Consider the following 55396-nt stretch of genomic DNA (forward strand, 5'->3'; position numbering starts at 1 on the left):
GCGATCGACGATGCGGATGAACCCGCCGTCGTCGATGGTCACGATGTCGCCCGTGCGGAACCAGTCGTCGACGAAGACGGCCTCGGTCTCCTCCGGCTTGCCGTAGTAGCCGGAGAACACCTGGGGGCCTCGCACCAACAGCTCGCCCGCGGAGCCCGCCGACACATCGACCGTGGGGTTCTCGGGATCGACGACACGGCATTCGGTGCCGGGCAGCGGGAGCCCGACCGTTCCTGGCACGCGGTTGTCGGCGACCGGATTGGCCATGAGCACCGGTGAGCACTCGCTGAGTCCGTACCCCTCGACGAGGAAACCGCCGGTCGCCGCCTCGAACGGCACCACGAGGTCGTGGGGGAGGGCCATCGCGCCCGAGATCGCGACCTCGATGCCCTTCAGCGAGACGCCCTGGTCGGTCGCGGCGCTCAGCAGCCGATCGGCGATCGGGGGCACGAGCGGGAGGAAGGTCGCGGGGTGCTTCTTCATGACGTCGAGCACGAGGGCGGGATCGAACTTCGGGAACAGCACGAGCCGCGCCCCCATCGACATCGCGAACGTGAGGCAGAGGGTCAGTCCGTAGGCGTGGAACATCGGGAGAACGGCGTAGACGACGCATCCCTTTCCACGCTGGATCGACGGCACCCACGCCTGTGCCTGAGCGGCGTTCGCGAGCAGGTTCCGGTGAGTGAGGGCAGCGCCCTTGGGGGTTCCCGTCGTGCCCGAGGTGTACTGGATGATCGCCAGATCGTCGGTCGAGGGGCGAGGGTGCGAGGCGGGCAGCGGCTCGGAACCCACCAGCGTCTCCCAGGTCACGGTTCCCCGGACCCGCTCGGTGAGGGCCGCGCGGGACTCGCTGGCCTTCGCGATCGGCAGACGCAATGCCGCGCGGGTGAGGAACGGCATGGCGCGCGTGACGTCGACGGAGACGAGGTTCGCGACGGCCAGGTCGGCGGGGAAGTCCTGCACCGTCGAGACCACCTTGTTCCAGACGATCGCATGCTTCGCCCCGTGGTCCTCGAACTGCTTGCGCAGTTCGCGAGGCGTGTAGAGCGGATTGTGCTCGACGACGACGGCTCCGAGTCGCAGCACGGCATAGAAGGCGACGATGTGCTGCGGACAGTTCGGCAGCACGATCGCGACGGGGTCGCCCGCTCGGACGCCCAGGGCGCGGAGACCGGAAGCGGCACGGTCGATCGCCCGCTGCAGCTCGGCGTAACTCGTCTCCCTGCCGAAGAACTGCAGGGCGGGAGCGTCGGGGTAATCGCGTGCCGACGCGGCGACGATGTCGATCAGTGATCCGGAGACCGGCGCGAGGTCGTCGGGGACCCCGTCGGCGTAGCTGGCGATCCACGGGCGAGGAGGCTCATACGTGCTCACGACCCCAGCATAGGGCGGGGGCTCGCCGCTCTGCGGGAGCGCGCTCCCGCGCGAACTAGACTGGAGGGGTGTCTGAAATCACCCCTGATCTTGTGCGCCATCTCGGCGTGCTCGCGCGCATCCAGCTGAACGACGACGAGGTGACGCGGCTGACCGGCCAGCTCGACGCCATCGTCGACAACATCGCGAAGGTGTCGGAGGTCGCGACGGCCGACGTCGCCGCGACGAGCCACCCGATCCCGCTGAGCAACGTCTTCCGCCCCGACGAGGTCGGGCAGACGCTCACGCACGAGCAGGTGCTCCAGAACGCGCCGGACCAGGCCGACGGCCGGTTCCGCGTCACCGCGATCCTGGGAGAAGAGCAGTGAGCGACATCATCCGTCTGACCGCCGCCGAGCTCGCCGACAAGCTCGCGTCGCGCGAGATCTCGAGCGTCGAGGCCACGCAGGCGCACCTCGACCGGATCGCCGCCGTCGACGGCGACGTCCACGCCTTCCTGCACGTGAACGAGGGCGCCATCGCCGCGGCCGCCGACATCGACGCCCGCCGCGCGGCGGGGGAGCAGCTCGGCCCGATCGCCGGCGTCCCGCTCGCGATCAAGGACGTCCTGGTGACGACCGACCAGCCGACCACCAGCGGTTCGCGCATCCTCGAGGGATACCGCTCGCCGTACGACGCCACGGTCGTCGCGCGATCGCGCGCCGCTGGACTCGTTCCGCTGGGCAAGACGAACATGGACGAGTTCGCCATGGGGTCGTCGACCGAGCACTCCGCCTACGGACCGACGCGCAACCCCTGGGACCTCGACCGGATCCCCGGGGGCTCCGGGGGTGGCTCTGCGGCCGCCGTGGCGGCGTTCGAGGCGCCTCTCGCGCTGGGCTCCGACACCGGAGGGTCGATCCGCCAGCCCGCGCACGTCACGGGAACGGTCGGCGTGAAGCCCACGTACGGCGGTGTGAGCCGATACGGCGCGATCGCGCTGGCGTCGAGCCTCGACCAGGTCGGTCCCGTCACGCGCACGGTGCTCGACGCGGGTCTGCTGCACGACGCGATCGGCGGCCACGACCCGAAGGACTCGACCTCGCTCACGGATGTCTGGCCGTCGTTCGCCGACGCTGCCCGCGAGGGTGCACGGGGCGACGTGCTCAAGGGACTCAAGGTCGGCGTCGTCCGCGAGCTCCCCGACAGCGGCTTCCAGCCCGGCGTCGCGGAGTCCTTCCGCAGCGCGCTGGCGCTCATGGAGGCTCAAGGCGCGGAGATCGTCGAGATCGGCGCACCGCACTTCGAGTACGGCGTGGCGGCGTACTACCTGATCCTCCCCGCCGAAGCGTCGAGCAACCTGGCGAAGTTCGACTCGGTGCGTTTCGGGCTGCGCGTCACCCCCGACGGCAGCCCGACGGTCGAGGACGTCATGTCCGCGACGCGCGACGCCGGATTCGGCGACGAGGTGAAGCGTCGCATCATCCTCGGCACGTACGCGCTCTCCGCCGGGTACTACGACGCCTACTACGGCAGCGCCCAGAAGGTGCGCACTCTCATCCAGCAGGACTTCGCCAACGCCTTCGCCGAGGTCGACGTCATCGCGACCCCGTCGGCGCCCACGACGGCGTTCAAGCTGGGGGAGAAGATCGACGACCCGCTGCAGATGTACCTCAACGACATCACGACGATCCCGGTGAACCTCGCCGGTGTCCCCGGGATCTCGATCCCCAGCGGCCTCGCGACGGACGACGGCCTCCCCGTCGGCATCCAGTTCATCGCCCCTGCGCGAGAGGACGCCCGCCTGTACCAGGTCGGCGCCGCGCTGGAGACCGCGCTGCTCGACTCCTGGGGGGCGCCGCTCCTCACCCGTGCACCTCAGCTCGCAGGAGGGACCCGCTGATGGCCGCCGCCAAGCTCATGGACTTCGACAAGGCGCTCGAGCTGTTCGAGCCCGTGCTCGGGTTCGAGGTGCACGTCGAGCTGAACACGAACACGAAGATGTTCTCCGACGCGCCGAACCCGGCCAACGAGCTCTACCACGCGGCCGAGCCGAACACGCTCATCGCGCCGGTCGATCTCGGCCTGCCCGGGTCACTGCCGGTCGTGAACGAGACCGCCATCCGCTCGTCGATCAGCCTCGGCCTCGCGCTCGGTTGCTCGATCGCGGAGTCGAGCCGCTTCGCGCGGAAGAACTATTTCTATCCGGACCTCGGCAAGAACTACCAGATCTCCCAGTACGACGAGCCGATCGCCTTCGAGGGCTCGGTCGAGGTCGAGCTCGAGGACGGCACGATCGTCCAGGTGCCGATCGAGCGCGCGCACATGGAGGAGGACGCCGGCAAGCTCACCCACATGGGCGGCTCCACCGGCCGCATCCAGGGCGCCGAGTACTCGCTCGTCGACTACAACCGCGCGGGCGTCCCCCTCGTCGAGATCGTGACGAAGACCATCTTCGGCACCGAGCACCGCGCTCCCGAGGTCGCGAAGGCGTACGTCGCCGCGATCCGCGACATCGTGCGCGGACTCGGCATCTCCGAGGCTCGTCTCGAACGCGGCAACCTCCGCTGTGACGCCAACGTGTCGTTGCGGCCCCGCGGCGCCGAGAAGCTCGGCACGCGCACCGAGACGAAGAACGTCAACTCGATGCGCTCCGTCGAGCGCGCAGTGCGCTACGAGATCCAGCGCCAGGCGCAGATCCTCGCGGACGGCGGCACGATCACGCAGGAGACGCGGCACTGGCACGAGGACACCGGCACCACCTCGCCGGGGCGGCCGAAGTCGGATGCGGACGACTACCGCTACTTCCCCGAGCCAGACCTGCTGCCGGTCGAGCCCGCGGCAGAGCTCATCGAGGAACTGCGTGCGGCGCTGCCCGAGCAGCCGGTCGCTCGCCGTCGCCGGCTGATGGCGGAATGGGGCTTCACCGACCTGGAGTTCCAGGACGTGCGCAACGGCGGTCTCGTCGAGGTCGTCGAGGCGACCGTCGCAGCGGGCGCTACTCCCGCGACCGCCCGCAAGTGGTGGACCGGCGAGATCACGCGCCTCGCGAACGCTCAGGAGAGGGACGCGACCGAGCTCGTCTCGCCCGAGAACGTCGCCGCTCTGCAGAAGCTCGTCGACGCGGGAACACTCACCGACAAGCTCGCCCGTCAGGTGCTCGAGGGCGTCATCGCCGGGGAGGGCACACCGCAGGAGGTCGTCGATTCTCGCGGTCTGGCCGTCGTCTCGGACGACGGTGCACTGATCGCCGCGATCGACGAGGCCCTCGCCGCGCAGCCCGACATCCTCGCGAAGATCAAGGACGGAAAGGTGCAGGCGGCCGGGGCCGTCATCGGCGCCGTCATGAAGGCGATGAAGGGCCAGGCAGACGCCGCGCGCGTGCGCGAGCTGGTGCTGGAGCGCGCCGCGCAGTGACATCGCGGGCTCGGCTGCTTCACGGCGGCCGAGCCCGCCCCTCATGTCCGCGGCCCGAGGAAGAATGGACTGATGGGTCACGGTGACGGCAGAGGGCGCCTCGTGTCGACGGCGGACGCCGACGACACAGGGGCCGGCATCCTGCATGTCGACATGGACGCGTTCTACGCGGCCGTCGAGGTCCTCGACGACCCGAGCCTTCGAGGCCTGCCGCTGATCATCGGCTCGCCCGACGGTCGGTCGGTCGTGTCGAGCGCTTCGTATGAGGCGCGCCGCTACGGCGTGCGCTCGGCGATGCCGGTCTCGCAGGCGCTGCGCCTGTGTCCGTCGGCTCGCATCGTGCCGCCGCACTTCCACCGTTACCAGGCCGTCTCCCGCCAGGTCATGTCGATCTTCGAGTCGATCACGCCCCTCGTCGAGCCCCTCTCCGTCGATGAGGCCTTCCTCGACGTGCGGGGCGTTCGTCGCCTGTGGGGGAGTCCCGTGAAGGTGGCGGAGCTCGTGCGCCGACGGGTGTTCGACGAGGTCGGCATCACCTGCAGTGTCGGGGTCGCCGCCACGAAACACGTCGCGAAGATGGCGTCGACGATCGCGAAGCCCGACGGCATGCTCGTCGTCGCCGAGGCCGACACGCAGGCTTTCCTGGACCCGCGGCCGGTGCGCGCGCTGTGGGGAGTCGGCCCGAAAGCCGCAGAGGCACTGGAGGGTCGCGGCATGCGCACGATCCGCGACATCCGCGAGTCGTCGAAGGAGATGCTCGACCGTGCCGTCGGACCTGCGCTCGGCGCCCGACTGTCGCAGCTCTCCCGCGGAGAGGACGCCAGGGCGGTCGAGACGGAGCGCATCGAGAAGAGCATCGGCCACGAAGAGACGTTCGACACCGACATCGCCGACCGGGAGTTCCTGAAGGCGGAGCTGCTGCGCCTGGCGGATCGCGTCGCAGCTCGGCTCCGCAAGGCCGAGTGGGAGACCGGCACGGTGTCGATCAAGATCCGCTTCGACGACTTCCGCACCCTCACCCGTTCGCAGACGCTCGCCGAGCCCACGGCTGTCGGTCAGCGCATCGGAGAGGCCGCTCAGGCGCTGTTCGCGCAGATCGACCGACGCGACCCGGTGCGGCTCGTCGGCGTGCGGGCCGAGAAGCTCCGCCCGGCTGGCGCAGGCGGCTTCGGACTCTGGGACGAGGACGAGGACTGGCGGCGTGTCGAGGGCGCCATGGACGACGCCGTCGCGCGGTTCGGTTCCGCGACCATCACGCGCGCCAGGCATCTCGGGCGGGGAAACGGGCGCGGCGCGGCGCAGCACCCGAAAGCCCACGGCGTCGATTGACCCTGCACGGCGAGGGCGCCTGGACTAGCGTGGACTCATGCCCAACATTGCACTGGAACTCGGAAAGCAGGCCGCGTCCTTCGGGGTCAAGACCGCCTATGGTGAGCCGCAGGATGTCGACGGCGTGAGCATCACTCCGGTCGCCTTCACGTACTCCGGCTTCGGCGGAGGAAGCGGAGACGGCGCGGAGGGCGGCGGTGGCGGCGGCGTCTCGGTACCGGTCGGCGTGTACGTGCGCCGCGAGGAGGGCCTTCGGTTCGAGCCGAACATCGTGACCCTGCTCGTCGTGGCCGTGCCCTTCGTCTGGGTCGCCGGACGGGCGCTCTCCCGCGTCATCCGTGCCCTCAAGAAGTGACGATGCCGTCGCGAGTGCCCTGGAGCATGCCGCGACGGTCCTCGTCGGCGACATCCGCGGACTGGCGGTGTCGAATCCGGTCGTCCTGATCGACGGCCGAAGCGGGGCGGGCAAGACGACGCTCGCACGGATGCTCGTCGAGCGCTGGCCCGTGCAGGGTCGAGTGCAGTCGATCGCCCTCGATTCGATCTATCCCGGGTGGGATGGTCTCGACGCGGGCGTGGAGCGCGCTCTCGACGGCATCCTCAGGCCCCATGGCCGCGGCCTGCTCGGGAGTTGGCGGCGCTGGGATTGGGGCAGCGAGGCGGATGCCGAGAGCCACGCCGTGGATCCCGCTCTCAGCCTGCTCGTCGAGGGCAGCGGCATCGTCACCCCCGCGACGGCGAAGATCGCGGATGTGACGGTGTGGGTCGAGTCGGCGGAGCGGGGACGGAAGGCGCGGGCGTTGGCGCGCGACGGCGACACGTACCGCCCGCACTGGGACCGGTGGGCAGCCCAGGAGCACGAGCACGTGCGGAGGGACGATCCTCGAGCGCTGGCGACGCGCATCGTGACCGTCCCCTGATCGTCAGTCCAGGCGGTCGGCCGCCTGCACCACAACCTCGAGCCGGTAGCCGAGCCAGTCGTAGACCCCGTATCGCGGGTCGTCGGGATCGTGCTCGTCGTCGGACTCGATCGCGAGGCGGTCGGCGATGACGAGTCGGAGTGCGGTGAGCGTCCGCATCCAGGCGTCCAGATCGGCTGACGTCGCCATCACGTCGATCTGAGCGAACGCATCCTCGTCTGAGGCAGCCTCCGCGCTCGGTAGCGACGAGGCGATCGCCGTCCGCACGGTGACCGCGTCGGTACGACGACGGGCGATGAGGTCGTCGGCGGTGGCAGAGCGGTAGGTGCGGGCCGCCTCCTCGTCGTCGGGGTAGGCGCTCGGCGTCAGGCGATCGATCGCGGTGTCGGATGGATCGCGGTCACCGCCGAGGAGCTCGACCAGGTCGTCGAGCAGTCGAACGAGCTGGCCGCCCTCGATCGCAGCCATCTGCAGAGTCGCTCGACGTTCGGCATTCACGAGGCGACCTTCCGCACGGTGGCCCAGAGACCATAGTCGTGCATGGCCTGCGCATGCACCTCCATGGTCTCGCGCGGTCCCGTCGCGACGATCGCGTGCCCCTCGTGGTGCACGGCGAGCATCAGCTGGGTGGCCCGTTCGGTCGAGTACCCGAAGTACGTGCGGAAGACTCGGACCACGTAGCTCATGAGGTTCACGGGGTCGTTCCACACGACGACCTCCCACGGCTCCATGGGGGCCGCACTCAACTCGACCCGCTCGTCGATCTCGGGGGTGGTGAGCGGACTCATCATGCCCACCCCAGCTCGTGCAGCTGCTCGTCGTCGATTCCGTAGAAGTGCGCGATCTCGTGCACGAGAGTGGTGTGGATCTCGTCGCGCAGCTCGTCTTCGTCGTCGCACGCGGCGAGATGCGGCTCCCGGTACACGACGATGCGGTCGGGCAGCTCGCCCATGCCGTACTGCGTGCGCTCGGTCAGTGCGAGCCCGTCGTAGAGCCCGAGCAGATCGAGGCTGCCGTCTTCCGGGCGGTCTTCCACGACGAAGACGACGTTGTCGAGTCCCTCGACCATGTCATCGGGAAGGCGGTCGAGTTCGTCGACGACGAGTTCCTCGAAGGCGTCGGCAGTCATGTCCATCCTGACCAGCCTATTGCCGCGCTCCCGACGACGGTCAGTGCAGGAACGCGAGCAGGGCGGCGACTCCGATGAAGAGCACTCCGAATACCGTGTTGAGTGTGCGCTGCCCGCGGGGCGAGCGGGTGAAGCGACGGAACGGGCGAGCGGCGGCGGCGAAGAAGCCCCACATGACGAGGATGTCGACCACGATCACCGTCGTGACGAGAACGAGGTACTGCGGCAGCTGCGGCTCGTCGAGGCGGATGAACTGCGGGATGAACGCCAGGAAGAAGACGATCGCCTTGGGGTTGAGGAGGTTCACCCAGAATCCGCGGCGGATCATCGACCAGTGGCTCTCGCGGTCAGCGGGGCGCTGCGCGTCGACGGTCTCGGCGGTCGAGGGGCGCGCGAGGATCAGACGCACGCCGAGGTAGACCAGATACGCCGCCCCGGCGTATCTGATCGCGGTGAACAGGATTTCGGACCGGGATACGAGGAGTCCCACCCCGGCGGCGACGATCACGACGTGCACGATCAGCGCGAGCTGTTGGCCGATGATGCCCCAGATCGAACGCATCCACCCCTGGTTCAGGGCGTTCGACATCGTGTTGATGGCGCCCGCACCCGGCGTGAAGCTGATGACGACGCAGGCGAGGAGGAGCGAGAACCAGACTGCCGGCGACACCTCGCAAGTCTAGGGCTGCCGACCCGAACTCTCAGACCTGCGCGGCACGACGGAGCCCGGCATCAGATCGAGCCGGCGGAGCAGCTGGGCGTTGAGTGCGACCACGACGGTCGACAGCGACATCAGGATCGCGCCGACGGACATCGGGAGCACGAAACCGATCGGTGCGAGGATTCCGGCGGCGAGCGGCACGGACAGGAGGTTGTACCCCGCGGCCCACCAGAGATTCTGGGTCATCTTGCGGTACCCGGCCCGCGAGAGCTCGATCACGGAGACCACGGTGCGCGGGTCGTCCGAGGCCAGGATCACTCCCGCCGAAGCGATCGCCACGTCCGTACCCGCGCCGATCGCGAGACCGACGTCGGCTTGCGCGAGCGCCGGCGCGTCGTTGACGCCGTCCCCGACCATGGCGACCCGGCGGCCCTCCGACTGCAGCTCACGGACGGTGGAGGCCTTGTCCTCCGGACGCACGCCCGCGAACACTCGACGGATGCCGAGGTCGGCGGCCACGTGACGTGCAACGGCCTCCGCGTCGCCCGTGATCATCACGACCTCGATGCCCCGCTCCTGGAGGGCTGCGACGGCGACGGTCGACTCCGGGCGGACGGCGTCGGCGAGCCGCAGCGCACCGGCCACCCGGTGGTCGATCACGACATGCAGGATGATCGCGCCCTCGGAGCGCCATGCCTCCGCGGCCGGGAGCTCGGACAGTTCTTCACGAGCCAGCAGACGCGGTCCGCCCACGGCTATCTGCTGGCCCCCGACGATGGCGCTCACGCCGACGGCGGGGGAGGAACGGAAGTCGGACGCGGACGGGATGGAGAGTCCGCCCGCCTTCGCGGCGGCGACGATCGCCGCGGCCAGCGGGTGCTCGGAGTCGATCTCCGCGGCAGCCGCCGCGGCGAGCACTTCGTCTTCGTTGAAGCCGGTCGCGGTGCTGACAGCGGTGACCTCGGGCTTTCCCACCGTGAGCGTGCCGGTCTTGTCGAACAGCACGGTGTCGACGGTGCGCATCGTCTCGAGAGCGAGCCTGTCCTTCACGAGGACTCCGGCTCTTGCCGCGCGCTCGGTCGCGATCGAGACCACGAGGGGGATCGCGAGTCCCAGGGCATGCGGGCAGGCGATCACGAGGACCGTGATCGTGCGCACGACGGCCTCGTCGGGGAGGCCGACGATCGACCAGACCACGGCGGTGATGGCGGCGGCGCCCAACGCGAACCAGAACAGCCAGGCGGCCGCCCTGTCTGCGATGCGCTGCGCTCTCGACGAGGACGCCTGGGCATCGGACACCAGCTTCTGGATGCCGGCGAGTGTCGTGTCGGCACCGACGGCGGTGACCTCGACGCGGATGCCGGAGTCTGTGGCGACGGTGCCCGCCACGACGGCGTCGCCCACAACGCGGTCTACCGTCTTCGACTCGCCGGTGATCATCGATTCGTCCACACTCGCAGAGCCCTGGACGACGCGCCCGTCCGCCGGCACGCGTCCGCCGGGGCGGACGATGACGACATCGCCCACCCGCAGATCGCTCGGGGGCACGATTGCAGTCGTCTCGCCGTCGACGCGCTCGGCTTCGTCGGGCAGCAACGCCGCGAGCGAATCGAGTGCCGACGTGGTCTGCGCAAGGGAACGCATCTCGATCCAGTGCCCGAGCAGCATGATGACGATCAGGAGGGCCAGCTCCCACCAGAACTCCAGTTCGTGGTGGAGGAGACCGAGACTGGCACCCCACGAGGCGGCGAACGCGACGGTGATGGCGAGGCCGATCAGGAGCATCATCCCCGGTCGCCGCGAACGCAGTTCTGCGACGGCGCCGGTGAGGAAGGGAGCGCCGCCCCAGACGTACATCACCGACCCGAGCACAGGGGTTACCCAGCGAGCCCACGACGGGACGTCGTATCCGAGGATCATCGCGAACATCGGCGAGGTCACGACGACCGGAATGGCGATCACGAGCATCAGCCAGAACAGACGACGGAAGCGCTCTGTGTGACCAGCGTGGTCGTGGTGCCCGGCGTGGTCGTGGTGCCCGGTGTGGTCGTGGTGCCCGGCGTGGTCGTGCTGACCGTGCTGGTCGGGGTGACCGTGCTGGTCGGGGTGACCGTGCTGGTCGTGATGACCAGCGCCGGGGTGATCCTCGCGGATGCGGTCCGGGGTGTGATCGTGCATCATCAGGAATCTCCGTTCTCTGCCTCGATCACAACAGCATACCCCCGGGGGGTATTCCAAGGGAGAAGAAAAAGGCCCGGGTCAACGACCCGGGCCTTCGTGGGGTGAGTAACGGGACTCGAACCCGCGACATCCGGCACCACAAGCCAGCGCTCTACCAGCTGAGCTATACCCACCATGTGCCGACCGGAATCGGCAACCAGACGAGTCTATTACATGTTTGGAGTGAACTCCGACACGGTGCGACTCGCGATGTCGCGTGCGTCGTCGCTCGACGGCCCCGGTTCGTCGACGAAGACCGCTTCGCGGTAGTAACGGAGCTCACGGATGGACTCGAGGATGTCGGCGAGCGCGCGATGACCGCCGTCTTTCGACGGGGCCTGAAAGAACACCCGGGGGTACCAACGCCGGGAGAGTTCTTTGATGCTCGACACGTCGACGTTCCGGTAGTGCAGCCATTGGTCGACCTGCGGCATGTACTTCGCGAGGAACATCCGGTCGGTGCCGATCGTATTGCCCGCGAGCGGGGCTTTCTTCTCGACGGGCGCGAAGCGCTTGATGTAGGCCAGAGTCTGCGCCTCGGCCTCCGCGAGCGTCACGCCGTGCGGGATCTCCTCGCTCAAGCCGGAGGTCTCGTGCATCTTCGTGACGAAGTCGTTCATGTGCGCGAGCGCTTCATCGCTCGGGCGAATGACGATCTGGAACCCGGAGTCGACCGGGCGAAGCTCGAAGTCGGTGACCACGACCGCGATCTCGACGAGTTCGTCTACGGCGAGATCGAGGCCCGTCATCTCGCAGTCGATCCAGACGAGCCGGTCGTTCTCAGACGCAGATACCATGCCGCCATCCTATCGACGGCTCCGACATCGGGGCTTTGGCCCCCCAGGCACGATTCGAACGTGCGACCGGCGACTTAGAAGATCGATGCTCTATCCACTGAGCTACTGGGGGTAGACGTTCAGGATACCGATTCCTGCGAGGAGTTCGTGTCGCCGGGGTCGGTAGTGCCGTCACCGACGACGGTATCCGGACCGACGCGCTCTCCGCGTGACAGCAGGTGTTTGCGGTGCCCGGCTCGTCGGGCCGTGCGACGACGGTGGCAGTTCGCGCACACCACCTCGCACTTCTCGATCTCCGCGAGGATCGACGCCCAAGAGCGCGTCGAGGCCCCGACTGCACGCGCGATCTCGAATCGCTTCGCGAATCCTGGGAGATGGTCGAAATCCAGGACCACGGGATCGGATTCGCCGCAGTCTCGGCACGGATGACCGCGGAGGTACTCGATCATGCGCACGAAGTTCCGCTGCCGGTGCCGCGCTTGCATCTCCCGCAGCTTGGCCCCGGTGCTCGGCATCTACGCGTCTTTCAGCCGTTGCGCAGAGCGGCGACGGCGTCGTCGGCACGCCAGAAGTCGCCGACCAGCCGGAACCGACCCGTGGGCAGATGCAGCCGCTCCGCGCGGTATCGGAGTCCGAGTGGATCGGCGAGGATCCGGAGGTGTCCGAGCACGCGTCCGCGGTCGTCCAGCACGCGCCAGAGATGCGCGGAGGCGCGTACGAGGTGCTCGTGCGGCGAGGACAGGCGGGGCGCTGCGAACGGAACCTCGGGTGCGGTCAAGAGCTGTGTGTCGGACATCGGTATCTCCTCTCCGGTTCGAACATATGATCGACCACCGACATTCCCTTCGCGAAGGCGCCCGGACGTTCCGCAATCCCTTCCGCACGGAGTGTGTTCGGGAGCAGTTCTCCCCAGATCCCGGGTTTTCGAGGCATCGGGGCGCGCGCGGCGGTTCCCCGATGCCGATGCTGTGAGCACCCGGGCATCAGACTCGGCTCGCGAAGGAGACAGACATGCAAGACACCGTCACGATCATCGGCAACGTCGCCACCGACCCGACCCAGGGCCGCACGGCCGGCGGAGTGCCCGTGACCAACTTCCGGCTCGCCAGCACGCATCGGCGATTCGACGAAGCGACGCAGACCTGGGTCGACGTCGGCACGAACTGGTACTCGGTGGCGGCGTTCCGCCACCTCGCGGAGAACGTGAAGGCGTCGTTGCGCGCGGGCGAAAGCGTGATCGTCACGGGGCGCATGAAGATCCGGGCCTGGGAGAACAACGGCAAGCAGGGGACCAGTGTCGACATCGACGCGGATGCTGTCGGGCACGACCTCCGGTGGGGGACCACGGCGTACCGTAAGTCAACCTCGCGATCGAGTTCCGCCGAACAGGAGCGGCAGTCCGTCGACGCGGACTCCCCGGCGCACGTCTCGGACGGTGCGTCCGAGAGCACACGCGACATCGAGACTCCCTGGGCGGATCCGTCTCTCACCTCGGTCGATCCTGCAAGCGGTGAGCTGGTCGTTTCCGGGTCCGCAGGGGATGCCTGGAGTGCGTCGTCCTGAGGGGGCGCAGCGCGTGGCGCAGGGCGTTCGGGGGCGCCCCGTAGACTCGGGGCGTGCTTCGACGACCGGCTTCCAGAACGGCACGCGCTGCTGCTCTCCTCTCCGTCGCAGTGGGGGCGGCCCTCGTATTGTCCGCGTGCGATCCGCAGGGCGAACCCACGCCGTCGCCGACCGCCGTGGAGACGAGCGCCGCACCGACGCCGAGCGGCCCCGTGCTGGTACCGGAGGGCAGCGCCGAGGAGAACCTGCCGCTGTTCTCGGCGGTGACCGCGCAGGTGTGGGCGTCGGATCAGCGCGGCGCCGGTCGCGCCTACATCGATGCGCTGATCGCGGCCGGCTTCGAGCGAGAAGCGATGCAGGTGACCCAGGACGTCTCGACGGTGGGGAACCCCGCGGAGAGCTTGCAGTTCTCCGTCCGGTGGGGCGAGACCGAGTGCCTCGTCGGGCAGGTCGGGCCGTCGACCGGCGAACCCGTCACGGCTGTGCTGCCGCAGCTCGCCGAAGGCCGCTGCCTGATCGGCAGCACCCGACCGATCGACTGGTGATCGCGCGGGCTCAGGGCGGATCCTCCCGAGAGCGGATTCGTCGCGGAGCGCTCCGCTCGTCGGCCTGACGGGAGAGGGGCCGGTAGGCTGGAGTGTCGAACTTCGACGCCAACAGAAGGAGCGATTTCCGGTGGCTGAGTACATCTACTCGATGGTCCGTGCACGCAAGGCGGTGGGCGAGAAGCTCATCCTCGACGACGTCACGATGTCGTTCCTGCCCGGTGCGAAGATCGGCATGGTCGGCCCGAACGGCGCCGGTAAGTCCACGATCCTCAAGATCATGGCAGGCCTCGACACGCCGTCGAACGGAGAGGCCAAGCTCACGCCGGGCTTCTCGGTCGGCATCCTGATGCAGGAGCCCGAGCTCGACGAGTCCAAGACGGTCCTGGAGAACATCCAGGACGGCATCGCGATCAAGGCGAAGCTCGACCGGTTCAACGAGATCTCGGCCCTCATGGCCGACCCCGATGCCGACTTCGACTCGCTGCTCGCCGAGATGGGGACGCTCCAGGAGGAGATCGACGCCGCCGACGGCTGGGACCTCGATTCTCAGCTCGAGCAGGCCATGGACGCGCTTCGCACCCCGCCGGGAGACGCCGCGATCGCGCCGCTCTCCGGTGGTGAGAAGCGACGGGTCGCTCTCGCCAAGCTGCTCCTGCAGAAGCCCGACCTGCTTCTGCTCGACGAGCCCACGAACCACCTCGACGCCGAGAGCGTGCTGTGGCTCGAGCAGCACCTCCAGTCGTACAAGGGCGCTGTCATCGCGATCACCCACGACCGGTACTTCCTCGACCACGTAGCCGAGTGGATCGCCGAGGTCGACCGCGGCCGGCTGATCGGCTACGAGGGCAACTACTCGACGTATCTGGAGAAGAAGGGCGAGCGCCTCGAGATCCAGGGCAAGAAGGACGCGAAGCTCGCCAAGCGCCTCAAGGAGGAGCTCGAGTGGGTCCGCTCCAGCGCGAAGGGCCGCCAGACCAAGTCGAAGGCGCGTCTCGCCCGCTACGAGGAGATGGCGGCGGAGGCCGAGCGGACCAGGAAGCTCGACTTCGAAGAGATCCAGATCCCGGCCGGTCCGCGTCTCGGCAACGTCGTCATCGAGGCGAAGAAGCTGCAGAAGGGCTTCGACGGGCGCTCGCTCATCGACGGCCTGAGCTTCAGCCTTCCGCCGAACGGCATCGTCGGTGTGATCGGCCCCAACGGCGTCGGCAAGACGACGCTCTTCAAGACGATCGTCGGCCTCGAGCCGCTCGACGGCGGAGACCTGAAGATCGGCGAGACGGTCAAGATCAGTTACGTCGACCAGTCGCGCGCGAACATCGACCCCGACAAGACGCTCTGGGAGGTCGTGTCGGACGGACTCGACTTCATCACCGTGGGCAAGACCGAGATCCCGTCCCGCGCCTACGTCTCGAAGTTCGGCTTCAAGGGACCCGACCAGCAGAAGAAGGCCGGAGTCCTCTCGGGTGGTGAGCGCAACCGACTGAACCTCGCGCTCACGCTCAAGGAGGGCGGCAACCTGCTGCTCCTCGATGAGCCCACCAACGACCTCGACGTCGAGACCCTCAGCTCGCTCGAGAACGCACTGCTCGAGTTCCCCGGCTGTGCGGTGGTCATCACCCACGACCGGTGGTTCCTCGACCGGATCGCCACGCACATCCTCGCCTACGAGGGCACCGACGAGAAGCCCGACCAGTGGTACTGGTTCGAGGGCAACTTCGAGGCGTACGAAGAGAACAAGATCGAGCGCCTCGGACCGGATGCCGCGAAGCCGCACCGCTCCACCCACCGCAAGCTCACACGCGACTGACGCGATGACAGAGCACGCACCCGGGCCCCGCCTGCACATCCCGATCCACCTCCGCTGGGGCGATCTGGATGCGTTCAACCACGTCAACAACACCTCGATGCTCAAGCTGCTCGAGGAAGCACGTGTGCGAGCGTTCTGGCGGGCGGGACCCGGTGAGCAGGCGCCCTCCACGGCCGTGCTCGACTCCGGCATCGACGAGGGCGTGCTCACGCTGATCGCACGGCAGGAGATCGAATACCTCGCTCCCGTGCCCTACCAGCGGCGTCCCCTTGAGGTGCAGATGTGGTTCGGCAAGCTGGGCGGGTCCAGCGTCGAGGTCTGCTACGAGGTCCACAACGACCCGGCGGCGGAGCCGCGGACGATCTACGCGCGGTCGACCGCCGTCATCGTGCTCGTCGACGCGGGCTCCGGGCGGCCGACCCGGCTCACCCAGGAGATGCGCGACGCGTGGGAGCCGTACGTCGGACCGTCGATCGAGTACGCCCACCGCTGAGCGACGCACCTGCGACGGTGCGCTCGGGCGTCACGGGCGCTCCGGCACCCGCACCATGATCTCCTGGGCGACGGACGCCACCAGGTCGCCGTCGCGAGTGAAGATCCGGCCCTGAGCGAGGCCGCGGCCACCGCGGGCGTTGGGCGACTCCTGCAGGTACAGCAGCCACTCGTCGACCCGCGCCGGTCGGTGCCACCACATCGCGTGGTCGAGGCTGGCGACCTTGAGGCCGGGGAGCGCCCAATAGACGCCGTGCGCCCGCAGGATCGACTCCTGGATCGTCATGTCGCTGAGATAGGCGAGCGCCGCCCGGTGGATGCGAGGATCGTCGGGCAGAGGTGCCCGCATCTTCATCCACACACCCTGCTCGGGCACCTGCGAGTCGTCACCGGGCAGGAACAGCGGGCCCTCGACGTGACGCACGTCGGCCGCACGGTCGCTCAGCATCCGGGAGGTGCCCGCGGGCAGCCCGTCGACCCGTTCCTCGTCGGGGAGGAGGCTTTCGGGATCCGGCACGCCGGACGGCATGGGGGCCGAATGCTCCACACCGGGTCCCTCGTCCTGGAACGACGCGATCATCGAGAAGATCGGCACGCCGTTCTGATACGCCTGCGAACGCCGCGTCGAGAACGACCGTCCGTCATGGATGCGGTCCACGGCGATCGTGAGACCCTGACTCGCGTCACCCGGACGCAGGAAGTAGCCGTGCATCGAATGCGCTGCCCGGTCCTCCGGCAGAGTGCGCTCGGCGGCGAGAAGACTCTGCGCGAGCACCTGGCCGCCGTAGATCCGGCCGGACGGCATGGGGTGCGAACGACCAGTGAAGATGTCCTCCGTGGTGCGAGCCCGGGTGTCGTCCAGGTCGAGCACCTCCAGCAACTGCTCGACGGTGCGGATCGCATGCGAATCGGCGGTCATGGCATCCCTCCCCAGCGGCTGGGGCGTCCGCTGGCCTTGATAGTTTAGAGGTTGTGTCCTCGCAGCTCGTCCTCGCCGATGCCCCGACCACCAAAGACGTCCTGACGTTCGTCGGGCGGGCCGGCCGCATCTCCGACGAGGGCGTCCGTCTACAGGCCACCGGAGGAGTCCTCGCGCTCTCGGCCGCCGCGCTCGCACCGCAGGGACTCTTCGACCAGACCCCGACCGTGCTCGGCATGCGCGTGGTCCACGCGGATCCGGAGCTCGTCTGCGACATCGTGGTTGCCTCGCTCACCGCGACCGACGACGAGCGGGTGCTCGATCTTCCCGAGACCGGACTCTCGCCCGCCTGGGCCGGCATCGCTCCACCACGCGGCGAATGGGAGCGAATCGGGAGCATCGCGGCATCCGTCGTCGCGCAGCGAGCACAGTGGGGCATCAGCGCCGTCGCCCGTGGCATGACCGAGGGCGCGGGGGAGGAGGCGGTGCGAGCGCTCCGCGCTGCCATCTGGGGCGAGCCGGAAGACGACCTGCTCGGTCTCCCGAGAGGCGTCGCCTTCGCCGCCGACGCGTTCGGATTCATCTCCGGCGAGGAGGACGTCGCTGTGATGCGCTCCGGACGCTGGACGCGACTGGCGTTCCGCCGCGGGCATGTGGTGACGCGGGGCCCCGCCGCGGTCGGGCTCACGGCGGTGCGCGGTACAGGCACCGCCGACTGACAACGCCGGCTGGGATGACGTCAGCGCGACGCCGCTCTGCCCGCCTGACGCCCCGAGAAGAGGCAGCCGCCGAGGAACGTGCCCTCGAGCGCCCGGTACCCGTGCACGCCGCCGCCTCCGAAGCCGCTCGCCTCTCCCGCCGCGAACAGGCCGGGGATCGGGGAGCCGTCGGCGTCGAGGGCCCGCCCGTCGAGGTCGGTGGTTATCCCGCCCAGGGACTTGCGCGTGAGCACGTGCAGCTTCACGGCGATCATCGGTCCCGCCGCGGGATCCTGCAGACGATGGGGCGCCGCGGTGCGGATGAGTCGGTCGCCGCGATAGCCGCGCATCGAGCGCAGCATCCCGATCTGCGCATCCTTGGTGAAGTCGTTCTCCATTTCGAGGTCGCGTGCGACGATCTCGCGACGGACTCGATCGACGTCGAGGAGGTCGCCGCCGGGATGCTGCTGCATCTGCTCGAGCAGCGAATCCAGGTCGTTCTCGACGATGAAGTCCTCACCCTCGTCGAGGAACGCCTGCACGGGGCCGGTCGGTCCCTTCGCCAGGCGCGACCGCAGGAGCAGCCCGACGTCCTTCCCGGTCAGGTCGGGGTTCTGCTCGCTGCCGGACAGCGCGAACTCCTTCTCCACGATCTGCCGCGAGGTGATGAACCAGGAGTGATCGTGCCCGGTGCGACGCAGGTGCGCGAGCGTGCCGAGCGTGTCGAACCCGGGGAAGAGAGGAACGGGCAGTCGCGAACCGGTCGCGTCGAGCCACAGTGAGGAGGGACCCGGCAGGATCCGGATGCCGTGCGACGGCCACACCGGATCCCAGTTGGCGATCCCTTCGACGTAATGCCACATGCGATCGCCGTTGATGAGTCGAGCGCCGGCGGCCGCGCTCACGGACTGCATCGATCCGTCCACATACGCGGGTACGCCCGTGAGCATGTGCTCGGGCGGAGTGCCGAGTCGAGACGGCCATGCCGCACGCACGAGGTCGTGGTTCCCGCCGATGCCGCCCGAGCTGACGATGGTGGCGGCCGCGGTGATCTCGAAGTCGCCGATCACCTCGCGCGAGGATTCGACGCCCCGTTCGGACGCGCTGGATGCGAGGATGCTGCCGCGCGCTCCCATGACGGCGCCATCTGTCACGGTGAGCTCGGTCACCCGATGGCGGGGGAGGACGGTGAGGTGGCCGTCGCGCTCGCCCTGCTCGACGGCCGCGGCGAACGGGGCGACGATGCCCGGCCCCGTACCCCACGTGATGTGGAACCTCGGAACGGAGTTGCCGGGGCCGAGCGCGCCGTATCCGCCGCGCTCCGCCCACCCGACGACCGGGAAGAAGCCGACGCCGCGTTCACGCAGCCAGGCGCGCTTCTCGCCGGCGGCGAACTGCAGGTACGCCTCCGCCCACCGACGCGGCCATTCGTCCTCCGGCCGATCGAAGCCGGCGGTGCCGAACCAGTCCTGGGTGGCGAGGTCGAGCGAGTCGCGGATGCCCATCCGCCGCTGTTCGGGGGAGTCGACGAAGAAGAGGCCCCCGAACGACCACCACGCCTGCCCGCCGAGGTTCGTGCGCGGCTCCTGGTCGATGATGACGACGCGCTTTCCGGCATTCAGCGCTTCACTCGCTGCGACGAGGCCGGCGAGACCCCATCCGATCACCAGGACGTCTGCGGACAGGGTCTTCGTCGTCATGTGCTCTCCGTTGATTCCTGACGCGATCGGGTCTCGAGCGTGGGGCGGCCGTCGGCGGACGTGCCGATGCCCGAGGGCTCGAATGTGTTCACCATGGCATACGCGGCGCGCTCCAGGTAGTCCCAGAGCGTCGATTCGTGCAGGGGCGACAACTGCGCTTCGTCCACGGCCGTGCGCATGTGCCGGAGCCAACGATCACGCGCGTCGGGGTCGACGTGGAAGGGCACGTGCCGCATCCGCAGTCGAGGGTGACCTCGCGTCTCGCCGTAGGTGGTCGGACCGCCCCAGTACTGCTCGAGGAACAGCAGCAGTCTCTCCTCCGCCGGACCCAGGTCTTCCTCTGGGTACATCGCCTTGAGTACGGGGTCGAGTGCGACCTCGCGGTAGAAGACCGACACGATCTTCGCGAAGGTCTCTCGTCCGCCGACCTCGTCGTAGAAGGTCACTTCTGGGTGCTCCCGTCGTCGTTCTGCTGCTTCTTGCGCCGCCAGATCCCACGATCGGGGATGACCGGAACACCCGTGACCGCGTTCGGACGCGTCCTCGGCGGGTTGGCGCCGCGGACCCGCCTCGCGCCGTCGAGACCGGTGGGAACGATGGTCGCCATGCTCGGCAGGGCGATCTCCTTCTCGAGCAGCGCCGCGCGGAGGCGCTTGCGCAGCTCCTGAGCCACGTCGTCCTTCGCGTTGGCCCGCGCCTTGATGACGATCCGCACGACGAGCGCCTCGCCGCCGATGGACTCGAGGCCCCACAGCTCCGGTTTCTCGATGATCCGCGTCCGCCACTTCGGATCCTTCGCGAGCTCCTGTGCGGTCTCCAGCATGATCCGCTCGACCTGGTCGAGGTCGGCGTCCAGAGGCACGCCGATGTCGATGATCGCTCGTGCCCATCCCTGCGACATGTTGCCGATCCGGGTGACCTCGCCGTTGCGGACGTACCAGAGCGTGCCGTTGACGTCGCGGACCTGCGTGATGCGGACGCTCACGTACTCGACCACGCCGGACGCGAGGCCCAGATCGACGACGTCTCCGATGCCGATCTGGTCCTCGGCGACGATGAACATGCCGTTCAGGACGTCCTTGACGATGTTCTGGGCACCGAATCCGAGACCGGCGCCGACCGCCGCCGTGAGCAGGGTCAGCGACCCGAGCAGAGTGGGGGCGAGGTGATTGACGACGAGGACGATCGCGATCACGACCAGCATGACGTTGACGATGTTCTGCAGGATCGTGCCGAGGGTGCGCGTCCGCTGCACGAGCCGCATATCCGCGAGCGGCGATCTCTCCAAGGCCTGGGTGTCGTCGACCGCAGCCTTGTTCTTCGCCGTGTCGACGATCCGGTGGACCACCCGGCGGATGACCACGCGCAGGACGAGCGCGATGAGATAGCACCCGACCACGATCGCGACGACGCCGAGGGCCTGAAGGCCGACGTCGCGGAGGATGATCAGCGTGTCGCCCCACCACCCGACGAAGGCGTCGGTGGGGGCGGGATCGGTCGTCTTAGTGGGAGCGAGCATCCCTTCCAGCGTAGCGACCGGGTCTGTGCGCGGCATGGATGCCGAACAGGCTCAGCCCCGTTCGAGGGCTGAGCCTGTCAGGCACGAGGACGGAGTCAGTCGTCGGCGTCGCGCGACTGCGCGGCGAGTGCGCGCTCGACGTCGGCGAGGTTCTCCATCACGAGACGGCGCAGAGCGGGTGCCGCATCCTGGTGCTCCGACAGCCAGGCGCGCGTCGCGTCGCGGAGGGCGACATCGGCGATCGCGGTCGGGAACAGGCCCACCACGAGGTACTGCGCGATCTGATAGGTCCGCGACTCCCAGATCGGCACCAGCATGTCGAAGTACGGCTGGACGAACTCCCGGAGCGACGCGACGCCCGCGGGGTGCACGAACCCGAGCGCCGCAGAGCGGACGATCGTGTTCGGTGCGTCGTCGCGCTCGATCAGCGACGCCCATGCCGCACGCTTCGAGTCGAGGTCGGGCAGGGCGGCGCGAGCCTGTGCTGCGAACTCCGCGCCCTTGGCCGTGTTGTCGGCTGCCAGGGCCGCGTCGATCGCCGCGGCATCCGTCGCGCCGACGGTGGCCAGTCCCACGAGCAGTTGCCAGTTGAGGTCGGCGTCGATCTCGAGACCGGGAAGGGTCTCCTCGCCGGAGCGGAGCCGGCCGACGATGCCCGCGTGCTCGGGGGTGACCAGCGAGCCGGCGAACGCGGTCACGAACTGCAGCTGGCTGTCGCTGCCGGACTCCGCCCCTTCGGCGAGAGCCCACAGCCCGTCGGCCACCTTCTGGCGTGCTGCCTCGCGCTGCTCGGGCGCCACGTACAGAGTTGCGGCCGTGCGCAGCTGGGCGAGCGTCGTGCGCACCGTCGTGGACTCGGTCTCGCGACCGATGTTGCCGAGCACGAGGTCGATGTAGTCCGACGCCGCCGTCTCGGCATCCCTCGTCTGGTCCCAGGCCGCGCCCCACACGAGCGAGCGCGGGAGCGGCTCGCTGATGTCGGCGAGGTGGGCGATCGCGGTGGCGAGCGAGCGCTCGTCGAGGCGGATCTTCGCGTAGGCGAGGTCGTTGTCGTTCAGGAGCACGAGGTCGGGGCGCTTGAGGCCCTGCAGCTCCGGCACCTCGGTGCGGTCGCCGTCGACGTCGACCTCGACGTAGTGCACCCTGACCAGCGCGCCGTCCTGCAGCGAGTAGAAGCCGATGCCCAGGCGGTGCGGGCGGATCGTGGGGTAGTCGGCCGGCGCCGTCTGCGTCACGGCGAAGCGCGAGATGGTTCCGTCGGAGTCCTCGACGATGAACGGCTCGAGCGTGTTGACGCCGGCGGTCTCCAGCCACTTCTTCGACCAGGTGCTGAGTTCGCGTCCGCTGGTCGCCTCGAGCTCCGTGAGCAGATCGCTGAGCTCGGTGTTGCCCCACGAGTGCTTCTGGAAGTACTGCGAGACGCCGGCGAAGAACTGCTCGATGCCGACCCAGGCCGCGAGCTGCTTGAGGACGGATCCGCCCTTCGCGTAGGTGATGCCGTCGAAGTTGACCTGCACGTCCTCGAGGTCGTTGATCTCGGCGACGATGGGGTGGGTCGACGGCAGCTGGTCCTGACGGTACGCCCAGGTCTTCTCCATGGCGTTGAACGTGGTCCACGCCTCGGTCCACTCGGTCGCCTCGGCGGTCGCGATGGTCGACGCCCACTCCGCGAACGACTCGTTCAGCCAGAGGTCGTTCCACCACTTCATCGTGACGAGGTCGCCGAACCACATGTGAGCGAGCTCATGCAGGATCGTGACGACGCGGCGCTCCTTGACGGCATCCGTCACCTTGCTGCGGAACACGTAGGTCTCGGTGAAGGTGACGGCGCCCGCGTTCTCCATTGCGCCGGCATTGAACTCCGGGACGAAAAGCTGGTCGTACTTCGCGAACGGGTAGGGCACGCCGAACTTCGACTCGAAGTAGGCGAACCCCTCGCGGGTCTTGTCGAAGATGTAGTCGGCGTCGAGGTGCTGCCACAGACTCTTGCGACCGTAGACGCCGAGGGGGATGACACGGCCCGAGGCGCTCGTGAGCTCCGAGAACGTCGACTCGTACGGGCCGGCGATCAGTGCCGTGATGTACGAGGAGATACGGGGGGTGGGCTCGAAGCCCCAGGTGGCGATCGTGCTGTCGTCGTGCAGGATCGGCTCGGGCGTGGGGGAGTTCGAGACGACCTTCCACGCAGCGGGTGCCGTGATCGTGAACTGGAACGTCGCCTTGAGGTCGGGCTGCTCGAACACCGCGAAGACGCGACGGGAGTCGGGAACCTCGAACTGCGAGTACAGATAGACCTCGCCGTCGACCGGGTCGACGAAGCGGTGCAGACCTTCACCGGTGTTCGTGTAGAGGCAGTCGGCGTCGACGACCAGCACGTTCTCCGCCTGCAGGCCGGAGAGGGCGATGCGCGAGTCGGCGAAGACCTCCTCGGGGTCGAGCTGCTCGCCGTTGAGCGAGATCTCGCGCACCTCGCGCGCGATCAGGTCGATGAAGGTGAAGCTCTCCGGCGTCGCGGTGAAGCGCACCACGCTGCGGGAACCGAAGACCTCGGCACCCTTGGTGAGGTCGAGCGACACCTCGTACGACTGGGTGTCGATGACGTCGCGGCGCTCCTGCGCTTCGATACGGGTGAGGTTCTCTCCAGGCACAGCTGTACTCCCAGGGGTGAGGGGATGTCACCGCAACCCGGCGCAGTTGGCGCCCACGGCAACCATGACAGCCTACGCCAGCATCCCGGCCTGTCTCACGTCCGGGAGGTGAAAGGATGGAGGGGTGACTGCGATCGAGCCGAACACCGTCCCCTTTGCCTCAGCCGCCGCCGCGAGCGGAGCACCCTTCGTGACCACGCCGGTCGCGTACGACGGCATCCTGCTCGCGGGCTTCGGAGGCCCCGAGGGGCAGGACGACGTCATCCCGTTCCTGCGCAACGTCACCCGGGGCCGCGGCATCCCCGACGAGCGCCTCGAGGAGGTCGCGCACCACTACCGCCACTTCGGCGGAGTGAGCCCGATCAACGGGCAGAACCGCATCCTGAAGGAGGCACTGGAGGGTGAACTGAAGCGGCGCGGCATCGACCTGCCTGTGTACTGGGGCAACCGGAACTGGAGCCCGTACCTGGAAGAGGTGGTGACCGAGGCCGCGGACGCCGGCCACACCACCCTCCTCGCCTTTGCGACGAGCGCGTACAGCTCCTTCTCCAGCTGCCGCCAGTACCGGGAGGACTTCGCCAGGGTGCTGCAGGAGACGGGCCTCGGCGAGACCGTCACGATCGACAAGATCCGTCCCTTCTACGACCACCCCGGCTTCGTGGAGTCGTTCGAGACGGGCGTCCGCGAGGCAATCGAGTCGTTCCTCGGTCAGGGCATCGCGGCATCCGACATCCAGATCCTCTTCTCGACCCACAGCATCCCCACGGAGGACGCCCAGCGCTCCGGAGCCCGCGACATCGACTGGGGCGAGGGCGGCGCGTACGCCGCGCAGCACCTCGCGGTCGCCGCCTGGGTCATGGATCGGGTGCGAGCCACCGTTCCCGCAGCGGCCGAGGTCTCGTGGGAGCTCGTCTACCAGTCGCGTTCCGGCCCCGCCTCCCAGCCCTGGCTGGAGCCCGACGTGTGCGACGTCATCGGCGAGCTCCCGTCGCGCGGGCGCAAGGCGGTCGCCGTGGTCCCCGTGGGCTTCATGAGCGATCACATGGAGGTGCTCTGGGACCTCGACACCGAGGCCGCTGAAGCCGCGGAGGAAGCGGGACTCGCGTTCACCCGCACGCCGACGCCCGGCGTGGCCCCCTCGTTCGTCGCCGGGATCGTCGACCTCATCGAGGAGCGTCTCGAAGGGCGCCCCAACGAGCAGCGGCCGCATGTCACTTCCCTCCCCGGCGGCTTCGACGTCTGCCGGCCGGGATGCTGCGAGAACATCCGCGCGGGGTTCAAGCCGGCCGCGGCCGGCGTCGCACCGTGATGCCGCGTGTCGGCGCCCGATCCTAGGATGGGAGCCATGCGCATCCACATCGCCACCGATCACGCCGGTCTCGACTTCTCGACCCAGTTGCAGGACCACCTGCGCACCGCGGGGCACGAGGTCGTCGATCACGGTCCGGTCGAATACGACGCGCTCGACGACTACCCCGCCTTCTGCATCCGCGCAGCTCAGGCGGTGGTGGCAGACCAGGCCGCCGGCGTCGAGACGCTCGGAGTCGTGTTCGGCGGGTCGGGCAACGGCGAGCAGATCGCCGCGAACAAGGTACAGGGCGTGCGCGCTGCGCTCGTCTGGAACATCTCGACGGCAGAGCTCGCGCGCCAGCACAACGACGCCAATGTGATCTCGATCGGAGCGCGTCAGCACTCGTTCGACGAGGTGACGTCGTTCATCGACACGTTCATCACCACCCCCTTCTCCGACGAGGAACGCCACGTGCGTCGCATCGCCCAGATCGCCGACTTCGAGCGCGACGGGTCTCTGCTCCCGGACCCGCGGGCCTGAGATGCCCGAGGGTCACTCCGTCCACCGGATAGCGCGGCAGTTCGATCGCAACTTCGTCGGCAAGGCCATGTCGGCGTCGAGTCCGCAGGGCCGGTTCGCCGAGGGCGCTGCCATCCTCGACGGTCGCGAGGCCGTGAGCGTCCAGGCAGTGGGGAAGCAGATGTTCCTCGAGGCCGAGGGCGACGTCTGGCTGCGCGTGCACCTCGGACTGTACGGCGCGTGGGACTTCGCAGGCGAGATCGTCGTCGATCCGACGATCGCCTCGGCGAACGGGCGCGTGGGGCAGACCAATCAGCGCGGCACGGTGCTCGACGAGCCCATCCTCGACGACGCCGGGGAGAACTCCCTGTCGTCCATCGGTGCGCCGCGACGCACTCGCGTGCACGTGCGCATGTCGGAGCAGACGAAGGGGCTCGGTGACGCCTCGGACGGGGATCTCGTCGAGTGGCCGCCCCCGGTCGTCGGGCAGGTGCGTCTCCGCCTCATGACCGACATCACGGCCGCAGATCTGCGCGGACCGACCGCCTGCGTGTTGCAGACCCCGGATGAGGTGCTGGCGTCGATCGCGAAGCTCGGCCCGGATCCGCTCGTCGGCGACCCGGTGGAGAACGAGGAGCGCTTCGTGCGCGCGGTGCGCAAGACACAGACCGTCATCGCCCTCCTGCTCATGGACCAGTCGGTCGTCAGCGGCATCGGCAACGTCTACCGAGCCGAGATGCTCTTCCGGCAGCGCCTGAATCCGCACACGCCCGGCAAGCAGGTGCCGGAGGATGTCGTGCGCGCGCTGTGGCGCGACTGGGTACGTCTGCTGGCGATCGGCGTCGAGACCGGCCAGATGATGACGATGGACGACCTGTCGCCCGAGGCCTACCGCGCAGCCATGGCGAGTCGCGACGACCGCCACTGGGTCTATCACCGCGCCGGCCTGCCCTGCCGGGTCTGCGGCACCGAGATCGCTCTCGAGGAGATCGGCGCGCGCAAGCTCTACTGGTGTCCTCGCTGCCAGGCGTGACGCGGCGGTCATAGGCTGGGGGGATGCGTCAGAATCCCAGCTTCACCCTTGCGGACGTCGACGAGATCCGTCGTATCGTCGACGCGAATCCGTGGGCCACGATCGTCAGCAACGGGCCAGACGGACTCGTCTCGTCGCACTACGTGGTCCTGCTGGACCAGGACCGCGAAGACCTGACGATCGTCGGTCACGTCGGTCGTCCGGACGACCTGATCCACGGGATGGGGGAGCGCGAGTTGCTTGTGATCTTCCAGGGGCCGCACGGGTACATCTCCCCGGGGTGGTACGGCGATGTGCAGGCGGTCCCCACCTGGAACTACACGGCCGTGCACCTCGCCGGGATCCCGGAGATCTTGTCCGACGAGGAGAACCTCGCGGTGCTCGACCGACTCGTCGACCGGTTCGAAGGGCGAATGCCGGATCCCCGCCGCATGTGGGAGCGTCCCAACGATCCGGCGTTCGTCACCCGTCTCGCCTCGGGCACCGTGGGGTTCCGACTGACGCCCATCCGAGTCGTCGCGAAGCGGAAGCTCAGCCAGAACAAGCCGGCCGAGACGGTGGATGCCGTCATCGAGGCGCTGGAGAGCGGCGGGCCGTACACGCACCCCGAACTCGCCGCCGAGATGCGCAGAGCGCGCGACCCTCGCACGGGCGCCTCCCGGTGAGCGCGAACGGCGAGGTCGTCGGCACCGTCACCTCGGTACGGATCGCCGGCCCCGGTCGCGAATTCCTCATCGACGAGGAACCCGTCGACGTGTTCTTGGAAGACGGGCGGATCGTCGACATCGCCCCGGCCGGCGCGGTGCCCGCCCGGGGGGAGGTGCTCGAGGGTGACGGCGCATGGGTCGTCCCCGGCCTCTGGGACAACCACGTGCACACCGTGCAGTGGGCACTCGAGTCGCAGCGCACGCCGCTGGGCGACGCCGTTTCCGCTGCGGAGGCGGCGCGGATCATGTCCCAGGCAGCCCCGCTGCCCGACGGACGCCGCGTCGGCAGCGGATTCCGCGACGCGCTGTGGCCGGACCAGCCGACCCTTGCTCTGCTCGATGCGGCGACGGGCGTCGTGCCGACGTACCTCATCAATGCGGACGTGCACAGCACCTGGCTGAACTCGGCCGCCCTGCGCCGGGAGGGGTTCGACGCCGTCGACGGCGTGCTGCGAGAGGCCGACGCGTTCGAGATCTCGCGTCGTCTCAATGCCGCCGACCCCGCCCACGGCGACCGTGCTGTCGCCGCCGCAGGCGTGCAGGCCGCTGCGCGAGGACTCACCGGACTCGTCGACTTCGATATGGCCTGGAACGCCGATGCCTGGCCGCGTCGGGTCATGGCCGGATTCGCCGCGCACCGCGTCGAGTTCGCCGTGTATCCGTTCGACCTCGACCGGGCGATCGGCGCGGGGTTGCGGACCGGCGAGACTCACGAGCTCGCGGATGCGCCTGAGGCGGGGCGCGGTCTCGTCCATGTCGGCCCGCTGAAGATCATCAGCGACGGGTCGCTCGGCACCCGCACGGCTGCCTGCTCGCACGCGTACCCGGACGATCCTGACAACTATGGAGTGCTCACCGTTCCTCCGGCGGAGCTCACCGAGCTTCTGACGACCGCGACGGGTGCGGGGTTGGCGGTCGCTGTGCACGCCATCGGCGACCGAGCGGTGACCGCCGCGCTCGACGCGTTTACAACGACGGGCGCGGTCGGGACGATCGAGCACGCGCAGCTGGTGCGTCACGCCGACCTCGCTCGCTTCGGTCGGCTCGGCGTCATCGCCAGCGTGCAGCCGCAGCATGCGATCGACGACCGCGACATCGTCGGTTCCCACTGGTCGTCGCAGACGTCGATCGGCTATCCGCTGCGCGCCCTGCGAGACGCAGGGGTCGAGCTGCGATTCGGGTCGGACGCGCCGGTCGCGCCTCTGGATCCCTGGCAGGCCATCTCCGCGGCCGTCGCGCGAACGGATGACGAGCGGGCACCCTGGCACCCCGAGGAGGCACTGCGGTTCGACGAGGCGCTCGGCGCCAGCGTGCGATCGTCGACGCGACCGGGTGAAGTCGCCGACCTCGTGCTGTGCGGCGCCGATCCTCGCTCCGCCGACGGGAAGACGCTGCGCCGGATGCCGATCGTCGCGACGCTTCTCGGCGGACGTCTCACGCACCGAGGCTGAACCTCGTCGCGGTCGGAGTCGCGAGACACGAGAAGGGCACCGGGATCGCTCCCGGTGCCCTTCTCGTGTCGGTGTGCTTACGCGGCGATGTGCGAGACGAGGAACCAGCGGTCCTTCTCGAGGCCGCGCATGATCTCGATCGCGACGTCCTGGCTCGTCAGGTCGACCTCGTCGAGTCCGTCGATCGCGGCCTTCAGATCGACGAGGATCGCGTCGATGTCGGTGATGACCGCGCGCACCAGCTCGTCGGACTGCGTGAATCCGGCCGGCACGGAGGTGTCGCCGGCCTTACCTGCGACGGTGTTGACGCGTGCGTCGATCGGGAGTCCGAGGGCGACGATGCGCTCTGCAGCGGTGTCGGCGAAGTCGCCGGCGTGGGCGACGATCGTGTCGAGCAGCTCGTGCACGCCGACGAAGTTCGCGCCGCGCACGTGCCAGTGAGCCTGCTTGCCGTTGATCGTGAGGGCCTGGAGGCCGAGGACGACGGGGGAGAGGAACTGGGCGGCTGCGGCCGCGACGGTCGGGTCGCTGGCGGTGGTGGGAACGGTCTGTGCCTTGCTCATCGTGACTCCTCCGGGAGGTGGTTTCTCTACCTGATGATGACAACGCTACTCGTCTGGAATCATTCCGCAAGCAAGCGAAGGCTCGGCTTAGTGGCCCGGAATCACGCGGAAATCCGGGCGTGTGAGGGTAGTCTCGCCTTATGAGCATCGCAGCCGGCGCATCCGTCCTCGCCCTCGGCGACAAGGTCCCCTCGATCGCCCAGGCGACATTCGTCGCCGACGGTGCCCGTGTGGTCGGAGACGTGCGGATCGAACCGGGTGCGAGCGTTTGGTACAACGCCGTGCTCAGGGCGGACTCGGCGGAGATCGTCATCGGCGCGGGCAGCAACGTGCAGGACAACGTCGCGGTCCACGTGGATGCCGGACATCCCGTGCGGATCGGCGCGAAGGCGTCGATCGGGCACAACGCCGTCGTCCACGGATGCACGATCGGCGACGGATCCCTGATCGGCATGGGCGCAGTGGTGCTGAGCGGCGCCGTGATCGGCGCCGGATGCCTGATCGCCGGCGGGGCGGTCGTGCTGAGCGGCACGGAGGTGCCGGACGGGTCGCTCGTCGCAGGAGTGCCGGCGAAGGTGCGGCGAGCCCTCACAGAGGAAGAGCGCGAGGGGCTCATCGCCAACGCAGACATCTACCTCGGGCACCTGCGGACGCACGAGGACGCCTCTCCGGTGTGATCGCACCCGCCCGCTAGGCTGGTGTTCACGGGGCGGTGGCCAAGCTGGTTAAGGCAGTGGGCTCATAACCCAACGATCGCGGGTTCAAGTCCCGCCCGCCCTACTGTCGAATCCGCGCACAGACGAGTGTGTCAAGCCCTTGTCGCGACCGCTGGCGCCCTGGCACTCTGAAGGACGGAACGGCCGGGCTCACCCTGTCCGGTGCGTCCGGAATCTAGGAGGCATCATGACCATCGGCACCGGCGTCGTGCTCTTCGTGATCGGCGCGATCCTCGTGTTCGCCCTCAACATCCAGCTCGACTGGGTCGACCTCGACATGGTCGGTTACATCCTGATGGCGGCGGGCGCCCTCGTCTTCATCATCGGCCTGGTCCTGCTCGTCGCCCGTCGCGGTCGTAGCGACACGGTCGTCGAGCGCGATGTGATCTGACGCGGATCAGTCCGCTGTGGACTCGAGAGCTCCGGGGCCGGCTTCGATCGGCTCCGGGGTCTCGAGGTGCTCGTCGACGAGAGTGATGCCACCGCTGGAGTTGGCGGAGTGCGCGAGATCCTCGATCCATCGCCGGCTCAGCTCGGGGGTCTCGGGGTCCTGAAAGACGAAGCGCAGCGGGATCGACGGGTGGAGCCAGATGGTGGAACGACCGCTCGGCTGACCGTCGGGGTGACGCCAGGTGAGGGTGAAGCTCTCGTTACGCCGGAGCTTCGTGGCGACGACGACCTTCAGGTGCGCGAGAGCGCGGTCGTCGATCTGGATCGGCTCGGAGTCGCCGTAGTACAGAGAACCCATGTCTCGAAATCTAAACTGTGGCGAACCCTGCGCCGCGCCGTGGCGATGCGCCACGCCAGGCAAGCGAACAGGGTGTTCGCATCATGTCATCTCCTGTGCTTGCCCGCCGTCACCGACGGAAGCACGCCGAACGCCTCCCGGTAGGCCGCTGCGAAGCGCGACGGGTGCGCGAACCCCCACCGTCGGGCGATGGCAGCCACCGTGGTCGGCACCCCCGACCGGAGTTCTCGGTGAGCTCCGTCGAGACGCGCCTGTCGCAGGCACTCGGCCGGCGTGACATCGAGCGCACGCCGGAACGCATACTGCAATCCGCGCGTGGAGATGTGCACCGCGGTTGCCACATCGTCGACCGTGATCGGCCGGTGCGCGTTCTCGGCGATATAGGCGAGCGCTCTGCGCACTGTCGCGGGTGCCGGCGCGGTCTGAGGCGAGCGGGAGCGCCTGCTCAGGATGGTCGTCGGGAACGACGACAGCGTCGTGGTCGCCGCGTGCCGGGCGAGCTCCGCACGGAGCAGGACGTCGCCATCCTCCAGCTCCTGGATGCTGCGCTCGACGTAGTCGAACATGCGCTCCCACGTCGACGCTGCGGCGGCCGTGGAGGGGAAGAGGTCCGTGACGTGGAGTGCCATGGTGTCATCGCCGGTGAGGCGGCGCGCGAGCTGTTCGAGGGGCTCACGATCGAAGATCAGTGCTGTGACGCGAACACTCTGGTCCCAGTGCGCATGGACTCGTGGTCCGTCGGTCAGCCAGGGACGCGTTGGATCGAGATCCGACCTGTCGGAATGCAGACGAACGCCTGCCCCGTCGACGCGGCAGGCCAGAAACTGATCCTGAGGCTCAGCGGTGGAGTGGACGCGCGCGGCGAGGTCATAACGGACGATGCTCATGCCGGCGAGTTCTTCGGAGTGCCAGTCGAAGCGGAAGCGCTGGGGGTCGACGTCGTGCAGGATCGCCGAGGGGACGTACTGCCGCCAAGTCTCCTCGACTCTGGCCACGTCACGGGTGTGGAATCGCACGGGGGAGATCCTCTCTCAGGAGCGCGCTGTGGGGGCGCACCGGCCAGGTCCCGTCGATGGTGTCTTCGGGATCGATGCGGCCGATGCGGATGAAGTACTCGGTGAGGCTCGCTGCCTGGGAGCGGGCCCAGCCGATCTGCCTCTCGTGGAGCTCGGAGAGCGTCACGGGAAGCACGAACTGTCGGGCCAGCGCCTGGGCGATGCGACCGGCCGCGACGGCATCGGCGGAAGCATCGTGCGCGTCCTCGAGTGGCACCGCGTAATGCGCTGCGACGACCTGCAACGTGCGCTTACCGGGCCGATATCGATCATAAGCCTTGTCGATGACAAGCGGATCGATGACGGGGGACGGGTTCTCGAGCGCCGGGATGCCGTGCCGCCGTGCCTCGTGCGCGAGCAGAGAGAAATCGTACGAGGCGTTGTACGCGACGATCGGCACTCCCTGCGAGAGCAGCGAGGCGAGGGCTGCGGAGACCTGCGTCACCACCTCGAGTGCGGGGCGCCCCTGAGTCCGCGCGTGGGCGGTCGTGATCCCGTGCACGGCGGTCGCTCCGTCGGGGATGGGAATCCCGGGGTCGGCCATCCAGTTCCGTGCCGCGATCTCGACGCCGCGAGCGTCGAGCAGGCCGATGTGCGCGGTCACGATGCGATCGTGCTCGACGTCGACCCCGGTGGTCTCCAGATCGAACACCCCGACGCGGGTGATCCACTCGGGGATCGGGGCGTCACGGGGCATGGGATCACCGTAGAGCCGGCCACCGACATCCGGCGTGAAGGACACGGGAGCGCTCCCCGGCATCCGTAGACTCGAGGGATGACCGTCCCGTCGCCGTACGCCGACCGCCTGAGCCGATTGCCGGTGGAGAAGCACGCCGTCCGGGTGCGCGGCGCGGATACCGCCTACTGGGTGTACGGTCCGGCGGACGCCGAGGTCACCGTGATCGCGGTGCACGGATTCCGCGGCGACCATCACGGCCTCGAGTCCGTTCTCGCCTTCCTTCCCGAGGCGCGGGTCATCGCGCCCGACCTGCCGGGTTTCGGTGAGTCGGCTCCCGTCCCCGGGAAGACGTACGACCTCGACGAGTACGCCGCGTGGTTGCGTGATTTCGCCGCGCAGGTCGCTCCCGGAGCCGTCATCCTCGGCCACTCCTTCGGCTCGATCGTCACCTCCGCCGCCGTCGCCTCAGGGCTCTCGACCCCGAAGCTGATCCTGATCAATCCGATCGGTGCGCCGGCGCTCGAGGGTCCGAAGGGCGTCATGACGCGCCTCGCGGTGCTCTACTACGCGCTGGGCGCGAAGCTGCCGGAGCGGTTCGGCACCGCGCTGCTGAGGAACGGGCTGATCGTCCGGATCATGAGCATCGCCATGGCGAAGACCTCCGACCCGGCACTGCGACGATTCATCCACGACCAGCACGACACGTACTTCTCGCGCTTCGCCGACCGTGACGTGCTGCGGGACGCCTTCGTCGCGAGCGTGTCGCACGACGTGAGTCAGTTCGCGGCATCCATCGACGTCCCGACACTGCTGATCGCGGCGCAACGCGACGACATCACTCCGATCGAGGTCGAGCGAGAGCTCGTGCAGCGCTTCCCCGACGCGGAGCTCGTCGAGATCGCCCATGTGGGCCATCTGATCCACTACGAGACGCCGGCCGAGGCCGCCGGCGCGATCCGTCGCTTCCTCAGGATTCCCGTTTCGCGAGCCCGATGAGCCCGGCGACCCGGAACGGGATGACCTCGCCCATCGCGAGCGACGTCTCGGTGCGCTCGACCCCCTCGATCGACAGGATGCGGGCGTCGGTGTCGAACAGGTGACGGGCGTCGCGGCACGCGACCCGCGCCAGCAGGTCGATGGAGCCGCTGAGACCGTGGGCCTGCACGACTTCCGGAATGCGCGCGAGTTCGTTGATGATGCGCGGCAGCTCGGTCTGACGCACGCCGATGCTCACGAACGCCTGCAGCGGGAAACCGAGCACGTCGGTCGAGAACGACCTCTCGTAGGAGAGGAAGACGCCGGTCTGCTCGAGACGCGCCATGCGCGCCTGGATGGTGTTGCGCGAAAGGCCGAGGTTCTCGGCGAGCGCCACGATCGTGACTCGCGGATCATCGGCGAGCGCGGCGAGGAGTTCCAGATCGATGCGGTCGAGGCCAGCCATAGTGCCAAAGAGTAGCAGGGCCGGATTCCGCTGAATTGAGCAACATGCTCAAGCGCTCTTCCCTTGCTTGAGCGAGGTGATGAGCAGACGTACGCTCTGGTTAGCCGGTGACGATGCCGGCCCCGCGTGCCGCGCCCCACGAGGACGCCGCAAATGAGGAGGACGATGATGTCACCGCAGATCACCCCGATCGTCGACACCGCGCAGGATCTCGAGCTCGCCGAGCGCATCCTGACCCCCGACGGCGCGCGGATCCGCAACCCGCAGCTCGACCGCTTCGTCGCGGACGTCGACCCTGCTCAGCTGCGCGCGCTGCTCCGCGACATGGTCGTGCTCCGCCGTATCGACACCGAGGGCGTCGCCCTCCAGCGTCAGGGCCAGCTCGGCTTGTGGGCGCCGTGCCAGGGTCAGGAAGCCACGCAGATCGGCACGGCGCGTGCGCTGGCACCACAGGACTACGTGTTCCCGAGCTACCGGGAGACCGGCGTCATCTACGCGCGCGGCGCTCAGCCCGGTGACTACGTGCGCATGTGGCGCGGTGAGGAGGGCGCGGGGCACGACCCTGCAGCACTCCGCGTCGCGCCGCTGCAGATCATCATCGGGGCGCAGTCGCTGCACGCGGTCGGGTACGCCCTCGGCATCCGCCACGAAGGTGCCGACGAGGTGGCCGTCACCTACTTCGGCGACGGTGCGACGAGCCAGGGCGACGTGAACGAGGCGATGATCTTCGCGGCGTCGTATCAAGCGCCCGTCGTCTTTGTGTGTCAGAACAACCACTGGGCGATCTCAGAGCCGGTCGCGGTGCAGTCGCAGTACCCCATCGCGGGGAGGGCGCCGGGCTTCGGCATCCCGAGCCTGCGGGTGGACGGCAACGACGTGCTCGCCTGCCTGGCTGCGATGCGGTGGGCGCTCGACCACGCTCGGTCGGGCAAGGGCCCCGCCTACATCGAGGCCGTCACGTACCGGATGGGGCCGCACACCACGGCCGACGACCCGACGAGGTACCGCCCGTCCGAGGAGCTCGACGCGTGGCGTGACCGCGACCCGATCGCCCGTCTGGAGACCTACCTGCGGGGGATCGGCGAGCTCGGCGACGAGCATCTCGCCGAGACGCAGGCGGCGGCTGATGCCGTGGCGAAGGAGATGCGGGCGGAGTGCCTCAGCATGGTCACGCGCGAGCCCCTGGCGGTCTTCGACGGCGTGTACGCAGAGCCGCACGCCGGGCTCGAGCGCCAGCGCGACGAGTACGCGGCGTATCTCTCGACGTTCGAGGGCGAGGTCTGATCGTGGCGGAGCTCACTCTCGGGAAGGCTCTCGGGGCAGGATTGCGTCAGGCGATGCGCGACGACGACAGGGTCGTGCTGCTGGGCGAGGACATCGGGAAGCTCGGTGGGGTCTTCCGCATCACCGACGGGCTGCTGGACGAGTTCGGGCCGGCGCGCGTCATCGACACCCCGCTGGCGGAGTCCGGCATCGTCGGGATGGCCGTCGGACTCGCGTTCCGCGGATACCGCCCGGTCGTCGAGATCCAGTTCGACGGCTTCGTGTACCCGGCGTTCGACCAGATCGTCGCGCAGGTCGCGAAGCTGCACTACCGCACCCAGGGACGGGTGAGGATGCCGATCACGATCCGCATCCCGTGGGCGGGTGGCATCGGCGCCGCCGAACACCACTCGGAGTCGCCGGAGGCGTACTTCGTGCACACGGCGGGCCTGCGCGTGATCGCCGTCTCGAATCCGGAAGACGCCTATCGCAGCCTTCGGCAGGCGATCGCGAGCGACGACCCGGTGATCTTCTTCGAGCCCAAGCGCCTGTACCACCACAAGGGCGAGGTCGACCTCGAGGCGCCCCTCGCGGACGCTGCGCCGATGGGACTCGCGCGCGTCGTGAGACCAGGCACGGATGCCACGCTCATCACCTACGGGGCGATGGTGGGCACCGCGCTGCAGGCCGCCGATGCCGCGGAGGACGAGGGCGTCTCGCTCGAGGTGATAGACCTGCGCTCGCTGTCGCCCGTCGATTACGACTCCGTGGCTGCATCGGTGCGCAAGACGGGACGCGTGGTCGTCGCGCACGAGGCCTCCCGCGAGGCGGGTGTGGCCGCCGAGGTCATCGCGAGCATCACCGAACGCTGCTTCGAATACCTCGAGTCGGCGCCGCTGCGGGTGACGGGTCACGACATCCCGTACCCGCCCGCGAAGCTCGAGAAGCACCACCTCCCCGACCTCGACCGGCTGCTCGACGCGGTCGACCGGGTCATGGACCGACCGAACAGCCTGACGGGGGCCGACGCATGATCGCAGAGTTCCGCCTTCCCGACCTGGGCGAGGGCCTGACCGAGGCCGAGGTCGTGCAGTGGCTCGTCTCCCCGGGCGACCCCGTCGCGTTGAACCAGACCCTGGCCGAGGTCGAGACCGCGAAGGCCGTCGTCGAATTGCCCTCGCCGTACGAGGGCACCGTCTCGACTCTGCATGCCGAGGCGGGGGAGACCGTGGCCGTCGGGGCGCCTCTCATCGCGTTCGACGTGGAAGGCGGGGATGCGACGGCAACCGCGCCTGAGCAGCCCGCTACCGCGGAGGCCGAGGAGAAGGCGCAGCCCAACCTCGTCGGCTACGGTGCGGCACCCACGGCATCCGGCCGCCCCGCGCGTCGCGCGCGTCGTGGGGGAGCGGCGCGGCCCGCCGACACCGCCGTGCTCGAGGCGGCGCCGCACGACGCCACGCCCTCGCTGTCGTCGGAGACGGTCGTCGAGCGACCGCGCTCCACTCCGCCGGTGCGCGCGCACGCGAAGCGCCTCGGCGTCGACCTGGTGCTGATCGCCGCGGAGGTCGGTGACCGGCTCATCACCCGTGCCGACGTCGACGCCTACGCGGCCCGCGTCGGAGCGGCGCCGGTCATGGCTCCGCCGTCGACGACGGCGGCGTCGGCGTCGGCGGTACCGGACAGTCCGGCCGGGCTCGGCGCGCGGGACCGCGAGACGCGCATCCCGATCCGCGGAGTCCGCAAGCACACCGCGGCCGCCATGGTGCAGAGCGCGTTCACGGCGCCGCACGTCACGGTCTTCCACACGGTCGATGTGACCGCGACCATGGACCTCGTCGCCTCGCTGCGGGAGGATCGGCGCTTGGCCGAGCATCGGATCGGACCGCTGGCCGTGGTCGCAAAGGCCGTGTGCATGGCTCTGCCGCGCACACCGGGCCTCAACTCCCGGTGGGACGAGCAGGCGGGCGAGATCGTCGAGCACGGGTACGTCGACCTCGGCATCGCCGCGGCGACCGACCGCGGTCTCATCGTCCCGCACATCCGCGAGGCCCAGTCGCTCACGCTCACGCAGCTGGCCGACGCGATCGGCGCCCTGGCGAGCACGGCACGGTCAGGCAAGACATCACCGGCTGAGCTCGCCGGCGGCACCTTCTCGATCTCGAACATCGGCGTGTTCGGCGTCGACGCCGGCACCCCGATCCTGCCGCCGGGGCAATCGGGCATCCTCGCGGTCGGTGCTGTCCGGCGACAGCCCTGGGAGTACCGCGGCGAGATCGCGCTGCGGCAGCTGATGACGCTGAGCCTCTCGTTCGACCATCGGCTGGTGGACGGCGCGGAGGGTGCGCGCTTCCTCAAGGACGTCGCCGACGTTTTGGAGGAGCCGGGTCGCGCGATGCTGTTCAGCTAGGTGCACGCAGCGCTGCCTCCGCCATCGCCCCGAGAACCGACGCGGTGGTGGAGCGGCGCCGTGACGCGGACCGCGTGCTGTGCGGAGTGGAGTTGATGAGGCCGAAGCAGGCCTGCACGCGCAGCCGCAGCTCGTCGGAATCCGCATCGACGAGGGGCGCGAGCGTGCGGATCCACAGTTCGATGTAGGCGCGCTGCAGGCGCCGGACCTCGGCGTGGTCGCTCGCGGCGAGTTGTACGACGTCGCGGTCGTGCACGCGGATCACGTCGGCGTGGCCGAGCGCGAACTCCACGTGGAACGCGATCAGCGCCCGCATCCTCTCCGCGTCGTCCGCCGCCTTCGCCGCGACGTCGGTGCCACCCGAGACGAGGTCGTCGCTGACCTTGACCAGCACGGCGCCCAGCAGAGCCTGCTTGCCCGCGAAGTGACGGTACACGGCGGGTCCGGACACGCCGACGGCCGCACCGATGTCCTCCAGGCTCACGCCGTTGTAGCCGCGCTCGGCGAAGAGGCGCGCGGCCTCGCGGAGGATGGCGTCGGAGCGCTCGGCTTTCGCTCGATCTCGGGCCGTCACAGGGGTTGTCATCTCAGTTAATCCTCGCTAACCTGATGCCATCGGTTAGTGAACACTAACCGAAAGCGCATCGAGCGCGCCAGATCGTTACCGAGGCGCGATGTGGGTCGAGGAGGACAACACGATGCCCGTAACCCAGGAGACCCTGGCCGACGAACTGCGCGAGCGCCTCGCGGCCGCCGCACTCGGCGGATCGGAGTCCTCGCGACAGAGGCACGTCGCCCGGGGGAAGCTGCTCCCGCGAGACCGCGTCGCGCGGCTTCTCGACGAGGGCAGTCCCTTCGTGGAGATCGCGCCGCTCGCCGCCGACGGTCTGTACGACGGCGAAGCACCGGGGGCCGGTGTGATCGCGGGCATCGGCCTCGTCCACGGTCGGCACGTGATGGTCGTCTGCAACGACGCCACCGTCAAGGGCGGCACCTATCTGCCCCTCACCGTGAAGAAGCACCTGCGCGCGCAGGAGATCGCGCTCGAGAACAGGCTGCCCTGCCTCTACCTCGTCGACTCGGGGGGTGCGTTCCTGCCGAAGCAGGACGAGGTGTTCCCCGACCGCGAGCACTTCGGCCGCATCTTCTACAACCAGGCGCGGATGTCGGCGGAGGGCGTCCCGCAGCTGGCCGCCGTGCTCGGCTCCTGCACCGCGGGCGGCGCCTACGTGCCGGCCATGAGCGATGAGACCGTCATCGTCCGCAACCAGGGGACGATCTTTCTCGGCGGTCCGCCCCTCGTGAAAGCCGCGATCGGCGAGGTCGTGACGGCTGAGGAGCTCGGCGGCGGCGAACTGCACGCCCGTCGCAGCGGGGTCGTCGACCACCTCGCCGATGACGACGAGCACGCACTCGAGATCCTGCGCGACATCGTCGCCACGCTTCCCGCTCCTGCGGCGCCGGCGTGGGAGGTGCACGAGAGCAGGCCCCCCTCCGAACTCGGCTCGCTGTACGACGTCGTGCCGGTCGATGTGAACGAGGCGTACGACGTGCACGTGGTCATCGACCGCCTCGTCGACGGAGACAGCTTCCGCGAGTTCAAGGCCGAGTACGGCACCACGCTCGTCACCGGTTTCGCCCGGCTGCACGGCCACCCGGTGGGCATCGTCGCCAACAACGGCGTGCTCTTCAGCGAGTCGGCTCTCAAGGGCGCCCACTTCATCGAGCTCTGCGACCAGCGCGGCATCCCCCTGCTGTTCCTGCAGAACATCACCGGCTTCATGGTCGGATCGGATGCCGAGGCCGGCGGCATCGCGAAAGACGGCGCGAAGATGGTGACGGCCGTCGCGAGCACCAGGGTGCCGAAGCTCACCGTGATCGTCGGCGGCTCGTTCGGCGCCGGCAACTACTCCATGTGCGGACGCGCCTACTCTCCCCGGTTCCTGTGGACCTGGCCGGCCAGTCGGATCTCCGTCATGGGCGGCGCCCAGGCGGCGTCCGTCCTCGCCACGGTGAAGGAGGACCAGCTCGCCGCTCGAGGCGAGTCGTGGAGCGCCGATGAGCGTTCCGCCTTCCAGCAGCCGATCCGCGAGCAGTACGAGACGCAGGGCGAGCCGTACTACGCGACGGCACGGCTCTGGGACGACGGCATCATCGATCCCGCGCAGACCCGCGATCTCCTCGGTCTCGCGCTCGACGTCGTCGCCCGCACCCCGCTGCCCGAGCCCCGCTTCGGCCTCTTCAGGATGTGACCGCCATGTCGACGACCCCGTACTTCTCCACCGTCCTCGTCGCGAACCGCGGCGAGATCGCCCGGCGCGTCATCCGCACGCTGCGGGCCCTCGGCATCCGCAGCATCGCGGTGTACAGCGATGCCGACGCCGAGGCGCCCCACGTCAGCGAGGCCGACGACGCCGTGCGGATCGGACCTCCTCCGGCCGCCGAGTCCTACCTCGACATCGACGCCGTGATCGCGGCCGCACGGAGCACCGGCGCCCAGGCGATCCACCCCGGTTACGGCTTCCTGTCGGAGAGCGTGGGTCTCGCAGAGGCGTGCGCCGAGAGCGGCATCGTCTTCATCGGACCCGGTGTCGATGCGCTGCAGATCATGGGAGACAAGGCGCGAGCCCGCGACCACGTCATGCGCTCGGGCGTCCCCGTGGTGCCGGGCTTCGACGCCCGCGGGCTGTCGGACCGGGAGATCGCCGACGAGGCGGGATCCGTCGGCTTCCCCCTGCTCGTGAAGCCCAGCGCCGGCGGCGGAGGCAAGGGCATGGAGGTGGTCGCTGATGCCGACGGCCTCGCACCGGCCCTCGCCTCGGCGCGTCGCGTCGCGAAGGCGGCCTTCGGCGACGACTCACTCATCCTCGAGCGGCTGATCCGCAGGCCCCGCCACATCGAGGTGCAGGTCTTCGGGGACGCACACGGAACGGTCATCGCACTCGGCGAGCGCGAGTGCACCCTTCAGCGCCGCCACCAGAAGGTCATCGAGGAGGCGCCGTCGGCGGGCATCCCCGAGACCACGAGGCAGACTCTCCTCGAAGCCGCCGTGCAGGCAGCGGAGAGCGTCTCGTACGTGGGCGCCGGCACGGTGGAGTTCCTCGTCGACGCCGACGCGCCGGACGACGTGTTCTTCATCGAGATGAACACGCGGCTGCAGGTGGAGCATCCCGTCACGGAGGAGGTCACGGGCCTCGACCTGGTGGAGCTGCAGCTGCGTGTCGCGGCGGGCGGCAGGCTGGGTCCGGCTCCGGAGCTGACCGGTCACGCGGTCGAGGCGCGGGTCTACGCCGAGTCTCCGCACCGCGGGTTCCTCCCGTCGACGGGACGGGTTCTGCTGTTCCAGCCGCCCGCCGGTGTGCGGGTGGATGCTGCGGTGGAGTCGGGCTCCGAGGTGTCGGGCTTCTACGATCCGATGATCGCGAAGGTCATCGCCGTGGCGCCCGACAGGGAGACGGCCCTGCGCCGGCTCGACGAGGGTCTCGCTGCGACCGTCGTGCTCGGCGTGGAGACGAACATCGAGTTCCTCCGCCAGCTCTGCCGCGACCCGCGAGTCGTCGAGGGAGACCTCGACACGGGCATCATCGAGACGCTTCTACCCGTCGTGGCCGAGCCGCCCTCACCCGCCATGCTCGCCGCCGCCCGTGCGGCCGTGCTGGCGGCCCGCGACGAGAAGGCCGACCGCGCGGGGCGCGCAGGCAGCGTGTGGGCGGCACTCTCCGATCCGCGGCGGCGCGCTCTCGCCTTCCTCACGGACGAGGGTGAGGTGATCGACGGCGTCGAGGGTACGAGCGGCCCCGGCGTCTCGACCGCGATCGGTGCCGATGGCGCGGTGTGGGTGAGCGAGGCCGGGCGATCCGTCCGACTCGCGCCGCTCGACAGACGGGCCACGACCATGAGGCGCCTGCGGACGCGCGACGAGGGCGCGGCGGGAGCAGGGCCCGAGGGCCGTGCGCCCATGCCGGGCAGCGTCGTGGCCGTGCACGTCGTCGACGGAGCGACGGTGAAGGCGGGCGACCCGCTCGTCTCCATCGAGGCGATGAAGATGGAGCACCCGGTGCTCGCCCCGCAGGACGGCACCGTGCACGTGCTCGTCACCGTGGGGGACCAGGTTCGACGCGACCAGCCGGTGGCGCGAGTGACGGAGGAGAACGAATGATGGATCAGCTGACCGAGGAGGAGCGCGAGCTCGCCGCGATGGTGCGGGAGTTCGCCGACACCGTCGTCGCGCCCCAGTCGTACGAGGCGGACCGCACGCACACCCTGTCGATGGACGTCGTCGCGGCGATGGGCGATCTCGGCCTGTTCGGCCTCCCGTTCCCCGAGGAGTACGGCGGACAGGGCGGCGACTACATGGCGCTCGGCATCGCCATCGAGGCGCTCGGCCGCGTCGACCAGTCGATCGCCATCACCCTGGAGGCGGGGGTCAGCCTCGGCGCCATGCCGATCTTCCGCTTCGGCACCGAGGAGCAGAAGCGGGAGCTCCTTCCCGACCTCCTGGCCGGACGCGCTCTCGCCGGCTTCGGCCTCACCGAACCCGAGGCGGGCAGCGACGCCGGCGCCACGCGCACCACGGCCCGTCTCGAGGGCGAGGAATGGGTGATCGACGGCTCCAAGCAGTTCATCACGAACTCCGGGACGCCGATCACCCGGTTCGTCACGGTGACCGCCGTCACCGGTCAGGCCGACGGGCGCAAGGAGATCTCGACGATCATCGTGCCCAACGGCACTCCCGGATTCACGGTCGAGGCCCCCTACGACAAGGTCGGCTGGAACGCGTCCGACACGCATCCCCTCACCTTCGACGGCGTCCGCGTGCCGGCGGCGAATCTGGTGGGCGAGCGGGGGAGCGGCTTCCGCAACTTCCTCAGCATCCTCGACGAGGGGCGGATCGCGATCGCCGCGCTGTCGACCGGCGCCGCGGAGGGATGCCTCGAAGCCGCCGTCGACTACGCGAAGAGCCGCACGATCTTCGGCAGCGCGCTCAGCACGCGGCAGAACGCGCAGTTCACGCTCGCCCGCATGCGCGCCCGCGTGCACACCGCTCGCCTTGCCTGGCACCACGCTACCCGTCTGCGCGACGCAGGGCGTCCGTTCGCCGAGCAGGCAGCGATCGCGAAGCTCGTCGCCGGCGAGGCGGCGATGGACAACGCGCGCGACGCGACGCAGATCTTCGGCGGGAACGGCTTCATGAACGAGTTCCCGGTCGCGAGGCACTACCGGGACTCGAAGATCCTCGAGATCGGCGAGGGGACGACCGAGGTGCAGCTGCTCGTGATCGCGCGCGCCCTCGGGCTCGCCGGGTAGCGTGGCGGCATGACCACGCACGACATCGTCCAGCGCGGGCTGTACTTCGAGGAGTTCGAGGTTGACGCCCGCTACCTGCACCGCCCGGGGCGCACCGCGACCGAGGCCGACAACGTGCTGTTCACCACGCTCACCATGAACACGCAGGCGCTGCACCTCGACGCGGCGTTCGCCGACGCACGGGAGCCCTTCCACGCGCGCCTCATGAACTCGATGTGGACGCTGTCGACGATGGTCGGCTCGTCCGTCGCCCAGCTGACGCAGGAAACCCTCGTGGCGCAGCTCGGGTTCGGTGAGATCGCGTTCCCGCATCCGCTCTTCGCCGGCGACACCCTCTACACCGAGAGCGTGGTCTCCGCGAAGCGGCTGTCCGGCTCGCGCCCCGGCCAGGGCATCGTGTCGATCGCCCACACCGGTCGCAATCAGGACGACGTCGTCGTCGCGACCGCCACACGGTCGGTGCTCGTGCGCTGCCGTCCGGAGGAGGAGACCCGATGACGTTCCAGCTCGGACCGGCTCTGCTGTTCTGCCCAGCCGATCGTCCGGAGCGTTTCGAGGGCGCGCTCCGGAAGGCGGATGCGGTGATCCTCGACCTCGAGGACGCGGTGCTGCCGGACGCCAAGGTCGCGGCCCGGGGAAACCTCGTCGACGCGCACCTCGATCCCGACCGCGTGATCGTGCGGGTGAACTCGGCCGAATCGGCGGAGTTCGTGTCGGATCTCGCGACGCTGAACCAGACAGACTTCCGGCGCGTGATGGTGGCGAAGACCGAAGACCCCGAGGCGCTGTCTGCCTTCGATGAGCGTTTCGAGCTGATCGCGCTGTGCGAGACGGCCCGCGGGGTGCAGGCCGCGGACCGCATCGCCGCCCATCCCCGCGTGATCGCGATGATGTGGGGTGCGGAGGACCTCGTCGCCTCGCTGGGCGGAACCTCGAGTCGGACGGATGCCGGGGGCTACCGCGACATCGCCCGCTACGCACGGTCGCGGGTGCTCCTGGAAGCGGGCGCGCAGGGCAAGGCGGCGATCGACGCCGTGCACATCGACATCGACGACATCGCGGGGCTCGAATCCGAGGCCCGGGATGCCGCGGCGTCGGGCTTCGCTGCGACCGCGTGCATCCACCCGAGTCAGGTCGCGGTCATCCGGGCTGCGTATGCGCCGGACGTCGAGACGGTCGAGTGGGCCGGCGCCGTGGTGAGCGCGGCGGAGTCGGAGCGAGGCGTCTTCCGGTTCCGCGGGCGGATGATCGACGAGCCGGTGCTGCGGCACGCGCGGTCGATCCTCGCCCGCGCGCGCTGAGCGGAGTCGTCCGGCCGCCGAGCACCGTGGATCAGAGCAGGATCGCCGGCTCCAGCAGTCGCAGGGAGCCCGGCGACGCCTCGAAGCGGTGCACCGAGCCGTTCGCGAGGACTTCGCCCACGCGGGGGAGCGTGCCACCGGACACGTGGTCGATCAGCGACCGGATCACGCCGCCGTGGGTGACGACGATCACGGACTCGGCCACCGGGGCCGAGCGTCGTCGCGAGTCGCGGGCGATGCCGTCGAGGGCTCGCAGCGCGCGGTCGGCGACGCCCTCGAGAGTCTCGGCTCCCGGCACCGGGGCGAGCCAATCGCCGTACAGCTCGAGGTACTCGGACACGAGCTTGCCCTCGCCGTCACCGAACTCGCGTTCGCGCATGTCGGGGACGAGCGTGGGGGAGCCGAGCCCGAGCTCCGTCGCGATGATCTCCGCGGTCTCGCGGGCGCGCACCAGCGGGCTCGCGTAGATCGCGTGGTGCGTCGTATCGGTGAGCAGTCCGGCGGCCGTCCGCGCGTCGGCGCGTCCCGTCTCGTTCAGCGGGATGTCTGTCGACCCCTGGATGCGTCTCGCGAGGTTCCAGTCGGTCTGACCATGGCGGACGAGGGTGATGAGGGTCATGCGAGAAGCTCCTGGAGGGCGGGGAGGACGTCGCTCGTGCCGGCGGCGATGGTGACATCGGCCCACGCGTCCGCGCGGGTCGGTTCGCGGTTGATGATCACGAGCGGGATGCTGCGACGGCGCGCCCGCTCGACGAGGCGCACGCCCGAGTTCACGACGAGGGACGAGCCGGCGACGATCATCGCGTCGCTCGACCGCAGCAGCGACTCGGCGGCCTTGAAACGGTCGAGCGGGACGTACTCGCCGAAGAACACGACGTCGGGCTTCAGCATCCCGTCGCAGACCGTGCACGACGGCACGACGAATCCCTCGGTGCTCTCCGGCAGTACGTCGCCGTCGGGAGCGAGCTTCACGTTCTCGGGCACCGTGATCCAGGGGTTGCGGTCCTCGATCTGCGTGGCGATGTCGCGACGGTCGAAGACCTGCCCGCAGCGCAGGCACAGCACCCGGCGCATCGTGCCGTGGACCTCGATCACGTGCGAGCTCCCGGCGCGCAGGTGCAGACCGTCGACGTTCTGGGTGATGACACCGCTGACGCGACCTGCGCTCTCCATCTCGGCGAGCGCGACGTGTCCGGGATTGGGCTCCGCGCGGGCGAACGCCCGCCAGCCCAGGTGGCCGCCGACCCAGTAGCGGCGGCGTGCCGCCTCGTCGCCGAGGTAGCGCTGGATGGTCATGGGGTCGGACCGGGTGCGCGCGCCTTCACCGCGGTAGGCGGGGATGCCGGAGTCGGTCGAGATCCCCGCTCCCGTGAGGAGGGCGATGCGGCGTCCGGCGAGGAGTTCGGCGGTGCGAGCGACGACGGCCGACAGCTCGGCCGGACTCGAATCGCTCACGGGACCTCCTGCAGCGAGTCTACGGCGTGACGCCGAGAGCGGGTCGCAGATGGGAGAGTGGACCGGTGGAACTGCTGGAACTGACGGATGCCGACGACCCCCGACTCGACGACTACCGCGGGCTCACCGACACCGCGCTGCGCCGGGTCGCCGAGCCGGAGGGCGGCCTGTACATCGCGGAGTCGGCGAAGGTGATCGAGCGCGCCGTCGCTGCCGGGCACCGCCCCCGATCGGTGATGGTGCAGCGGCGGTGGGTCGACGGCATCCGCTCGATCATGGCCGATCACGATGTGCCGGTCTATGTGGTGCCCGACGCCGTCGCCGAAGCCGTCGCGGGCTTCGCCGTCCACCGCGGCGCCCTCGCCTCCATGCATCGCCCCGCGCTGCCGAGCGTCGCCTCGGTCGTGGCGGATGCACGGCTCGTCCTGATCCTCGCCGACATCGGCGACCACGCGAACATCGGCGCCGCGTTCCGCGCGGCAGCGGGACTCGGCGCGGACGCGGTGCTGGTGTCACCCGGCTGCGCCGACCCGCTCTACCGGCGCAGCGTGCGGGTCAGCATGGGCACCGTGTTCCAGGTGCCGTGGACGCGCATGTCCGACTGGACGGACGCGATCGAGGCGCTCCATGACGCGGAGATCGCGACGGCCGCTCTGGCTCTCGACGACCGCGCCGTCCCTCTGCGTGAGTTCGTTCGCGAGCGTCCCGAGCGGGTCGCGCTCATGATGGGGTCTGAGGGCGACGGACTGTCGGTCGAGGCGCTCGCGCTGGCCGACCACGTCGTGACGATCCCCATGAGCGGGGGAGTGGACTCGCTCAACGTCGCGTCGGCAGCCGCCGTCGCGCTGTGGGCACTCGGCGAGGAGTGACCCTCAGCCCGGGCGCCGAGGTCAGCGATTCTCGGGCAGCCGCAGGAACGGCGCGGCCTCGGGGCGCTTCGCCGCGACGTGGTCACCGGAGGACTGGTGACGCAGCCGACGCAGCACCCAGGGGACGAGGTGCTCGCGTGCCCAGCCGAGGTCTTCGGCACGCGCCTCGCGCCAGGTGCGAACGGGGAGGGCCTCGGGCTGCATCGACTCCAGGTCGTTGGGTACGTTGAGCGCCCGCAGCACCATCCGAGCGACCTCGTGGTGGCCGAGCGCGTTGTAGTGCAGACGGTCGTCGTCGAAGAACCGCATGTCCTGCACGACCTTCAGCGCCCACTGATCGGCGACGATGCAGTCGTGGCGCTCCGCGATCGCCCGCACGTTCTCGTTGTAGATCGCGACCTTGCCGCGGAACGGACGGAACACGGGCGTGAATCCCGTGTCGATCCCGGTGAACAGCAGCACCGCCGCACCCGTCGAGGAGAGCCGGGCGACGGCATCCTCCAGCTGTGCGGCGATCGCGTCGGGATCGGTCCCCGGCCGGATCACGTCGTTCCCGCCGGCGCAGATCGACACGAGATCGGGGCGCAGCGCGACGGCCGGTTCGATCTGGTCCTGGACGATCTGCGCGATGAGCTTGCCGCGCACGGCGAGGTTCGCGTAGGCGAAGTCGTCGACCTGCTGCGACAGGACCTCGGCGACGCGGTCCGCCCAGCCGCGGTGACCGCCGGGAACGGCGGGATCGGGGTCGCCGATCCCCTCGGTGAACGAGTCGCCCACGGCCACGAAACGGCGCCACGGGTGGGGTGTGTCGTTGGCCACGTACGGGGTCCGAGTCGAATCCTGGTCGGTCATCCAGCTCTCCTTCGCGAACGTGCGCCGCGCATCGATGGCGGCGGCGCAGTGACCGAGCCTACTCCGCCGGTCGGCATCCGTGCCGGTGCGATCCGGTGTCGGCGGCACCGATTATCGTTGTCTCGATGCTTTCTCCGTCCTTTCCCCAGCGCGCCCCGTGGGGAACCGCCAACAAGCTGCGCGCCTGGCAGCAGGAGGCTCTCGAGCAGTACTTCGAGGCGGATCAGCGCGACTTCCTCGTCGCCGCCACACCCGGGGCAGGCAAGACCACGTTCGCCCTCACCCTCGCCGTCGAGCTCATGCGCAGCGGCGAGGTGAACCGGATCATCGTCGTCGCACCGACCGAGCATCTGAAGACGCAGTGGGCCGATGCCGCCGCCCGCGTGCACATCCGACTCGACCCGCACTTCAAGAACAGTCACTGGGCGCCGGCCCGCCACTATCACGGCGCTGTCGTGACCTACGCGCAGGTGGCGGCGAAGTCGTCGGTGCACCGTCACCTCACGGAAGACGCGAACACGCTCGTGATCCTCGACGAGGTGCACCACGGCGGAGACGCGCTGAGCTGGGGCGACGCGATCCGCGACGCGTACAGCCCGGCCAAGAGGCGTCTGCTCCTCTCCGGGACGCCGTTCCGCAGCGACACGGCGCCCATCCCGTTCGTCGAGTACCACCCCGACGAGTCCGGGGCGCGGATCTCGCGGACCGACTACAACTACGGCTACGGCAGAGCCCTCGCCGACGGCGTCGTGCGGCCGGTGCTCTTCCACATGTATGCAGGCAAGATGCGGTGGCGCACGAGCTCGGGCGACGAGCTCGAGACGCACCTCGGGCAGGACAACACGAAGGACGTCACGTCCCAGGCCTGGCGTACCGCTCTCGATCCGGAGGGCGAGTGGATGCCGGCGGTGCTCTCCGCCGCGGACCGGCGCCTCACCGAGATCCGCCACCATATCCCCGACGCCGGCGGACTCGTGCTGGCCACCGACCAGACCGTGGCGCGGGCCTACGCCAAGATCCTCCACAGCATCACGCGCCAGCAGCCGACGATCGTGCTCTCCGACGATGCGACGGCCTCCGAGCGGATCGAGAAGTTCAGCGCGAGCGACGATCGCTGGATGGTCGCGGTGCGCATGGTGTCGGAGGGTGTCGACGTGCCGCGCCTCGCGGTCGGGGTGTACGCCACGTCGTCGTCGACGCCGCTCTTCTTCGCGCAGGCCATCGGACGCTTCGTGCGCGCCCGCCGACGGGGCGAGGCGGCGAGCGTGTTCCTCCCGCAGGTGCCCGTGCTCATGGGCCTGGCGAACGAGATGGACAAGCAGCGCGACCACGCGCTCGACCGACAGTCGAAAGACGACGACGGACTCGAGGACTCGCTGCTCGACAGCGCGAACCGGGAGGACGACGCATCGGACGCGCTGACCCAGGAGTTCAGCTATCAGGCGCTGTCGTCGATCGCGCACTTCGACCGGCTCGTGTTCGAGGGCCAGGAGTTCGGCCAGCTGGCCGAACCGGGCACCCCGGAGGAGGAGGAGTTCATCGGGTTCCCCGGGCTCCTCGAGCCCGAGCACGTCCATGAACTCCTGATGCAGCGTCAGGCGCGGCAGTCCCGGCTACGGGAAGCGCGAGAGGCCGCGGCCGGGCCCACCGAGACGACGACGCTCCCCGCACCCCTCCACCGCACGCTCAAGGAGCAGCGACAGCTGCTGAACAGCCTCGTCGGACTCTACGCGCGGCAGAAGGGCGAGCCGCACGGAGCAGTCCACGCCGAGCTGCGTCGCATCTGCGGAGGTCCCGCTGTCGCCCAGGCGACGGTCACCCAGCTGCAGGCGAGGATCGACGTGCTGCGCAAGCGCGTCCGCTCCTGATCGACGCTTCACGCGTCCCTCCTTCGCCGCCCCGAAAAGCTGGCAATCACGGGTTTTCGGCGTGCACGCCGTGCCGCGCCGATTAGCGTGGAATCGCCCCCGCAGCAGTACCGAGGAGACGTCATGACCGCACCTGCGCCTGCCCCCGCGACCGACGCCGATCGACGTAGGTGGGCCCGCTACCTCGTCGAGGAGCGGGCCGAGGGCCTCGTCTACCAGCGACTCGCTCACCGTCGCTCGGGAGAGGAGCGCGAGATCCTCCTCGGCCTCGCCGATGCCGAGCGACGACACGAGCAGCACTGGCTCGATCTGCTCGGCGGCGAGCCGGCACGTCTGCCCAGGGCGGGTGTCCGCTCGCGTCTGCTCGGGCGGATGGCCGGACGCTTCGGCTCGATCTTCGTGCTCGCCCTCGCTCAGAGCGCCGAGGCGCGGTCGCCGTACGACGAGGAGCAGTACGCCACCCCCGCGATGCGGGCCGACGAGAAGGTGCACTACGAGGTCGTCCGCGGACTCGCCGCGCGGGGGAGGCGCCGCCTGTCCGGCTCCTTCCGAGCCGCGGTGTTCGGCGCGAACGACGGTCTCGTCAGCAACCTCGCGCTCGTGCTCGGCATCGGCGCGACCGGTGTCAGCTCCGGCTTCGTGCTCTTCAGCGGCATCGCCGGACTCCTCGCCGGTGCGCTGTCGATGGGCGCGGGGGAGTTCGTCTCGGTACGCTCCCAGCGCGAGCTGCTCGCGGCGACGGAGGCGAACGAGGACGCAGCGGCCACCGCCGCCGACCTCGACATCGACGAGAACGAGCTGGCCTTGGTCTATCGCGCGCGGGGAGTCGGACCGGAGGAGGCGCTCGAACGCGCCAGTCGCATCGTCGCCGCGGCACGAGCGGGCGTCGAGCGCACCGCGACCACCGGTCCGGTGCACGTGCACAGCGGTGACGACCACGACATCGTCGGCAGCGACTGGACGGCCGCCCTCTCGTCGTTCCTGCTGTTCTCCTCGGGCGCCATCATCCCGGTTCTCCCGTGGATCTTCGGCCTGCAGGGCACGACGGCGGTCGTCGTCGCCCTCGTGCTGGTGGGCGTGGCGCTCCTGTCGACGGGCGCGATGGTCGGCATCCTGTCCGGCGGTCCGCCGCTGCGCCGCGCGCTGCGTCAGCTGGCGATCGGTTTCGGAGCCGCTGCCGTCACCTATGTGCTCGGACTGGTGTTCGGCGTCGGGGCGGTGTGACGTCAGTGTCCGGCCGGTGCTCGCGCCGGCCGGACGCCCGGGTACGAAGAAGGCCCCGGACGATCGTGGATCTTCCGGGGCCTGTCTGTGCGCGGAGGGGGACTTGAACCCCCACGCCCTTACGGGCACTACGACCTCAACGTAGCGCGTCTACCATTCCGCCACCCGCGCGGGTGTTGGATGTTCGTTGCCGAACGAAGATTTACATTAGCACGCACCTCGATGCACTCAGAAACCGAGGCGGTCGCCCGGGCGCGCCTCGCGGCTTCGATAGCCTGGAGCCATGACCGAGCAGTCCCTTCCCGAAGTCGTGCGCGTGGCCCGAGACCTGATCCGCTTCGACACGTCGAACTTCGGCGGAGGAGACGCCAAGGGCGAGCGCGAGGCAGCGGAGTACGTCGGCGCGTACCTCACGGAGCTCGGACTCGAGGTCGAGTACTACGAACCGATCCCGCGGCGCACCAACGTGATGGCCAGGGTGCCGGGGCGCGACCGCAGCAAGCCCGCCCTCGTGGTGCATGGCCATCTCGACGTCGTCCCGGCGATGCCGGAGGACTGGACCGTCGACCCGTTCACGGGTGTCGTTCAAGACGGCATGCTCTGGGGCCGAGGCGCCGTCGACATGAAGAACATGGATGCCATGATCCTCACCGCGGTCGCGGACATCCTGCGCGCCGGCGAGAAGCCCGAGCGCGACCTCGTGCTGGCGTTCTTCGCCGACGAGGAGAACGGCGGCGTGGAGGGCTCCGCGCTCGTCGTGCGCGACCGGCCGGAGTGGTTCGCGGGGGCGACGGAGGCGATCAGCGAGGTCGGCGGGTACTCGATCTCCGTCGACGACCGTCGCGCGTACCTGCTGCAGGTGGGGGAGAAGGCGCTGATCTGGATCCGTCTCGTCGCCAAGGGGCGGGCGGGGCACGGCAGCCGCCTGCACGACGACAACGCGGTCACGAAGCTCGCCGAGGCCGTCGCGGCGATCGGCCGCACACGGTGGCCCGTCCGGCTCACGCCGACGACCGAGGCGCTGCTGCAGGGCCTGAGCGACCTCACCGGGCGTCCGGTCGACGACCCCGACGCGCTGGCCGCTGCGGCGGGTCCCGCCGAGGCGTTCCTGCGCTCGACCTTCCGCACGACGACCAACCCGACCGTGCTGAGCGCCGGGTACAAGCACAACGTCATCCCGGAGCGGGCCGAGGCCCTGATCGATGTCCGCGTGATCCCCGGCACCGAAGACGACGTGCTGCGCGAGCTGCAGCAGATCGTGGGAGACGAGATCGAGATCCAGACGGTCGTGCGCGACATCGGCATGGAGACCCCGTTCGAGGGCGACCTCGTCGACGCGATGGTGGCGAGCCTGGGCCGTCACGACCCCGGCGTCCCCGTCATCCCGTATCTCCTCGGAGCGGGGACCGACAACAAGGCGCTCGCGTATCTGGGCATCACGGGGTACGGCTTCGCGCCGCTGCGGCTGCCGGCCGACCTGGACTTCACAGGCATGTTCCACGGGGTCGACGAGCGCGTGCCCGTAGAATCGCTTGTCTTCGGTCAGCAGGTGCTGGCCGATCTGCTGCGCACGTACTGAGCGCTCCCCGCGCGACCGCGCCGCTCCCGAACATCCCGAAGGCTCCTCCATGCACCTGCTCGAAGCGCTCATCCTCGGCCTGGTGCAGGGACTCACCGAGTTCCTGCCCATCTCCTCGAGTGCGCACCTGCGCATCCTCGGCACGTTCCTGCCGTCCGGTGAGGACCCGGGCGCGGCGTTCACCGCCATCACGCAGATCGGTACCGAGGCCGCGGTGGTGGTGTTCTTCTGGCGCGACATCGTGCGCATCATCCGCCAGTGGTTCCGATCTCTCATCGGCAAGGCCCCGAAGAGCGACCCCGATGCGCGCATGGGCTGGATGATCATCATCGGCAGCATCCCCATCGTCGTGCTCGGGCTGCTGTTCCAGGATCAGATCGAGACCGTCTTCCGGTCGATGTGGATCGTCGCGGTCATGCTGATCGTGTTCGGCATCCTGCTCGGAGTCGCCGACTATGTCGGCTCGAAGCGTCGCAAGCTGAACGACCTGACCTATCCGCACGGCGTCGCGTACGGCTTCGCTCAGGCGCTCGCGCTCATCCCGGGGGTCTCGCGCTCCGGCGGCACGATCACGATGGGGCTGTTCCTCGGGTACGAGCGCGCTGCGGCTGCCCGCTACGCGTTCCTGCTCGCCATCCCGGCGGTCTTCGGAAGCGGCTTCTACCAGGTGTTCAAGAGCTGGGACCAGCCCTCGTTCTTCTCGTTCGGCGACACGCTCGCGGCGACCGGCGTCGCGTTCGCCGTGGCCCTCGCGGTGATCGCGTTCTTCATGAACTACATCTCGAAGCGCAGCTTCCTGCCCTTCGTGATCTACCGCATCCTGCTCGGCTCCGTGCTCCTGGTGCTGCTCGGACTGGGGGTCATCCCGGCCTGAGCGACCGGGGCGGCTCAGCCCTTGCGGTCGGCGGGCCCGTCGCCCCGGCGCTTCAGGTAGCGCTCGAAAGCCTGGGCGATCGCGTCGCCGGAGGCGTCAGGCGAGTCCCACGTGTCGCGGGTGCGCTCGAGCTGCCGGATGTACTCGGTCATGTCCTCGTCGTCGGCCGCGGCCGCGTCGATCGACGCCTCCCACGCGGCGGCCTCGGTGCGCAGGTGGTCGCGGGGGACGTCCACGCCGGTCAGCTCCTCGAGGCGGTCGAGCAGTGCCAGGGTGACCTTCGGCGAGGGGGTCGCCGACGCCACGTAGTGCGGGACGCTCGCCCACAGGCTCGCGGTCGGGATGCCGGAAGTCTCGGCGAAGTGCTCGAAGACGCTGAGGATGCCGACGGGCCCCTCGTACAGCGACCGCTCGAGGCCGTGCGCCTCGCGCACCTGCTCGTTCTGGCTGGACGCGAAGATCGAGATCGGACGGGTGTGCGGCACGTCGGAGAGCATCGCCCCCAGGGTGACGAGTCCGGTGATGTCGTCGCGGAGCGCGACGTCCATGAACTCCGAGGCGAACGCCTGCCAGGTGCGAGCGGGCTCGACCCCGGTGAGGATCCACAGCTCGGGGCCGGGACCCGGATCGCGCGGACGCCACAGCCCGGCCTCCGGCCAGGTCAGCTGGCGACGCCCCTCGGCATCCATCTTCGTGGCCGGCCGGGTGTACTGGTAGTCGAAGTACAGCTCGGGGTCGATCGAGTGCACGAGGTCGTACTCGTTCTCGGCGCGCAGTGCGGCGATGGCGCCGCTCGCGGCTTCGCCCGCGTCGTTCCAGCCATCGAAGGCGGCGATGATGATGCGAGAACCCAGAACATCCATCGTGGTCTCCCCTCGTGGTTCCGGATCGATGTCTACCCAGGCTAGTCCGACCGGACAGGGGGAGGGCGGCGCCACGGCTAACATGGACCGGTGAGCAGACAGCCCCGCGCGATCCTCTGGGACATGGACGGAACCCTCGTCGACACCGAGCCGTACTGGATGGCAGCGGAGACGGCGCTCGTCGAATCCTTCGGCGGAAGCTGGAGCCACGAGCAGGCTCTGCAGCTCGTCGGCAACGGTCTGATCGACAGCGCGGTGATCCTGCAGAACGCGGGCGTCGACATGGAGGCCGACGCGATCATCTCCCTTCTCACCGACGGGGTGCAGGAGGCGCTGCGGGTACAGGGCGTGCCGTTCCGTCCCGGAGCCCGCGAGCTGCTCCTCGACCTGAAGTCCGCCGGCATCACGACGGGTCTCGTGACGATGTCCCTGCGCCGCATGGCGCTCAGCGTGGTCGACCTCATCGAGTTCGACGCCTTCGACATCGTGGTGGCAGGCGACGACGTCTCGAACCCCAAGCCGCACCCGGAGCCTTATCTGCACGCCGCGTCGCTGCTCGAGATCGACATCGCCGACACGCTCGTGATCGAGGACTCGCCGACGGGGCTGCGCGCAGGGCTCGCCTCCGGTGCCGTCACCCTCGGCGTCCCGCACATCGTCTCGCTCGACCATGTGGGCGCTCACGAACTGTGGCCGACGCTGCAGGACCGCACCGCCGCCGACCTCGTCGAGCTCTTCGACCGCAAGGCCATGACAGGAGCCACCCGATGAGCCAGGCCTCCGTACACCGGCCCAGCGGACCGTTCCGCGAGGGAGACCGGGTTCAGCTGACCGGTCCGAAGGGCCGCCTGCACACCGTCACGCTCCGTGAGGACGGCGAGCTGCACACGCACCACGGCGTGCTGCGTCACCGCGACCTCATCGGACTGCCCGACGGCTCGGTCGTCGCGAACAGCTCCGGTCACGAGTACCTCGCCCTGCGTCCGCTCCTCCGCGACTTCGCGATGTCGATGCCGCGCGGCGCGGCGATCGTGTACCCGAAGGATGCCGCGCAGATCGTCATGCAGGCCGATGTGTTCCCCGGAGCCGTGGTCGTCGAGGCCGGCGTCGGCTCCGGCGCGCTGTCGCTCTCGCTGCTGCGGGCCATCGGCCCGGCGGGACGCCTCGTGTCGTTCGAGCGCCGCGACGACTTCGCCGAGGTCGCGCGGGGCAATGTGGAGACCTTCTTCGGCGAGACCCCGTCGACGTGGAGCGTGGTCGTCGGCGACCTGGCCGAGGCGCTGCCCGCCGAGTTCGAGCCGGGAACCGTCGACCGCGTGGTTCTCGACATGCTCGCCCCGTGGGAGTGCATGGACGTCGTGGCGGACGCGCTGACCCCCGGCGGCGTCGTGCTCTGCTACGTCGCCACCGCCACACAGCTCTCCCGCGTCGCCGAGTACATCCGCGGCACCGGTCTGTTCACCGATCCCGACGCCTCCGAGACGATGGTCCGCGGGTGGCACGTCGAAGGGCTCGCCGTGCGTCCGGACCACCGCATGGTCGCGCACACCGGGTTCCTCCTCACCGCCCGGCGTCTCGCTCCCGGAGCGGTCGCGCCGTCGGTCAAGCGCC

The 55396-nt window shown here is 69.4% G+C and carries 57 protein-coding genes and 4 tRNA genes (2 of these 61 only partly in view); 35 read left to right on the forward strand and 26 right to left on the reverse strand.

Annotated elements, in window-relative coordinates:
* Positions 1 to 1374 carry the 5' portion of a long-chain-fatty-acid--CoA ligase gene (locus tag RAC81_RS02420; protein ID WP_375080840.1) on the reverse strand. 327 nt of this gene lie to the left of the window's left edge, so 1374 of the gene's 1701 nt are visible here — the first part of the coding sequence; its start codon is at positions 1372 to 1374; its stop codon lies off the left edge, out of view.
* 68 nt (positions 1375 to 1442) lie between these two features.
* Between RAC81_RS02420 and gatC the strand changes: the two genes are divergently transcribed.
* The 6 genes from gatC (at position 1443) to RAC81_RS02450 (ending at position 7019) form a co-directional block, all read left to right on the forward strand.
* A complete protein-coding gene (gatC, locus tag RAC81_RS02425; protein ID WP_096716001.1) occupies positions 1443 to 1742 on the forward strand; it encodes an Asp-tRNA(Asn)/Glu-tRNA(Gln) amidotransferase subunit GatC in 300 nt (99 codons plus the stop codon).
* Positions 1739 to 3256 carry an Asp-tRNA(Asn)/Glu-tRNA(Gln) amidotransferase subunit GatA gene (gene gatA, locus RAC81_RS02430; RefSeq protein WP_375080841.1) on the forward strand — a complete coding sequence of 506 codons (1518 nt, stop codon included), beginning with the start codon at positions 1739 to 1741 and terminating at the stop codon, positions 3254 to 3256. The genes gatC and gatA overlap by 4 nt, the downstream gene beginning before the upstream one ends.
* Positions 3256 to 4770, forward strand: coding sequence for an Asp-tRNA(Asn)/Glu-tRNA(Gln) amidotransferase subunit GatB (gatB, locus tag RAC81_RS02435; protein ID WP_375080842.1), 1515 nt, complete (start codon positions 3256 to 3258; stop codon positions 4768 to 4770). Before gatA ends, gatB begins: the two co-directional genes overlap by 1 nt.
* Positions 4771 to 4842: 72 nt before the next feature.
* Positions 4843 to 6099: a DNA polymerase IV gene (locus tag RAC81_RS02440; RefSeq protein ID WP_375080843.1), complete on the forward strand. Its 1257-nt coding sequence runs from the start codon at positions 4843 to 4845 to the stop codon at positions 6097 to 6099.
* A gap of 37 nt (positions 6100 to 6136) precedes the next feature.
* Positions 6137 to 6454: a hypothetical protein gene (locus RAC81_RS02445; protein ID WP_375080844.1), complete on the forward strand. Its 318-nt coding sequence runs from the start codon at positions 6137 to 6139 to the stop codon at positions 6452 to 6454.
* The gene (locus RAC81_RS02450; RefSeq protein ID WP_375080845.1) at positions 6438 to 7019 is read left to right on the forward strand and encodes a hypothetical protein; all 582 of its coding nucleotides are present in this window, start codon (positions 6438 to 6440) and stop codon (positions 7017 to 7019) included. Before RAC81_RS02445 ends, RAC81_RS02450 begins: the two co-directional genes overlap by 17 nt.
* Before the next feature lie 3 nt (positions 7020 to 7022).
* On the opposite strand, the gene RAC81_RS02455 is transcribed toward RAC81_RS02450, so the two are convergent.
* The 9 genes from RAC81_RS02455 to RAC81_RS02495 form a co-directional block, all read right to left on the reverse strand.
* A complete protein-coding gene (locus RAC81_RS02455; protein ID WP_375080846.1) occupies positions 7023 to 7487 on the reverse strand; it encodes a DUF2017 family protein in 465 nt (154 codons plus the stop codon).
* A 26-nt stretch (positions 7488 to 7513) separates the two neighbouring features.
* Positions 7514 to 7810, reverse strand: coding sequence for an ATP-dependent Clp protease adapter ClpS (gene clpS / locus RAC81_RS02460; protein ID WP_375080847.1), 297 nt, complete (start codon positions 7808 to 7810; stop codon positions 7514 to 7516).
* A complete protein-coding gene (locus tag RAC81_RS02465) occupies positions 7807 to 8154 on the reverse strand; it encodes a metallopeptidase family protein (protein WP_096716008.1) in 348 nt (115 codons plus the stop codon). Before RAC81_RS02465 ends, clpS begins: the two co-directional genes overlap by 4 nt.
* A 34-nt stretch (positions 8155 to 8188) precedes the next feature.
* A complete protein-coding gene (locus RAC81_RS02470; RefSeq protein WP_375080848.1) occupies positions 8189 to 8818 on the reverse strand; it encodes a LysE family transporter in 630 nt (209 codons plus the stop codon).
* Positions 8819 to 8827: 9 nt separating this feature from the next.
* On the reverse strand, positions 8828 to 10990 hold the full coding sequence (locus RAC81_RS02475) for a heavy metal translocating P-type ATPase (protein ID WP_375080849.1): 2163 nt from the start codon (positions 10988 to 10990) through the stop codon (positions 8828 to 8830).
* Positions 10991 to 11087: 97 nt separating this feature from the next.
* A tRNA-His gene (locus RAC81_RS02480) sits at positions 11088 to 11163 on the reverse strand.
* A 36-nt stretch (positions 11164 to 11199) separates the two neighbouring features.
* Positions 11200 to 11826, reverse strand: coding sequence for an oligoribonuclease (gene orn / locus RAC81_RS02485; RefSeq protein ID WP_375080850.1), 627 nt, complete (start codon positions 11824 to 11826; stop codon positions 11200 to 11202).
* 36 nt (positions 11827 to 11862) lie between these two features.
* A tRNA-Arg gene (locus RAC81_RS02490) sits at positions 11863 to 11938 on the reverse strand.
* 414 nt (positions 11939 to 12352) lie between these two features.
* Positions 12353 to 12622 carry a hypothetical protein gene (locus RAC81_RS02495; protein WP_375080851.1) on the reverse strand — a complete coding sequence of 90 codons (270 nt, stop codon included), beginning with the start codon at positions 12620 to 12622 and terminating at the stop codon, positions 12353 to 12355.
* Positions 12623 to 12837: 215 nt separating this feature from the next.
* Between RAC81_RS02495 and RAC81_RS02500 the strand changes: the two genes are divergently transcribed.
* The 4 genes from RAC81_RS02500 to RAC81_RS02515 all read left to right on the forward strand — a co-directional run bounded on the left by RAC81_RS02500 (position 12838) and on the right by RAC81_RS02515 (position 16237).
* A complete protein-coding gene (locus tag RAC81_RS02500) occupies positions 12838 to 13389 on the forward strand; it encodes a single-stranded DNA-binding protein (RefSeq protein ID WP_375080852.1) in 552 nt (183 codons plus the stop codon).
* 53 nt (positions 13390 to 13442) lie between these two features.
* Positions 13443 to 13934 carry a hypothetical protein gene (locus tag RAC81_RS02505; protein ID WP_375080853.1) on the forward strand — a complete coding sequence of 164 codons (492 nt, stop codon included), beginning with the start codon at positions 13443 to 13445 and terminating at the stop codon, positions 13932 to 13934.
* Positions 13935 to 14064: 130 nt separating this feature from the next.
* On the forward strand, positions 14065 to 15744 hold the full coding sequence (gene ettA / locus RAC81_RS02510; RefSeq protein ID WP_251585365.1) for an energy-dependent translational throttle protein EttA: 1680 nt from the start codon (positions 14065 to 14067) through the stop codon (positions 15742 to 15744).
* A 4-nt stretch (positions 15745 to 15748) separates the two neighbouring features.
* A complete protein-coding gene (locus RAC81_RS02515; protein ID WP_375080854.1) occupies positions 15749 to 16237 on the forward strand; it encodes an acyl-CoA thioesterase in 489 nt (162 codons plus the stop codon).
* Positions 16238 to 16267: 30 nt separating this feature from the next.
* Here RAC81_RS02515 and RAC81_RS02520 read toward each other — a convergent pair whose 3' ends face one another.
* Positions 16268 to 17155 (reverse strand): acyl-CoA thioesterase, encoded by an 888-nt coding sequence (locus RAC81_RS02520; protein ID WP_375080855.1) that lies wholly within the window; start codon positions 17153 to 17155, stop codon positions 16268 to 16270.
* A gap of 53 nt (positions 17156 to 17208) precedes the next feature.
* Between RAC81_RS02520 and RAC81_RS02525 the strand changes: the two genes are divergently transcribed.
* Positions 17209 to 17874, forward strand: a complete 666-nt coding sequence (locus RAC81_RS02525; RefSeq protein ID WP_375080856.1) for a hypothetical protein — start codon at positions 17209 to 17211, stop codon at positions 17872 to 17874.
* A 20-nt stretch (positions 17875 to 17894) separates the two neighbouring features.
* Here the strand turns inward: RAC81_RS02525 and RAC81_RS02530 are convergent, their stop codons facing one another.
* The 4 genes from RAC81_RS02530 to pepN all read right to left on the reverse strand — a co-directional run bounded on the left by RAC81_RS02530 (position 17895) and on the right by pepN (position 23720).
* Complete coding sequence (locus tag RAC81_RS02530) at positions 17895 to 19553, reverse strand: FAD-binding dehydrogenase (RefSeq protein WP_375080857.1); 1659 nt, start codon at positions 19551 to 19553, stop codon at positions 17895 to 17897.
* The gene (locus RAC81_RS02535; RefSeq protein ID WP_375080858.1) at positions 19550 to 19999 is read right to left on the reverse strand and encodes a globin; all 450 of its coding nucleotides are present in this window, start codon (positions 19997 to 19999) and stop codon (positions 19550 to 19552) included. Before RAC81_RS02535 ends, RAC81_RS02530 begins: the two co-directional genes overlap by 4 nt.
* Entirely contained in the window at positions 19996 to 21072 is a 1077-nt protein-coding gene (locus tag RAC81_RS02540) for a mechanosensitive ion channel family protein (protein WP_375080859.1), read from the reverse strand. The genes RAC81_RS02535 and RAC81_RS02540 overlap by 4 nt, the downstream gene beginning before the upstream one ends.
* Positions 21073 to 21167: 95 nt before the next feature.
* Positions 21168 to 23720 (reverse strand): aminopeptidase N, encoded by a 2553-nt coding sequence (gene pepN, locus RAC81_RS02545; protein WP_375080860.1) that lies wholly within the window; start codon positions 23718 to 23720, stop codon positions 21168 to 21170.
* A 124-nt stretch (positions 23721 to 23844) separates the two neighbouring features.
* Between pepN and RAC81_RS02550 the strand changes: the two genes are divergently transcribed.
* The 5 genes from RAC81_RS02550 to RAC81_RS02570 are packed head-to-tail and all read left to right on the forward strand — an operon-like array spanning position 23845 to position 28721.
* On the forward strand, positions 23845 to 25029 hold the full coding sequence (locus RAC81_RS02550; protein WP_375080861.1) for a ferrochelatase: 1185 nt from the start codon (positions 23845 to 23847) through the stop codon (positions 25027 to 25029).
* A gap of 36 nt (positions 25030 to 25065) precedes the next feature.
* Positions 25066 to 25551 (forward strand): ribose-5-phosphate isomerase, encoded by a 486-nt coding sequence (locus RAC81_RS02555; RefSeq protein ID WP_375080862.1) that lies wholly within the window; start codon positions 25066 to 25068, stop codon positions 25549 to 25551.
* A 1-nt stretch (position 25552) separates the two neighbouring features.
* Positions 25553 to 26563 (forward strand): Fpg/Nei family DNA glycosylase, encoded by a 1011-nt coding sequence (locus RAC81_RS02560; RefSeq protein WP_375080863.1) that lies wholly within the window; start codon positions 25553 to 25555, stop codon positions 26561 to 26563.
* Positions 26564 to 26586: 23 nt separating this feature from the next.
* Positions 26587 to 27228: an FMN-binding negative transcriptional regulator gene (locus RAC81_RS02565; RefSeq protein WP_375080864.1), complete on the forward strand. Its 642-nt coding sequence runs from the start codon at positions 26587 to 26589 to the stop codon at positions 27226 to 27228.
* Complete coding sequence (locus RAC81_RS02570) at positions 27225 to 28721, forward strand: amidohydrolase (protein ID WP_375080865.1); 1497 nt, start codon at positions 27225 to 27227, stop codon at positions 28719 to 28721. Before RAC81_RS02565 ends, RAC81_RS02570 begins: the two co-directional genes overlap by 4 nt.
* A gap of 77 nt (positions 28722 to 28798) precedes the next feature.
* Here RAC81_RS02570 and RAC81_RS02575 read toward each other — a convergent pair whose 3' ends face one another.
* A complete protein-coding gene (locus RAC81_RS02575; protein ID WP_096716027.1) occupies positions 28799 to 29284 on the reverse strand; it encodes a Dps family protein in 486 nt (161 codons plus the stop codon).
* Between the two features lie 140 nt (positions 29285 to 29424).
* Between RAC81_RS02575 and RAC81_RS02580 the strand changes: the two genes are divergently transcribed.
* The 3 genes from RAC81_RS02580 (at position 29425) to RAC81_RS02590 (ending at position 30391) form a co-directional block, all read left to right on the forward strand.
* The gene (locus RAC81_RS02580; RefSeq protein ID WP_375080866.1) at positions 29425 to 29961 is read left to right on the forward strand and encodes a gamma carbonic anhydrase family protein; all 537 of its coding nucleotides are present in this window, start codon (positions 29425 to 29427) and stop codon (positions 29959 to 29961) included.
* 29 nt (positions 29962 to 29990) lie between these two features.
* Positions 29991 to 30064: transfer RNA gene (locus RAC81_RS02585), tRNA-Ile, on the forward strand.
* Positions 30065 to 30187: 123 nt separating this feature from the next.
* Positions 30188 to 30391, forward strand: a complete 204-nt coding sequence (locus RAC81_RS02590; protein WP_375080867.1) for a DUF6458 family protein — start codon at positions 30188 to 30190, stop codon at positions 30389 to 30391.
* 6 nt (positions 30392 to 30397) lie between these two features.
* Here RAC81_RS02590 and RAC81_RS02595 read toward each other — a convergent pair whose 3' ends face one another.
* The 3 genes from RAC81_RS02595 to RAC81_RS02605 form a co-directional block, all read right to left on the reverse strand.
* Positions 30398 to 30748, reverse strand: a complete 351-nt coding sequence (locus tag RAC81_RS02595) for a hypothetical protein (protein ID WP_375080868.1) — start codon at positions 30746 to 30748, stop codon at positions 30398 to 30400.
* Between the two features lie 86 nt (positions 30749 to 30834).
* Positions 30835 to 31764 (reverse strand): helix-turn-helix transcriptional regulator, encoded by a 930-nt coding sequence (locus tag RAC81_RS02600; RefSeq protein WP_375080869.1) that lies wholly within the window; start codon positions 31762 to 31764, stop codon positions 30835 to 30837.
* On the reverse strand, positions 31745 to 32500 hold the full coding sequence (locus tag RAC81_RS02605; RefSeq protein WP_375080870.1) for a 3'-5' exonuclease: 756 nt from the start codon (positions 32498 to 32500) through the stop codon (positions 31745 to 31747). Before RAC81_RS02605 ends, RAC81_RS02600 begins: the two co-directional genes overlap by 20 nt.
* 78 nt (positions 32501 to 32578) lie before the next feature.
* Here RAC81_RS02605 and RAC81_RS02610 point away from each other — a divergent pair, with 78 nt between their 5' ends.
* Complete coding sequence (locus tag RAC81_RS02610) at positions 32579 to 33478, forward strand: alpha/beta fold hydrolase (RefSeq protein WP_375080871.1); 900 nt, start codon at positions 32579 to 32581, stop codon at positions 33476 to 33478.
* Here RAC81_RS02610 and RAC81_RS02615 read toward each other — a convergent pair.
* The gene (locus tag RAC81_RS02615) at positions 33450 to 33923 is read right to left on the reverse strand and encodes an Lrp/AsnC family transcriptional regulator (RefSeq protein ID WP_096716033.1); all 474 of its coding nucleotides are present in this window, start codon (positions 33921 to 33923) and stop codon (positions 33450 to 33452) included. The two genes, RAC81_RS02610 and RAC81_RS02615, sit on opposite strands and share 29 nt — an antisense overlap.
* Before the next feature lie 168 nt (positions 33924 to 34091).
* Here RAC81_RS02615 and pdhA point away from each other — a divergent pair, with 168 nt between their 5' ends.
* The 3 genes from pdhA to RAC81_RS02630 are packed head-to-tail and all read left to right on the forward strand — an operon-like array spanning position 34092 to position 37593.
* Entirely contained in the window at positions 34092 to 35207 is a 1116-nt protein-coding gene (gene pdhA, locus RAC81_RS02620; protein WP_375080990.1) for a pyruvate dehydrogenase (acetyl-transferring) E1 component subunit alpha, read from the forward strand.
* Positions 35208 to 35209: 2 nt separating this feature from the next.
* Positions 35210 to 36220: an alpha-ketoacid dehydrogenase subunit beta gene (locus RAC81_RS02625; protein WP_375080872.1), complete on the forward strand. Its 1011-nt coding sequence runs from the start codon at positions 35210 to 35212 to the stop codon at positions 36218 to 36220.
* Positions 36217 to 37593, forward strand: a complete 1377-nt coding sequence (locus RAC81_RS02630; protein ID WP_375080873.1) for a dihydrolipoamide acetyltransferase family protein — start codon at positions 36217 to 36219, stop codon at positions 37591 to 37593. The genes RAC81_RS02625 and RAC81_RS02630 overlap by 4 nt, the downstream gene beginning before the upstream one ends.
* Here RAC81_RS02630 and RAC81_RS02635 read toward each other — a convergent pair.
* Positions 37586 to 38179 carry a TetR/AcrR family transcriptional regulator gene (locus RAC81_RS02635; RefSeq protein WP_375080874.1) on the reverse strand — a complete coding sequence of 198 codons (594 nt, stop codon included), beginning with the start codon at positions 38177 to 38179 and terminating at the stop codon, positions 37586 to 37588. The genes RAC81_RS02630 and RAC81_RS02635 overlap by 8 nt on opposite strands.
* Positions 38180 to 38267: 88 nt before the next feature.
* Here RAC81_RS02635 and RAC81_RS02640 point away from each other — a divergent pair, with 88 nt between their 5' ends.
* Genes RAC81_RS02640 through RAC81_RS02660 form a run of 5 tightly spaced genes read left to right on the forward strand, consistent with a single transcriptional unit; the run spans position 38268 to position 44201 of the window.
* On the forward strand, positions 38268 to 39845 hold the full coding sequence (locus RAC81_RS02640) for a carboxyl transferase domain-containing protein (protein ID WP_375080875.1): 1578 nt from the start codon (positions 38268 to 38270) through the stop codon (positions 39843 to 39845).
* A gap of 5 nt (positions 39846 to 39850) precedes the next feature.
* A complete protein-coding gene (locus RAC81_RS02645) occupies positions 39851 to 41752 on the forward strand; it encodes a biotin carboxylase N-terminal domain-containing protein (RefSeq protein WP_375080876.1) in 1902 nt (633 codons plus the stop codon).
* The gene (locus RAC81_RS02650) at positions 41752 to 42900 is read left to right on the forward strand and encodes an acyl-CoA dehydrogenase family protein (RefSeq protein WP_375080991.1); all 1149 of its coding nucleotides are present in this window, start codon (positions 41752 to 41754) and stop codon (positions 42898 to 42900) included. Before RAC81_RS02645 ends, RAC81_RS02650 begins: the two co-directional genes overlap by 1 nt.
* Before the next feature lie 9 nt (positions 42901 to 42909).
* The gene (locus RAC81_RS02655; RefSeq protein WP_375080877.1) at positions 42910 to 43398 is read left to right on the forward strand and encodes a MaoC family dehydratase; all 489 of its coding nucleotides are present in this window, start codon (positions 42910 to 42912) and stop codon (positions 43396 to 43398) included.
* On the forward strand, positions 43395 to 44201 hold the full coding sequence (locus RAC81_RS02660) for an HpcH/HpaI aldolase/citrate lyase family protein (RefSeq protein WP_375080878.1): 807 nt from the start codon (positions 43395 to 43397) through the stop codon (positions 44199 to 44201). The genes RAC81_RS02655 and RAC81_RS02660 overlap by 4 nt, the downstream gene beginning before the upstream one ends.
* Positions 44202 to 44232: 31 nt before the next feature.
* Here RAC81_RS02660 and RAC81_RS02665 read toward each other — a convergent pair whose 3' ends face one another.
* Both RAC81_RS02665 and RAC81_RS02670 read right to left on the reverse strand, forming a co-directional pair.
* Entirely contained in the window at positions 44233 to 44820 is a 588-nt protein-coding gene (locus tag RAC81_RS02665) for a histidine phosphatase family protein (protein ID WP_375080879.1), read from the reverse strand.
* Positions 44817 to 45656, reverse strand: coding sequence for a Sir2 family NAD-dependent protein deacetylase (locus RAC81_RS02670; protein ID WP_375080880.1), 840 nt, complete (start codon positions 45654 to 45656; stop codon positions 44817 to 44819). The genes RAC81_RS02665 and RAC81_RS02670 overlap by 4 nt, the downstream gene beginning before the upstream one ends.
* A 65-nt stretch (positions 45657 to 45721) precedes the next feature.
* On the opposite strand from RAC81_RS02670, the gene RAC81_RS02675 reads away from it, so the two are divergent.
* Positions 45722 to 46525, forward strand: a complete 804-nt coding sequence (locus RAC81_RS02675) for a TrmH family RNA methyltransferase (RefSeq protein WP_375080881.1) — start codon at positions 45722 to 45724, stop codon at positions 46523 to 46525.
* Positions 46526 to 46546: 21 nt separating this feature from the next.
* On the opposite strand, the gene RAC81_RS02680 is transcribed toward RAC81_RS02675, so the two are convergent.
* A complete protein-coding gene (locus tag RAC81_RS02680) occupies positions 46547 to 47377 on the reverse strand; it encodes an SGNH/GDSL hydrolase family protein (protein ID WP_096716159.1) in 831 nt (276 codons plus the stop codon).
* A gap of 125 nt (positions 47378 to 47502) precedes the next feature.
* On the opposite strand from RAC81_RS02680, the gene RAC81_RS02685 reads away from it, so the two are divergent.
* Both RAC81_RS02685 and RAC81_RS02690 read left to right on the forward strand, forming a co-directional pair.
* Complete coding sequence (locus RAC81_RS02685; RefSeq protein ID WP_251585336.1) at positions 47503 to 49245, forward strand: DEAD/DEAH box helicase; 1743 nt, start codon at positions 47503 to 47505, stop codon at positions 49243 to 49245.
* A 123-nt stretch (positions 49246 to 49368) separates the two neighbouring features.
* Positions 49369 to 50469 carry a VIT1/CCC1 family protein gene (locus tag RAC81_RS02690; protein WP_375080882.1) on the forward strand — a complete coding sequence of 367 codons (1101 nt, stop codon included), beginning with the start codon at positions 49369 to 49371 and terminating at the stop codon, positions 50467 to 50469.
* Positions 50470 to 50557: 88 nt separating this feature from the next.
* Here RAC81_RS02690 and RAC81_RS02695 read toward each other — a convergent pair.
* Positions 50558 to 50640 (reverse strand) — tRNA-Leu (locus tag RAC81_RS02695).
* 112 nt (positions 50641 to 50752) lie between these two features.
* Here RAC81_RS02695 and RAC81_RS02700 point away from each other — a divergent pair.
* The gene (locus tag RAC81_RS02700) at positions 50753 to 52048 is read left to right on the forward strand and encodes a M20/M25/M40 family metallo-hydrolase (protein WP_375080883.1); all 1296 of its coding nucleotides are present in this window, start codon (positions 50753 to 50755) and stop codon (positions 52046 to 52048) included.
* Positions 52049 to 52097: 49 nt separating this feature from the next.
* Positions 52098 to 52922, forward strand: a complete 825-nt coding sequence (locus tag RAC81_RS02705) for an undecaprenyl-diphosphate phosphatase (RefSeq protein ID WP_375080884.1) — start codon at positions 52098 to 52100, stop codon at positions 52920 to 52922.
* A gap of 14 nt (positions 52923 to 52936) precedes the next feature.
* Here RAC81_RS02705 and RAC81_RS02710 read toward each other — a convergent pair whose 3' ends face one another.
* A complete protein-coding gene (locus tag RAC81_RS02710) occupies positions 52937 to 53785 on the reverse strand; it encodes a PAC2 family protein (protein WP_375080885.1) in 849 nt (282 codons plus the stop codon).
* Between the two features lie 90 nt (positions 53786 to 53875).
* Here RAC81_RS02710 and RAC81_RS02715 point away from each other — a divergent pair, with 90 nt between their 5' ends.
* The gene (locus RAC81_RS02715) at positions 53876 to 54556 is read left to right on the forward strand and encodes an HAD family hydrolase (protein ID WP_375080886.1); all 681 of its coding nucleotides are present in this window, start codon (positions 53876 to 53878) and stop codon (positions 54554 to 54556) included.
* On the forward strand, positions 54553 to 55396 hold the 5' portion of the coding sequence (locus tag RAC81_RS02720) for a tRNA (adenine-N1)-methyltransferase (RefSeq protein WP_375080887.1). The gene runs 176 nt beyond the window's last position; the window shows 844 of its 1020 coding nt (coding positions 1-844); it begins with the start codon at positions 54553 to 54555; its stop codon lies off the right edge, out of view. Before RAC81_RS02715 ends, RAC81_RS02720 begins: the two co-directional genes overlap by 4 nt.

This window comes from Microbacterium sp. CR_7 (genome assembly GCF_041954755.1).
Lineage (GTDB): Bacteria > Actinomycetota > Actinomycetes > Actinomycetales > Microbacteriaceae > Microbacterium.

Bases quoted from the DNA above. Each gene is read 5' to 3' on its own strand.
- gatB (WP_375080842.1), top strand. From the start codon at position 3,256: ATGGCCGCCGCCAAGCTCATGGACTTCGACAAGGCGCTCGAGCTGTTC.
- RAC81_RS02440 (WP_375080843.1), top strand. From the start codon at position 4,843: ATGGGTCACGGTGACGGCAGAGGGCGCCTCGTGTCGACGGCGGACGCC.
- RAC81_RS02445 (WP_375080844.1), top strand. From the start codon at position 6,137: ATGCCCAACATTGCACTGGAACTCGGAAAGCAGGCCGCGTCCTTCGGG.
- RAC81_RS02455 (WP_375080846.1), bottom strand. From the start codon at position 7,487: ATGGCTGCGATCGAGGGCGGCCAGCTCGTTCGACTGCTCGACGACCTG.
- clpS (WP_375080847.1), bottom strand. From the start codon at position 7,810: ATGATGAGTCCGCTCACCACCCCCGAGATCGACGAGCGGGTCGAGTTG.
- RAC81_RS02465 (WP_096716008.1), bottom strand. From the start codon at position 8,154: ATGGACATGACTGCCGACGCCTTCGAGGAACTCGTCGTCGACGAACTC.
- RAC81_RS02475 (WP_375080849.1), bottom strand. From the start codon at position 10,990: ATGATGCACGATCACACCCCGGACCGCATCCGCGAGGATCACCCCGGC.
- orn (WP_375080850.1), bottom strand. From the start codon at position 11,826: ATGGTATCTGCGTCTGAGAACGACCGGCTCGTCTGGATCGACTGCGAG.
- RAC81_RS02495 (WP_375080851.1), bottom strand. From the start codon at position 12,622: ATGTCCGACACACAGCTCTTGACCGCACCCGAGGTTCCGTTCGCAGCG.
- RAC81_RS02500 (WP_375080852.1), top strand. From the start codon at position 12,838: ATGCAAGACACCGTCACGATCATCGGCAACGTCGCCACCGACCCGACC.
- RAC81_RS02515 (WP_375080854.1), top strand. From the start codon at position 15,749: ATGACAGAGCACGCACCCGGGCCCCGCCTGCACATCCCGATCCACCTC.
- RAC81_RS02520 (WP_375080855.1), bottom strand. From the start codon at position 17,155: ATGACCGCCGATTCGCATGCGATCCGCACCGTCGAGCAGTTGCTGGAG.
- RAC81_RS02530 (WP_375080857.1), bottom strand. From the start codon at position 19,553: ATGACGACGAAGACCCTGTCCGCAGACGTCCTGGTGATCGGATGGGGT.
- RAC81_RS02540 (WP_375080859.1), bottom strand. From the start codon at position 21,072: ATGCTCGCTCCCACTAAGACGACCGATCCCGCCCCCACCGACGCCTTC.
- RAC81_RS02555 (WP_375080862.1), top strand. From the start codon at position 25,066: ATGCGCATCCACATCGCCACCGATCACGCCGGTCTCGACTTCTCGACC.
- RAC81_RS02560 (WP_375080863.1), top strand. From the start codon at position 25,553: ATGCCCGAGGGTCACTCCGTCCACCGGATAGCGCGGCAGTTCGATCGC.
- RAC81_RS02565 (WP_375080864.1), top strand. From the start codon at position 26,587: ATGCGTCAGAATCCCAGCTTCACCCTTGCGGACGTCGACGAGATCCGT.
- RAC81_RS02575 (WP_096716027.1), bottom strand. From the start codon at position 29,284: ATGAGCAAGGCACAGACCGTTCCCACCACCGCCAGCGACCCGACCGTC.
- RAC81_RS02580 (WP_375080866.1), top strand. From the start codon at position 29,425: ATGAGCATCGCAGCCGGCGCATCCGTCCTCGCCCTCGGCGACAAGGTC.
- RAC81_RS02590 (WP_375080867.1), top strand. From the start codon at position 30,188: ATGACCATCGGCACCGGCGTCGTGCTCTTCGTGATCGGCGCGATCCTC.
- RAC81_RS02595 (WP_375080868.1), bottom strand. From the start codon at position 30,748: ATGGGTTCTCTGTACTACGGCGACTCCGAGCCGATCCAGATCGACGAC.
- RAC81_RS02605 (WP_375080870.1), bottom strand. From the start codon at position 32,500: ATGCCCCGTGACGCCCCGATCCCCGAGTGGATCACCCGCGTCGGGGTG.
- RAC81_RS02610 (WP_375080871.1), top strand. From the start codon at position 32,579: ATGACCGTCCCGTCGCCGTACGCCGACCGCCTGAGCCGATTGCCGGTG.
- RAC81_RS02615 (WP_096716033.1), bottom strand. From the start codon at position 33,923: ATGGCTGGCCTCGACCGCATCGATCTGGAACTCCTCGCCGCGCTCGCC.
- pdhA (WP_375080990.1), top strand. From the start codon at position 34,092: ATGTCACCGCAGATCACCCCGATCGTCGACACCGCGCAGGATCTCGAG.
- RAC81_RS02630 (WP_375080873.1), top strand. From the start codon at position 36,217: ATGATCGCAGAGTTCCGCCTTCCCGACCTGGGCGAGGGCCTGACCGAG.
- RAC81_RS02635 (WP_375080874.1), bottom strand. From the start codon at position 38,179: ATGACAACCCCTGTGACGGCCCGAGATCGAGCGAAAGCCGAGCGCTCC.
- RAC81_RS02640 (WP_375080875.1), top strand. From the start codon at position 38,268: ATGTGGGTCGAGGAGGACAACACGATGCCCGTAACCCAGGAGACCCTG.
- RAC81_RS02645 (WP_375080876.1), top strand. From the start codon at position 39,851: ATGTCGACGACCCCGTACTTCTCCACCGTCCTCGTCGCGAACCGCGGC.
- RAC81_RS02650 (WP_375080991.1), top strand. From the start codon at position 41,752: ATGGATCAGCTGACCGAGGAGGAGCGCGAGCTCGCCGCGATGGTGCGG.
- RAC81_RS02655 (WP_375080877.1), top strand. From the start codon at position 42,910: ATGACCACGCACGACATCGTCCAGCGCGGGCTGTACTTCGAGGAGTTC.
- RAC81_RS02660 (WP_375080878.1), top strand. From the start codon at position 43,395: ATGACGTTCCAGCTCGGACCGGCTCTGCTGTTCTGCCCAGCCGATCGT.
- RAC81_RS02665 (WP_375080879.1), bottom strand. From the start codon at position 44,820: ATGACCCTCATCACCCTCGTCCGCCATGGTCAGACCGACTGGAACCTC.
- RAC81_RS02680 (WP_096716159.1), bottom strand. From the start codon at position 47,377: ATGACCGACCAGGATTCGACTCGGACCCCGTACGTGGCCAACGACACA.
- RAC81_RS02685 (WP_251585336.1), top strand. From the start codon at position 47,503: ATGCTTTCTCCGTCCTTTCCCCAGCGCGCCCCGTGGGGAACCGCCAAC.
- RAC81_RS02690 (WP_375080882.1), top strand. From the start codon at position 49,369: ATGACCGCACCTGCGCCTGCCCCCGCGACCGACGCCGATCGACGTAGG.
- RAC81_RS02700 (WP_375080883.1), top strand. From the start codon at position 50,753: ATGACCGAGCAGTCCCTTCCCGAAGTCGTGCGCGTGGCCCGAGACCTG.
- RAC81_RS02705 (WP_375080884.1), top strand. From the start codon at position 52,098: ATGCACCTGCTCGAAGCGCTCATCCTCGGCCTGGTGCAGGGACTCACC.
- RAC81_RS02710 (WP_375080885.1), bottom strand. From the start codon at position 53,785: ATGGATGTTCTGGGTTCTCGCATCATCATCGCCGCCTTCGATGGCTGG.